The following is a 54,663-nucleotide window of genomic DNA, read 5'->3' on the forward strand; positions in this document are numbered from 1 at the left end:
GCACAGTTGGCGGCGCAGCAGGGCGTGGTCCTCGAAGAGGTGCAGGGCGGCCAGGGCCTCGTTGATGCCCGCTTCATTCAGCACTGCGCCAGGGCTCAGGCGAGACCAGATCACCCACAGGCAGGGCTCGCGGTGGCTGAACTTGCCCGGCCAGCGGATCAGGCGGCCCTGGGCGTCGAAGTAGCGGCACATGCGCCGGATGCGCACGTAGTCGACCGCGGGTTCGGCCGCCTGGGGCACAGGCTGGGCCAGCTTCAGGCGCGCCACGCAGTCGGCCCGGTAGTGCTGGAAGTTGCGGAACCCGGCGGCGCGGGCCAGCATGTTCATCAGTTCCAGGTGGCTCGGGGTGGTTTCGGCCTGCTGGAGCTGGCTGCGCAGGGAGCGCGCGCACGCGCCGATGTCCTCGGCGTGGAAGGGCATGGGGATACGAGACATCGCTTATCCTTTGAGCGTGCCTGTCCTGGAGAGGATTCCGGTGATCGCCGACTTCCGGACCGGCACGGGATAAGGTGTCGGTGGAATTGATGCGTGGCAGGTTTAGCTCCCCCGAAGGGGCGGCGATGCCTCGGTGAACTGCCGACCGAGGCCCTCGTAGCGCAAGGCCGAAGGTTTGGCAATCGGGGAGGCATGAATCGGGTGAGAGCTTCTTGGGGAGGCGCTGCCTCCCCAAACCCCACCGGCAGGGGAGTGACTCCCCTGCACCCCCAACGGCTTCGCTACGTTCTCAGGAGTCTGCCAGGGAAAGCGGCATAAATAATTGAGGCCGCCCCTAGGGGGCGGCCTCAAAGTATTGACGAGTTGGAAGCGAGCATGCCGGAAGGGCCGTCCCATATGGGATTCCAAAGGGAGGAACTCCCTTTGGCCGCCGGAGGCTTCTTCTCTCCCTCCCCTCTTCCTTCTACGCGGCGATCAGCCCAGCCTTGCGCAGAACCTCGGCCAGCTTGGCCTCGTTCTCGCCGGAAAGGCCCACCAGCGGCAGCCGTATCTCGGGGCTGATGCGGCCCATGAGCCCCAGCGCAGCCTTGACCGGGATGGGGTTGGTCTCAAGGAACATGGCCCGGTTGATGGGGGCCAGCTTGTAGTGCAGCCGCTTGGCCTTCTCGATGTCGCCCTTGCGCCAGGCCTTGCAGAGCTTGCGCATCAGGCCCGGGGCCACGTTGGAGCTCACCGAGATGACGCCGTGGCCGCCGACCGCCAGGGTGGGCAGCACGGTGAAGTCGTCCCCGGAGAGGATGATGAAATCATCGCCGCAGTATTCGATCAGGTCGGAGACCTGGCAGAGGTTGCCGGTGGCCTCCTTGATGCCCACCACCTCGGGGGCCTGCTTGCGCAGGGCGGCCACGGTCTGGGGCAGCAGGTTCACGGCGGTGCGGCCGGGCACGTTGTAGACGATGATGGGCATGGGCACTTCCTTGGCGATGGCCTTGAAGTGCTCGATGAGCCCAGCCTGCGTGGGCTTGTTGTAGTAGGGCGTGATGAGCAGGGCCCCGTCGGCTTTGGCGTTTTTGGCGCAGCGGGTCAGGTCGATGGCCTCGATGGTGTTGTTGGACCCGGCCCCGGCGAGCACCGGAACGCGGCCTTTCACCTGATCCACGCAGATGCGCACGACCTGCTCGTGCTCGGCGTGGGAGAGGGTGGGGGACTCGCCGGTGGTGCCGCAGGGGACCAAACCGTCGATGCCCTCTTCGATCTGCCATTCGATGTGCGCACGGTACGCTTCCTCGTCGACCTTGCCGTTCTTGAACGGGGTCACGAGCGCCGTGAAGGCTCCTGAAAACTGCATTCTGCCCTCCAAAAGGTTCGGGGTCGCAGGGTCGGCCCGGGGGCCGGGTTACTGCTTCGCGGTCTTGTCGCCGGGGTCGGGGACGTTCTGCAGCAGCTCCGTCATTTCCTGATCCGGCTGGATCTTCTCGTCCAGGATCAGGGCCTGGGTCGTATAATTGCTGCCCATCTCCCACTTGAAGTTCCTGTCGCCGGGCATGGCGAGCAGGTCAAGCGTGTAGATGGCCTTGCCCTTGCTGTAGCTGTGCATCCAGAGCAGGCGTCCGCTCACGTAAGGCTTGGCGGAGAAGCCCACACCGGGGCCGCTGCCGAGAAGCACGTCGAGGTCCGGCCGGGTCTTCTCCAGATAGTTCGACTCGGCCTGCACGCCCCAGGGGCTCACGCCGATGACCATCACGGACTGGGAGCGCAGCTCCTTGATCTTGCGGTTGATGGCCTGGGCCTGGTCATCCGTGGGGCCGTCGCCCAATTTCTTGCTCATGGGAAAGAACACGACGCCGATCTTGCCCTTGGGCGAGTCGATGAGCTGCGTCCTGGGCTCCTTGGGGTCGAGTGTCACCCAGCCCTTGGGGGCGGCGATGCCCATGGAGGCCAGTTTGGCGGCCTCGGCCGGGGTGAGCGCCCCCGCATCGTAATGCAGGGAGTCGTACGCCTTGACCAGGGGGGCGTAGGCCTCATCCACGGCGTGGTCCGCTCCGTCATCGGAGATGAATTCATAACCGCCCGCGATGAAGATCGCAGCCGGCGCGGAACCGGCGGCGGGACGGTACTGCTTGAAAGCGCTGGCCCTCCGGGTCAGCCCACCGATGGTGTGGTTGCCTCAGGTGGGGCAGGGCTTGAGGTAGCCCCAGCTGTTGCCCGAAAAGACGATAGTGAGCACCGGCTCGGCCAGGGCGTACCCGGCCAGGGCCGAAACGAGAAGCAAAGCGGCGAAAAACGCCGAAACGTAACGCATGAGGCAGAACCTACTTGTTGAGAAATTCCTTGAGTTCCTTGCCGGGCCTGAAGAAGGGCAGGCGCTTGGGGGCGACGTTGACCACTTCCCCGGACTTGGGGTTGCGGCCGGTGTAGCCCTTGTATCCTTTGACCTTGAAGCTGCCGAAGCCGCGAATCTCCACGCGGTCCCCGTCTACGAGGGCCTGTTTGATGGAATCGATGAACGAGTTGACCACGGCGGAGGCTTCGTCGGCGTGGATGTCGCGGCTTTCGGCCAGGGTGTTGATAAGCTCGCTTTTGTTCATTGCTTTCTCCGTATCGGCTTATCCGGTGTTCAGCCGGCTGCCAGGGTTGAAACGGAAATTGACGTTTTCGTTTCTATCGCGGATACGGCGCAAGCAGTCAAGTTAACCATGCGTTATTTTTTTCAAAATCGCTTTTTCCGCCAACTCGGGCCTGCACTCGGCCCTGTGACGGGCGATCTTGATGGCCAGGCTGAGGATGTCCTGCGAGGCCCTGCACTTCGGGGCGTGCTTGATCAGGGGGGTCTGCCTGCGCACGGCTTCAGGAACGTTCGGGTCACTGTGCACGCAACCCATGTAGCTGATATCGAGCCCCAGGAAGCGCTTGCAGGCTCCGGCAAGGCGCTCGAAGGTCAGCTGGCCCTCCTTTGGGTCGCTGACCTGGTTGACCACCACCTGGAAGTCCGAGATGCCGTGCTGGGAGTTGAGCACCTTGATGACGGCGTAGCTGTCCGTGAGGGAGGTGGGCTCCGGGGTGACCACCATGATGCGCATGCGCGTCATGGCCGCCAGGGAGAGCACGGTCTTGCCGATGCCCGCGCCCAGGTCGAAGACGATGTAGTCGTATTCCCCCAGCGCCGAATTCAGCTTGGAGAACACGGAGTCGCGCATGTCGTCGTCGAGCTCCAGAAGTTCGGGCACGCCGCTGGCGGCGGGCAGGAAGTCGAACCCCTCCGGCTCCACGCAGGCCACCACGTCCGCGGGGGTCACCCCGGGTTGGAGCAGGTCCTGCAGGTTCTTCTCCGGCGAGATGCCCAGGAGCACGTCCACGTTGGCCAGGCCCACGTCGAAGTCCATCATGAGCATGCGGTAGTTGGCGCGGTAGAGCGCGTAGGAAAGATTGAGCGCCAGGTTGCTCTTGCCCACCCCTCCCTTGCCGGAAAGGATGCACAGGCTCATGGTGCAGCGTGGGTTCGCGGATTGCTTGCTCATTTCTCTGGCCCCGTGAAAAGAAACTGTTTTTCCTGCGCATGCACGAGGGTTGCCTGAGGGGCCTGCAGGAGGTCGGGAATGGGAGCCTTGACGATGCGGTTCTTGCCCTGGGCCTTGGCCTCGTAGAGCGCCTTGTCCGCCATGGCCACGAACTGCTCCACCGAAAGCGGCAGCTTGCCTTTGGTGCAGACTACGCCGGCGGAACAGGTGACCTGCACGGGCGCTTCCGCACCGTCGCAGAGCACGGATTGTTCGCGCAAGGCGTCGAACATGCGCTCCAGGGAGGCTTCGGCCTGCACCAGGCCGGAGCCCGGCAGTATCAGGGCGAACTCCTCGCCGCCGATGCGCGCGGCCAGGTCGTAGCCGCGCTTGCCGCCCAGCATGATCCCCGAGAGCATTGTCAGCACGCGGTCGCCGCAGATGTGGCCGTAGGTGTCGTTTACCGCCTTGAAGTCGTCCAGGTCCAGGATGGCCAGGGAGAGGTTGTTCCCGGCCCGGTGGGCGCGCTCCAGCTCCATCTTGAGGGTCTTCTCGAAGGCCCGGCGGTTGGCCAGCCCGGTCAGGGGGTCGTGGCGGGTCTGGTGGGTGAGCTCCTCAAGGGTGCGCTGGATGCGCGAGAGGTGCCTGGTGGCGTCCCCTTTGGCGGGCAGGGCCAGCCACTGCTGGAATTGGCCCTCCTGGCAGATGTGCTCCCAGTCGTCGAAGTCCAGCCCCATGCAGAGCCGTACCAGGATCAGCCCGTCCTCGCCGTCGCCGACGGAGGCCAGACCCTGGTGTTCGAGGGCCCCGCGCAGGCGCGTGAGCTCCTCCAGAACCTCCCGGCTGCGCTGGGAGAGGGGGGCTGGGGCCTTATTTCCCGGCATGGAAGTGCAGGAGATAGTCCCGGATGAAGGGGTCGATGTCGCCGTCGAGCACCGCATCCACGTCTCCAGCCTCGCAGTAGGTTCGATGGTCCTTCACCAGCCGGTAGGGTTGCAGCGTGTAGGTGCGGATCTGGCTGCCGAACCCGATGGCGTCCTTGGATTCGTACTCCGCCTGCCGCAGGGCCTGCTGCTTCTTGATCTCCAGGTCGTACAGGCGCGCCTTGAGCACCTTGTAGGCCGATTCCTTGTTGCGATGCTGGGACTTCTCGTTCTGGCACTGCACCACGATGCCCGTGGGCAGATGGGTCAGGCGGATGGCGGAGCTGGTCTTGTTGACGTGCTGCCCGCCGGGGCCGCTGGCCCTGAACACGTCCACGCGCACGTCCTCCTCGCGGATGTCGATCTGGATGTCGGCGCCCGCGTCGGGGTAGACGTCCACCGAGGCGAAAGAGGTGTGGCGGCGGCCCGAGGAGTCGAAGGGCGAGATGCGGATGAGGCGGTGGATGCCCTTTTCCGCCTTGAGGAAGCCGTAGGCGTAAGCCCCGTTGATCTGCAGCGTCACGGACTTCACCCCGGCCTCGTCGCCGGGCAGGAAGTCCAGCATGTCCACGCCGAACTCGTGGCGTTCGCACCAGCGGCGGTACATGCGAAGGAGCATCTCGGCCCAGTCCTGCGCTTCGGTGCCGCCCGCGCCGGGGTGGATCTCCAGGATGGCCCCGGAGGCGTCCTCCGAGCCGGAGAGCAGCGTGGCCAGTTCGGCCGCGCGCACCTGCCCGGCGAGCACGACGAGTTGGTCCTGCAGGGCCTGGAGCACCTCCTGGCTGGCGTCGTCCTGGGCCATGGCGAGCCACTCGTCCAGGTCATCCCTGGAGGCGCGCAGGGCCTCGAACTGGGCGATCTTGCCGGTCAGGTCGCTTTTTTCGCGCAGGAAGGGGGTGAGGCGCTCGGGGTTCTGCCAAGCCTCGGGCTTGGAGAGCTCGGCTTCTATGGATTCGAGGCGCTTGGCCTTGCCTTCCAGGTCAAAGCCGCCCCCAGAGGGAGTCGAACTGGTCCTGGAGGTCTTTGGCCTGGCCTTTGAGATCGGGATACTGCAGCAGTGCCATATGTGTTACGTGTCGCGCTCGCGTTTGGTCGTGATTGCCGAACGGAGGAACAACGCCAGGGCCGCCAATGCCGCCCCGGCCTCGATCCAGCCGTGCAGGCGGTGGTAGGGGGATGTCTCCGAGACGAGCGTGACGCCGGACACGGCCATGGCCGTCTGCGTGAACAACGCCGTTTCGGAGAGGATGCGCCCCTTGGGATCGATCAGGGCCGTAATGCCCGTGTTGGTCGCCCGCAACATGGAGCGATTCTGCTCCACGCAGCGCAAGGTTGCAAGCTCCAGATGCTGCCTCGGGGCGGCCGAGCGGCCGAACCAGGCGTCGTTGGAGATGCTCACCAGGATGTTGGCCCCGTCCTCGACCCGCTGTTGGGCCAATTCCGGAAAGATCACCTCATAGCAAATCAGCATGCCCATGGCAAGGCGGCCGCTCCTGAGCGGCGCGACCCGCACCCCCGGGGTGAAGGCCCCCACGCCCTGGAGCAGAAACGACAGGATGGGAACGTCGCGCCCGAAGGGGGCGTATTCGCCGAAGGGCACGAGGTGCTGCTTCTCGTAGTGGCTTTCGCCGCCGTCCGGGGCGAAGAGGTAGGCGCGGTTGAAGATGTCCGCCTCCCGGCTCGTGCGCTCGTAGCCCGGCGCCCCGGCCAGCAGCGGCACCCCGGCCTTGCGCACGAAGGCCCGCACCATGTCGGACTCGCGGCTGGCGTCCTGCACGAAGAAGGTCAGGGAGGTCTCCGGCCAGATGACGATGTCGGGGGAGGCGGCCAGCAGGGGGGCGGTCAGATCGATGTAGGTCTGAACCGCGCGGGGCAGCAACTCCTCGTTCCATTTGGCGGCCTGGTCGATGTTGCCCTGGGCCAGCACCGCGGAGACGGTCCCGGTGGAGGGCACGGGACGCTCAACGGCCCAAAGCCCGTAGCCGAACACGCCCATGGCCAGCAGGCAGGCGGCCACCCTGGGGGCCGCGCCGGGCCCGGCGGACCATACGCCGCAGGCGGCCAGCAGGCCGGAAAGCCCGTAAGAACCCACCACGCCCGCCGCCTGGATGGCCGCAGGCCATGGCGCCAGGGCCACGGCCAGGGGCAGCCAGGGAAAGCCGGAGAACAACCAGCCGCGCAGGGCCTCGATGGCGGTCCAGGCCAGGCCAGCCATCACGCCCAGGGCCATCGGCCCGAGCCCGCCGCGCGCAGCGCGCAGCATCCAGCAGAACAGGGCGGTGTACAGGCCAAGCACCGCCCCCAGCAGCAGGGGGCAAGGCACCGCCAGAACCCACGGGAGGGAGCCGAAGTCGTGCCCTGGGATGGCCGTCCAGTAGAGGCTGGCCGCCGCACCCAGGGAACCGGCCAACCAGCCGGATTTGGCGGCCTTGCCCGGGGTTGGGGCCTGGCGCGCAATGCAGGCCAGACCCAGCGGCACCAGAAGCACCAGCGCCGGGAACCTGCCCCACGGGTTGGCGAAGGCGAAAAAGCCCGCCGCCGCGACGAGAAGCACCAGAGCCCAGCCAGCGTCAGGCCGGGAAATCGGTCTCATCCTGGTCCTGCTCCGGCAAGGGTTCCGCCAGGACCCAGCTCACGGCTCTCTTGTTGGCTTCGGTGACGGTGAATTTGTAGCCCGCGGCCTCGAAGGCGTCGCCCTGCCTGGGGACGCGCCCGCCCAGGTCGCTCAGGTAGCCGCCGAGGGTTTCCATCTGCTCGGATTCGAGGCTGATGCCGAAGCGCTCCTCCAGTTCCTCCAGGGGGAATCGCCCGCTCAGGCGCAGGCGGCCGTCGCCCAGTTCCTGAAATTCCGGGGGCCTGGTGGGGTCGTGCTCGTCCTCGATCTCGCCCACGATCTCTTCCAGCACGTCCTCCAGGGTCACCAGGCCGGAGGTGCCGCCGTATTCGTCCAGGGCGATGGCGATGTGGATGCGGCGCTTGCGGAACTCGGCAAGCATGTCCTTGAGATTCTTTGTTTCCGGGATGTAGAGGGGCGTGCGCATCACCTGGGAGAGGGGCGGCGTCTCCCCGTGGGGGCCGACGACGAATTTCATCAGGTCCTTGGCGTGCACCACGCCGATGATGTGGTCGCGGTTCTGGCGATAGATGGGGATGCGGGAGTGGCCGTGCTCGATGATGAGGCGGCAGACCTCCTGGATGCCGTCCTCCTCGTCGGCGCAGATCATGTCCGTGCGGGGGATCATGACGTCGGCAGCCAGCTTCTTGCCCAGGGAAAGCACCTTGAGCAGGACGGCGGCGTCCTCCGCGTTGATCTCGCCCTCCTCCTGGGCAGCCTGGATCAGCTCGTTCAGGGGATGCTCCTGGCGTCCCCTGAAGAATTTATTCACCAAATGCCAAAATCGTCCTTCCGATCCGTCGTCCAACTCGGTCCTCCGTTGCGAAATGTTAAACAATCAAGGCGCGGCGCATTATGCGATGCCCTTGTTACGATACAGTTCCAGATGCAGCCCGAAAACCCAGTCATCGATGGCGGCCACGCCGAAATCGCGGTTGACCAGGGTCCAGTTGAGCCCCGTGAGCGGTGCCTGCACCGGGGTTCCCAGGGCGACGAAGCCCAGCCCGAGGGAAAGCTCCAGGCGGGAGGCGCAATCGTCGTAGCACTTCACCAGGCGCGTCAGCAGATAGTGCGTTCTATGACCGCCGAAGTCCACATCCGCAAGGGTGATGCGCATGAAATATTGCTGCCCGAGCCTGATGGGGAGGTGACGCCTGCGCAGGGTCTCGGGCGTCATCTTCACCCGCGCTCCCCCGCCGGAGAGGTTCTCCAGCAGCAGGTCCTGCGAGCCGTCGTGGTCCAACGCGAAGCTCGGGTCGCCCCAGGTGTCCGGGTCGTTGGTGTCGCCCCGGTGGCGCACCTCGTCCTCGGTCCAGAGCTGAAGGCTCCTGACGTATTTTTCGGGCACCTCCACTCGCAGGTGCTGGCGGTTCTGGTTGAGCTCCAGGCGCTGCGGGCGGGCGATGGTCAGCCGCACCACGCCGTCGGCATCCTTCGAGACGTGCTCGATGCCGGAGGTGAAGGCGAAGGTGGACTGCACCTCTGGTTGTTCGGGCAGGCGCAGGCGGAAGGCCAGCTCCAGGGTGCGGCCCACCCAGTCCTGGTTGGCGTTGCGCACGGAGGAGAGCTCCAGCTTCAGGGTGCGCGGCCCGGCCTCCAGCAGGACGCCGTCGGTGGAGCGGGTGGGCTTTTCGTGATGGTGGAAGCTCACGCGCACCTTGCTGCGCTGGGACACTGCCGCGTCCAGCAGCTGCGCGATGCGTTTCGGGGTGGTGAGCCAGGTGGCGGGGTGCGAGGGCAGGAAACCGCCCGGCTTCTTGCCGAAGATGATGGAGAGGGCGGCCAACAGGAAGAACGCGCCGAAAAAGCCGCCCACCAGGAGCACCGACTCCAGGGTGACCCTGCCCGCGAGGATGTCCTGAAACATCCTGGAGAAAAAATCCTCCAGCGCCGCCTGGCCTTGCAGTGGTGACGGGAGAATGTCCATGGCGGTATCCTGCTCAGGTCCGGCCGGTTTTCTTGAGGTGTATTTCCAGGCAGGCTAGGGCCGCCGGCGTGACGCCGGAGATGCGCGACGCCTGCCCGACTGTCATCGGCCGCACCGAGGACAGCTTCTCCATGACCTCCCGGGAGAGCCCGGCAACCTCCGCATACGTCAAGTCGGGAGGAAGTTCCAGGGATTCCAGATGCTCCATGGATTCCACGAGCTCCATCTGGCGCTTGAGGTAGCCGTCGTACTTCACGCGGGTCTCGGCCTCCTGGAGCACTTCGTCGCAGTAGCCCTCAAGCCCGGGCCAGAGCGGGGCCAGGCTCCTGATCTCGAGCTGCGGCTGGCGCAGCAGGTCGGCCAGGCTCACGGCCTTGCCGGGCACGCTGGCCCCGATTGCGGCCAGGGTGTCGCGCGTGGGGGCGTCGGGGCGCACCCGCACGGACTCAAGCCCTTCCAGCACGGCCTCCAACTGCTCCCGCTTGGCGCTGAAGAGCCGCCACTGGGCGTCGTCCACCAGGCCCAGCTCGCGCCCGATGGGGGTCATGCGCTCGTCGGCGTTGCCTTCGCGCAGCAGCAGGCGGTGCTCCGCGCGGGAAGTGAACATCCTGTACGGTTCGGTGGTGCCCTTTGTCACCAGGTCGTCCACCAGCACGGCCATGTAGGCCTGGTCGCGCCGGGGCAGGAAGGGCGGCATGCCCCGCAGGGCGCAGGCGGCGTTCAGCGCGGCCCAGAGCCCCTGCGCCGCGGCTTCCTCGTAACCGGAAGTGCCGTTGACCTGCCCGGCCAGGTAGAGCCCGGGCAGGGCTTTTGTTTCAAGTGTCGCTTTAAGTTGTGTGGGGTTGGCGTAGTCGTATTCGATGGCGTAGCCGGGCCGCACGATCTGCGCCTTCTCCAGCCCGGGGATGGTGGCCAGCATGGCCTTCTGCACCGAGAGCGGCAGGCTGGTGGGGATGCCGTTGGGGTACATCTCCGGGCTCTCCAGGCCTTCGGGCTCCACGAAGATCTGGTGGCGCTCCTTCTCGGGGAAGCGGGCCACCTTGTCCTCGATGGAGGGGCAGTAGCGCGCCCCGGTGCCTTTGATGACCCCGGTGAACATGGGGGAGCGGTCGAACCCGGCCCGGATGGCCTCGTGGGTGCGTTCGTTGGTGTAGGTCAGCCAGCAGGGCAGTTGCGGCAGGGGCACTCCCGGAGAGCGGAAGCTGAAGGGCGTGGGCGGATCGTCGCCGGGCTGGATGGTCATCTGCTCGAAATCGACCGAGTCCTTGAGCAGGCGGGGGGTGGTGCCCGTCTTGAGCCTTCCCAGGGCGATGCCGTGGCTGGCGAGGCTCTCGGAAAGACCCTGCGCCGCCGGGTCGCCCAGGCGTCCGCCAGGGAAGTTGGTCAGGCCCACGTGGATGAGCCCGCGCAGGAAGGTGCCCGCCGTGATGAGCACGGCCCGTGCCGGGTGCGTCTCGCCCAGGCTGGTGGCCACGCCGGAGGCGCGCCCGTTCTCGGAGAGCACGGCCACGGCGGTGTCCTGGCGGACCCAGAGGTTCTCCTGGCTGAAGATGTCGCGCTTGACCACGCGCAGGTAGGCGTCGCGGTCGATCTGGGCGCGCGTGGCCCGCACGGCCGGGCCTTTGCGGGTGTTGAGCTGGCGGAACTGGATGCCCGCGGCGTCCGCCCAGAGGCCCATCATGCCGCCGAGCGCGTCGATCTCGCGGACCATGTGGCCCTTGGCCAGACCGCCGATGGCCGGATTGCAGGAGAGGTGCCCGATGCGGTCCGCGTTGATGGTCAGGAGCAGCGTGGCCATGCCAAGGCGCGCCGAAGCCATGGCGGCTTCGCACCCGGCGTGGCCCGCGCCCACAACGATCAGGTCGAAGCGGTCGGGGAAAGGCGGTTTGGGCATGGCGCGGTCAGGAGCCCCCGGCGAACAGCGCCCTGGCCATCACCTGGGCATCGCCGATGTTGTTCTTGATCTGGGAACGCTCGTTGGGCTGGTGGGCGTTGGGCACCCAGGTGGCCCAGACCACGGCGTCGAACCCGGCGCGGCGCAGGTAGGCGCCCACGGTGCCGCCGCCGACGCCCTTGGGGGTGGGGTTGCCGCCGTACACGGCGCGCACGGCGTCCACCATGCGGCCCACGATCTCGGCCTCCACCGGAGTGGCGGGAGCGGCCTGCTCCTTCTGAACCACGTCGTAGCGCATTTCCACGCCGTAGGTGGAGCAGATCTCGCGGCCCATCTCGTAGATGGCCTCCAGCACGTCGTCCAGCTCGTACTGGGGCAGCACGCGGCAGTCCACGTAGAAGACGTCGCGGCCCGGGATGGTGTTGACGTTCTCCACGTTGGCCTCTTTCTTGGTGGGCTGGAACGTGGAGTTGGAGGGCTTGAAAAGCGGGTTCACGGCCGGGAACCTGTCGTGCAGGCGGGTGAGCCGCAGGATCATGGCCGAGGATGCCACCAGGGTGTTCACGCCTTCCTCCGGGGAGGAGGCGTGGCACTGCTTGCCGATGACCGTGACCTTGAGCCAGAGCATGCTCTTCTCGGCGATCTCCACCATTTCGGAGGAGGGCACGCCGAAATCGGGGATGAGGAAGAGATCCTTCGGCCCGAACATGTCCTTGTGGTTCTTGAGCAGGTAGTCCAGCCCGTACTTGGAGCCGTTCTCCTCGTCGGCGACCAGCAGGATGCCGAAATTCACGGGGGGCTTTGCCCCGAGCTCCATGATGGCCTTGGCCACCAGCAGGGAGGAGACGACGCCTTGGTGGTTGTCCTCCACGCCGCGCCCGATGAGGGTCTCGTCCTCGATCTTGAGCTCGTAGGGGTTCGACGTCCAGAGCGCCAGGTCGCCGGGGGGCACCACGTCCAGGTGGGAGATGACCCAGAACGTGCGGGACTCGTCCTCGCCGGGGATGATGGCCGCAACGCTGGGCCTGTGGCCGCAAGGCACGCGGGTGTCGGGCGCGCGGTATTCGCGGATGCCGGTGATGCCGATGGACTCCATCCAGGCGATCATGGCGTCGGTCTTCACGCGTTCGCCCTGGCCGCCGTTGTCGGGGCCGATGGCCGGGATGGAGACGAGGGTGCGCTGCAGGTCTATGACGGTCTCGCGCTGCTTGGCGATATGTTCAAGGATGCCGGGTAGCATGTCGTGGGCTCCGGGGGCTGAGGCTTCGGCGCGTCGTTGCTGGTTCATGATGCGTCGGTGTAGCCCGGCGAAGGGGGCGATGGCAAGGCGGGCGCAAAGAAAAAGGGCGGGGATGCGCACATCCCCGCCCGCGATACGCGAATGGAGCCTAACGGCCGCGCGCGGCGCGCTTGGAGGCCTTCAGCGGGTTCACCTTGACCTTGCCGCCGGTGTCCTTCTCAGCCTTGACGTGGGTAGCGAAGTTGCAGACGTTCTTCGCCCACTTGCGCTCCGGCAGGGGGTAGCTGGTGCAGTACTTGACGCCCTCGACTTCCTTGGTGCGGTCGCAACCGTCGCACTTCTCGACAATGGGATGGCACTCGATGCCGTTCACCGCATAGCTCATTGACTTTATCCTCCGTTCACGCCCGCAGGCGATATGCGTTCATCCCGGCAGGGAGCACGCGTTCACGCCCGCAGGCGGAATGATACTTGCCGTTCGGAAACCAGACCTTTTTCACCATTAACCGGGCGATGTCAAGCGCCTGCAAGCCATTTTCGCACCGAATTCATCTCGCGCAGCAGGGCCGGGTAATCGAAGCTTGTGAACCGCCCATCCTCGTAGAGCACGCTTCCCGCCACCATGGTCAGCCGGACGTCGCCCCCGTTGGCCGCGTAGGCCAGGTGCGACACCGGGTTGTTGAGCGGCTGCAGGTGCGGCAGGCCGCCGCGCAGGGCGGTCAGGTCCGCCGGGGAGCCGGGAGCCAGCGAGCCAAGCTCCGGCCAGCCCACGGCACGGGCCGAATCAACCGTGGCCATGTCCAGCACGGCCTGGGCGGGCAGGACGGTGGGGTCCATCTCGCGCACCTTGCCCAGCAGCGCCGCCGCGCCCATCTCCGCGAACATGTTCAGGGCGTTGTTGCTGGCCGCGCCGTCGGTGCCCAGGCCCACGGTCACCCCGGCGGCGCGCTGGGCCTTGACCGGGGCCATGCCCGAGGCCAGCTTCATGTTGCTGCGCGGATTGTGGGCCACGGCCACGCCTCTGGCGGCCATGAGTTCTATCTCCTCTTGCGTCACGTCCACGGCGTGGGCCACCAGCAGGCCCGGGTGCGTCAGGTCCAGCTCCTCCAGCACGGCAATGGGCCGCTTGCCGAAGCGCTCCAGGCACAGGGCCGTTTCGGTGGCGGTCTCGGCCGCGTGCAGGGTCAGGGTCAGGCCGTTGTCCCTGGCGATGCGGTCCAGCCGCAGCAGGGCGGGGTGGTTGGTGGCGTACACCGAGTGGGCCACCAGGCAGGGCCGCAGCAGCGGGCGGGAGGCGCAGTAGGCGATGAGCTCGTCCACCTTCTCGAAGGCGCGCTCCTGGGTGGGGGTGGAGGGCGTGGGGGTGTCGAACACGCCCTCGCCCAGCACGGCCCGGATGCCGATGTCCGAGGCGGTGGAGGCCACGGTCCGCTCGAAGAGGTACATGTCGCAGAAGGCCGTGGTGCCGGAGGCCAGCATCTCGGCGCAGGCCAGGGCGGTGCCCACGGCCACGATCTCCTCGCTCAGGCGGCCTTCGGCGGGCCAGATGTGCTCGGTGAGCCACTCCATGAGGGGCAGATCGTCCTCCAGGCCCCGGAACACGGTCATGGGGGCATGGGTGTGGGCGTTGACCAGCCCCGGAAGCACGATGTCGGCCGAGAGGTCCAGCGTGCGTCCGGCGGGCGTTGCCGCCAGTTCGGCCCAGGGGCCAACGGCGGTGACGAGGCCGGCCTTCACGGCGAGCCCGGCGTCGGTGAGCACCCGCCTTTGCCCGTCCTGGGTGACGAGGGTTCCGGCGCGGATGAGCGTGTCGCAAGGGGAGAGGGGAGCGGCGTTCATGGACGGGGTGATGCCAGCATGAGCGGCGAAGTCAAGTCCCGGTTGTCCGGGTGTGATCGTAAGCGCTGCATTCAGCTAATGTTTTCAGGATGATGGCCTGACGCTCCGGCTTGACGCGCTGGGGGTTTGCGCGTAGTTGACTGAAGGATTTGACACCACTTCAGGAGAGTTCTCATGGATCTGCGCGCCTACATCCGCGATATCCCGGATTTCCCCAAACCGGGCATCCTCTTCTATGACATCACCCCCCTGCTGGGCCACCCCGCCGCGTTCAAGCACTCCATCGACCTGATGGCGGAACGCTTCCAGGACAGCGGCGCCACCAAGGTCGCCTGCGCCGAGGCGCGCGGCTTCATCTTCGGAGCGGCCCTGGCCTACAAGATGGATATCGGCTTCGTGCCCGTGCGCAAGCCCGGCAAGCTCCCCTGGAAGACCACCACCGTCACCTACGACCTGGAGTACGGCACGGACACCCTCTGCATGCACGAAGACGCCTTCCTGCGCGACGAGAAGATCCTGCTCATCGACGACGTGCTGGCCACCGGCGGCACGCTCCAGGGCATGCTCAAGCTCATGGCGGCCTGCAACGTGGACATCGTGGGCATCGGCGTGCTGGCGGAACTCGAGTTCCTGCAGGGCCGCGAGAAGCTTGGCAACATCCCCCTGGAAAGCCTGGTCAAGCTGGGGTAGCCATGAAAATTGCCATCATCGGCGGCAGCGGCCTGGACAACCCCGACATTCTGGAATCGCCCCGCGACGAGGAGCTGGACACCCCCTACGGCAAGCCCAACTCCACCCTGCGCCACGGCACCATCAAGGGCAGGGACGTGGTCTTGCTGGCCAGGCACGGCCGAGCCCACACCTGTCCGCCCACCTGGGTGAACTACCGGGCCAACGTCTGGGCGCTCAAGAACGCGGGATGCACACACATCCTCTCCACCACGGCCGTGGGCTCCCTCAAGGAGGAGATCAGGCGCGGCGACCTGGTGATCCTGGATCAGTTCATCGACTTCACCCGCCAGCGCGCCATCACCTTCCACGAGCGCTTCGAGCCCCACTGCCCGGTGCACACCCCCATGGCGGACCCCTTCGACGAGGGCCTGCGTCAGCGCCTGACGGCGGCATGCGCGCGCTTCGGCTACGCGCACCACCCCCGTGGGACGGTGGTCACCATCGAAGGCCCGCGCTTCTCCACCCGGGCGGAATCGCACATGTTCCGCGCCTGGGGCGCCGACGTCATCAACATGAGCGTGGCCACCGAGGCCATCCTGGCGGCCGAGGCGGGCGTGCCCTATGCGGCGGTGGCCATGTCCACCGATTACGACTGCTGGAAGACCGACGAGGCCCCGGTCACCTGGGAGGACATCCTGCACATCTTCCAGCAGAACGCGAAGAAGGTCACGGACGTGCTCATCGAGGTGATTTCCGGCCTGGATTCATGAGCGACACAGCCTGCCTGCTGGTCCACGGCTTCGCAGGCAGCCCTTTCGAGATGCGGCCCCTGGCCGACACTTTGGAGGCGGCCGGGGCGCGCGTGAGCACTCCGGCGCTCCCCGGCCACGCCGCCAGCGTGGCGCAATGGGCCGACACCCGCTGGAACGATTGGCTGGAATGCGTGGAGGCCGAATACCTGCGCCTGGCCGCCGAGCACGAGCGGGTGTTCGCGCTGGGTCTCTCCATGGGCGGCAGCCTCTGCCTGGCCCTGGCGCGCAGGCGCCGCCTGGCGGGCGTGGCCACCATCGCCTCTCCGGTCTACCTCTACCGCTTCCTGCCCCCTTCCAGCTCGGATTGGCGCCTGCCCTTCACCGGGCTGCTGCGCCGCCTGCGCCCCATCTGGCCCACCAGCCCGGCAAGGCCCGAATCCCGCGCCATCGCCCCGTGGCGGGGATACGAGGGGGCGGTGGCACTGGAGCCGCTCTACAGCTTGATCCATGGGCTCAAGGAACTGCGCCGCAACCTGGGGCAGATCACCGCGCCGCTGTTGGCCTTGCACGCCCCGGGCGACAGGCAGGTGCCCGTGGGGAATCTGTGGGAGATCATAAGGGGGGTGCGCTCGCCGCTCAGGCGCGCGGTGCTTCTGGAAATCGAGGAGCGTGTGACCAGCCACCACCTGCTGACAACCCACCGTGAGGCGGGGCCGGTGGTGAACAGGCTCTGCGCCCGGTTCGTTTCACCGGAGGGCTGAGGTCTATTGCTCGCGTCCGGACAGGGCCAGCTTGACCGCTTCCGCCAGCTTGTCCTTGTCCAGGGGTTTGGCCACGTAGCCGTCCATGCCCGCCTGCAGGCAGATGTCCTTGTCGCCGTCCATGGCGTGGGCGGTCATGGCCACGATGGGCGTCCTGCCTTTGGATGATGACACGGCCTCCAACTCACGCATGGCGCGGGTGGCCGCCAATCCGTCCATGACGGGCATCTGCACATCCATGAACACGATGTCGTAGGAGCCCGAGCGGAACATCTCCACGGCCTGGTGCCCGTTCAGGGCGCAGGTCACCTCCATGCCCATCTTCTCCAGCATGCGCGTGCCCGTGATCCTGCCGATGGTGTCGTCCTCGGCGAGCAGGGCTTTCATGGGGGACAGGGCCGGGGCGGGATGACGCTGCTCCCTGGAAGGGGCCTTTTTCAACGGCGTCGTGCGCACCGGAATGCTGACCACGAAGTCGGCGCCTTCGCCGGGCTCGCTGGAGACGCAAAGGCTGCCGCCCATGGCGGCCACCAGCTTGCACACGATGGAGAGCCCCAGGCCCACGCCGCCGTACTGCCGGGTCAGCCCGCCGTCCGCCTGCACGAACGGCTCGAAGATCTGGGGGAGCTTGTCCTGCGGGATGCCGATGCCCGTATCCGAGACCATGAACACCAGGCGCCTTTTGTTCTTGGCGCCGGCCAGCCATGCGGTGATCGAAACGGTCCCACCCGGCCGGGTGAACTTGACCGCGTTGCCCGTCAGGTTGAAGAGCAGTTGCCTGACGCGCACCTCGTCCAGCAACACCAGTTCGTTTTCCAGCTCTTCCCCGATGGAAGTCTCCAGCCGCAGTTCCAGGTTGGCGGCTTCCACCTCGTAGACGCCCATGCCCATGCGCAGCAGTTCGCCCAGGTGCAGCGGGGCCTCGTGCAGGTGCAGGTTGCCCGCCTCGATGCGGGCGGCGTCCAGAACGTCGTTGAGCACCCCGAGCAGCTGCCTTGCGGAATAGCCCGCAATGGAGAGCAGCTCGGCCTGCTCCTTGGTGATGGGGGTGTCCTCAAGGGCTGAGAGCATGCCCATGATCCCGTTGAGGGGGGTGCGGATCTCGTGGCTGATGTTGGCCAGGAATTCGGCCTTGGCCTTGATGGCCGCCTGCGAGGCGGCGTTGGCCCGGCGCAGCTCGACCTCCTGCCGGATGCTGCCGGTGATGTCGAAGCAACTGCCGATGAACCCCGCGAACCTGCCCTGTGCGTCGTGGTAGGGCCTCCCCCTGTCCGCCACCCAGCGCCACTGGCCCCGGCAATTCAGGCGGTACTGGGCCTCAAGCGGCTCCCTTCGAGCCAGGGCGCGTTCGAAGGCCTCCTGGTAGATGGCCCGGTCGTCTGGGTGAATGTTCGCCAACGGGCCAGCCGCAAGCTCCTCGCCCAGGACGCGGCCGGTGAACTCCTTCCAGGTGCGGTTGCAATAATCCAGGCGTCCGCTGGCGTCGGTGCGCCAGACCGGGGTCGGGAAATCCTCCAGGTAGAGGAGCTGGCCGGAGAAGAGCGCCTCGCAGCAGAGGTCGCCGGTGCTGGGGCATACGCTGTTGCAGGAGGGGCAGCGGTCCTTGAGGCCCATGCGCCGGGTACCTTTGTCCGGGCGCGCGTTGCGGGACCCCGCTGGAAGGCGGGATGGGCAAGGGCACGATGCGTCCTGGCCGCCCTCGCCGGAGGCGGAAGCCGGGTTCCCCGCGCACATGCGGGAGGGGGAGCCGGCAGCCGCGTTCGACTCCGGTGCGGCCTGGGCCATATTCGCGCCGGCCTTGTCCTGCTGCGGGTGAGCCTCGGGGAGATTCGTGCGTTTCGCCATGGACCGTTCCGTTGCGCCGTTGTTGGATGCATGTCAGGTCGCGAAGCCATGTTCGCCCCTTCCATGCTTGCCCGAATGAGGCAATTTACTCAACAATTATCCGGCGATCACCTTCCAGATGGGCAGGAATTGCGCATGCGGACGCGCCGCGAAGCAGTCGAACGGGCCCGGACATGAAAACGAAAGGGGCGGCAGCGCCGCCCCCGGATTCTATCGGATCAGCTTTTTTCGGTCTTCCAGCAGCAGCTTGTAGTTCACCGAATCCTCCAGGGCCTGCCAACTGGCCTGGATGATGTTGTGGGAAACACCCACCGTGGTCCAGGTGTCCTGCTGGTCGCCGGAGGTGATCAGGACGCGCACGTTGGAGGCCGTGCCCGTGTCGGTCTTGGACTTGGAGTTGAGCACGCGGACCTTGAAGTCCAGCAGCCTTATCTCGTTGATCCGTGGGTAGAAGCGGGCGAGGGATTTGCGCAGGGCGGTGTCCAGGGCGTTCACCGGGCCAAGCCCCGTGGCGGCGGTGTGCTCCACGTTGCCGCCCACCTGGACCATCACCGTGGCTTCGGCCAGGGGGTTCTCGCAGTCGGCCTGCTTCCAGTCCAGCATGCGGTACTTGACGAGGGTGAAGTAGCGGCGCGAGAGGCCCAGGGCCCGGCGCATGAGCAGCTCGAAGGATGCTTCGGCCGCGGAGTACTCGTAGCCGAGGGCCTCCTGGTCCTTGACCTGCTGGAGGATGTCCAGGACTTCGGGGGAGCCCTTCTCCAGCATGATGCCGTATTCCTTGGCCTTGAACAGGATGTTGGACTGGCCGGACATGTCCGAGAGGACCACGCGCTGGACGTTGCCCACCTTCTCGGGCTGGATGTGCTCGTAAAGCATGGAGTTCTTGGCCACGGCGGAAACGTGGATGCCGCCCTTGTGCGCGAAGGCGGCCTCCCCCACGTAGGGCTGGCGCGAGAAGGGCACCCTGTTGGCCACCTCGTCCACGAAGCGCGAAACAGCCGTGAGCAGGGCCAGGTTGCCTTTGGGCAGCACGGGCTTCTTCAGCTTGAGCTCCATGGTGGGGATGATGGAGCACAGGTTGGCGTTGCCGCAGCGTTCGCCGAAGCCGTTCATGGTGCCCTGAACCTGCACCACGCCCGCCTGCACGGCCATGAGCGAGTTGGCCACGGCCATGTCGGTGTCGTTGTGGGCGTGGATGCCGATCTTGGCCAGGGGCAGGGCCTTCATCACCGCATCGCAGATCTTGCGGATGTCGCAGGGCAGGGTGCCGCCGTTGGTGTCGCAGAGCACGAGCACCTCGGCCCCGCCCTGGTGGGCGCGCTTGAGGCACTCCAGAGCGTATTCGCGGTTGATGCGGAAGCCGTCGAAGAAATGTTCGGCGTCGAAGAACAGCTCCTGGCACTGGGGCTTGAGCCAGGCCAGGGAATTCTCGATGAGCTCCAGGTTGCGCGGCAGGTCCACGCGCAGGGCCTCGGTGACGTGCTGGTCCCACGTTTTGCCGAAGATGGTCAGCACCGGTGCGCGGCTGGCCACCAGCCCCTTGAGGTTGGGGTCGGTCTCGGCGGTGTTCTTGGGGTTGTGCGTGGAGCCGAAGGCCGCGATGCGGGCATGCTTCAGGCGGTGTCCCTGCACGTCCTCGAAGAAACGCTTGTCCGTGGGGTTGGAGCCGGGCCAGCCGCCCTCGATGTAGTCCACGCCAAGCTCGTCGAGCTTGAGCGCGATGCGCATCTTGTCTTCGGCGGTGAGGTTGATGTCTACGGCCTGGGCTCCGTCGCGCAGCGTGGTGTCGTATATCTGGACCTTGACCATTGGTGTGCCGTGGCCGAAGCGCCGGGCCGCTCCGGAATGTGTTAGGAAGGTTGACGGGCGGGGGGCAAGCGCCCCCCGTCCGAGAATCGGCGGTAGTGGGCGGGGGCTAGCAGGCCTGAACCGCCTTCTTGTCCAGGCCGAAGGCGGTGTGCAGCGCGCGCACGGCCAGTTCGATGTACTTCTCGTCGATCAGGCAGGTGATCTTGATCTCGGAGGTGGCGATCAGCTTGATGTTGATGTTCTCCGCCTGCAGGGCCTGGAACATGGTGGAGGCCACGCCGGAGTGGTTGCGCATGCCCACGCCCACCACGGAGACCTTGGCCACGTTGAGGTCGTGCTGGACGCCCTCCGCGCCGATCTCCTTCTGGACGCCTTCGAGTATGGCCAGGGTCTGGTCCAGGTCGGCGCGGGAGATGGTGAAGGTCATGTCGGTGTAGCCGTCGCTGCTGGTGTTCTGGATGATCATGTCCACCAGAATGCGCTGCTTGGCGATGGCTCCGAATATGGCTGCGGCAACGCCGGGCTTGTCCTTGACCTTGGCCACGGTGATCCGGCACTGGTCGCGGTCAAAGGCAATGCCGGAAATCACGAGATCTTCCATCATGGCGTCCTCCTGGGTGACCAATGTCCCCGGGTCGTCTGTAAAGGTGGAACGGACCCGGACGGGCACGTTGTATTTCTTGGCGAATTCCACGGAGCGGATCTGGAGCACCTTGGAGCCGGAACTGGCCAGCTCCAGCATCTCGTCGTAGGAGACCACGTCGAGCTTGCGCGCCGCGGAGCACACGCGGGGGTCCGTGGTGAACACGCCGTCCACGTCGGTGTAGATTTCGCACACGTCGGCCTTGAGGGCTGCGGCCAGGGCCACGCCCGTGGTGTCGGAGCCGCCCCGGCCCAGTGTGGTCACCCGGCCGTGGCAGTCAACGCCCTGGAAACCGGCCACCACGAGCACGTCGATGTCTTCGAGCATGGCCCGCATCTTCTGGGCGTCGATGCTGACGATGCGCGCCTTCTTGTAGGCGTCCGTGGTCAGGATGGGCACCTGCCAGCCTTGGAGGGACTTTGCCTTGAGGCCGTTATCCTTGGCCAGGATGGAGAACAGGGCGATGGAGACGTTCTCTCCGGTCGCCACCAGGGCGTCCATCTCCTCTGAGTCGGGCTCGGGGGAGAACTCCTTGGCCAGGCCGATGAGCTTGTTGGTCTCGCCGGACATGGCCGAGAGAACCACCACGACTTTGAAGCCTTCCGCAACGCCCTTGGACACCCGCGACAGCACCTTCTTCATCCGTTCGAGTCCCGCAACGGAGGTGCCGCCGTACTTTTGCACCATGATTTTCATGACATGTCGCTTTTTAAGTAGGTTCTAGTTGTCCTCTCGAGCCAGAGTGCGGCGTTGGGGCCGTGGGCTTCAAGCACCGCCCTGCGCCCTTCGCCTTCCTCGCTCAATCGGATGGAGAGCCAGTCGTGCGGCAGGCTCGCCTCGGGCATGAACTGCGCCCACTCGACCAGCAGGACGTGCCTGCCGTCAGCCGGGCCAGCCTCCAGCAGTTCCTCAAGCCCGCCGTCGGTAAGGCCTTCGCCAAGGCGGTAGAGGTCCAGGTGGAGCACCTGCGGCCGGGTGGGGTAGATGTTGGCCAGGTTGAAGCTGGGGCTGGCCACCTCGGCCTGCTCGCTGCCGGGCAGGGCGGCCACGAAGCCCCGGGCAAGGGTGGTTTTGCCCGATCCCAGCTCCGCCCGCAAGAGGGCGGCCGGGGCCTCCCACTCGTCGGGGAGGCTCAGGGCCAGCGCCCGGCCGAGGGCCAGGGTGGCCCGCTCGTCGGGCAGAAAGAGCTCCACCGTGTTATTTGCCGCTGAGCGTGCGCAGGATGTCCTCCATGCCGATCACGCCCACCACCTTGCCTTCGTCCACGACGGGCAGGGTGTGGAAGCCGCGCTCCACCATCAGGGAGGCCAGGTCTTCCAGGGGGGTCTCCGGCCCGACGAACTCCGGGTCTTCGCTCATGGCCTGCGAGACCTTGATGGCCGCGATCTTCTCCATCTCGCGGTCCAGTTCGGCCATGGAGGTCATGGGCACCAGGCCGTCGAGCAGCGTGAACACCGTGGGCAGGGCCAGCTTCTTCTGCTGGGCCACCAGGTCGGACTGGCAGAGGATGCCCACCAGGGCGCCCTCGGCGTCCACCACGGGGCAGCCGTTGATGTGCTTGTCCAGCAGGGTGGCGGCCGCCTCGCTGATGGGGGTGTCCGGCGAGAAGGTCATGACGCCGCGGGTCATTATGTCTTTAGCTTTCAGCATCGAGCCACTCCGTAAGGGCGCGGGGCAGGGCCTGGACGATCTCGGAGGCCAGGTTGCCCCGGTAGGGGAATTCGCCGGACACCAAGCGTCCCGCGAGTCCGTGCCAATACACTCCCAGGCAGGCGGCTAGCAAGGGGGAAAGTCCCCTGGCCAGCAGGCTGCCGGACACTCCCGCCAGCACGTCGCCGGAGCCGCCCACCGCCAGGTTGGGCTCAGCGAAGGGGGAGAGGAACACCCGCCCGTGCGGGTCGGCCCCGTCCGCGATGGCCGAGGCCGGGCCCTTGAGCACCACCGTGCCTCCCGTGAGCCGCGCCAGTTCGCGCACGGAGGCCTGCCTGTCGGCCTCCACCCTGGCGATGGAGCAGCCGAGCAGCCGGGCGGCCTCCCCGGGGTGGGGCGTGAACACCGAGCCGGGCAGTGCGCGCGGCGCACCGGCCAGCCAGAACAGGGCGTCGGCGTCCCAGACGGCCGGGGGGATATGCCCGGCGAGCTTTTCCAGGAAGCGGCCGGTCCGCTCCTCGCGGCCGATGCCAGGGCCGACCACGACCGCGTCGTAGGCGTCCATGCGCGCCAGGAGCTCCTCGGCCATGGCTTCGGTCCAGGCGTCGGAGTCGCCCAGGGGCAGGGTCATCACGTCCGGGTAGCCGGACTTGAGCGTGGGCTCGATGCCCCGGGGGCAGGCCACGGTGACCAGCCCGGCCCCGGCGCGCAGCGCGCCCATGGCCGCAAGCACGGGCGCGCCCGTAAGCCCAGGCGACCCGCCGATGATGAGCAGCCTGCCCGCCTGGCCCTTGTGCATGGCCGCGTCCAGGCCGGGCAACAGCAGGGCCAGCTCCGGCCCCAGCAGGTAGTGCGCGGGGGGATGGGCCTCCCGCACGGCGCGCGGCACGCCGATGGGGCGCACCTCCAGCTCGCCCACGTAGGGCGAGGCCTGGGGCAGGCACAGCCCGATCTTGGCTGCCTCGAAAGTGACGGTCAGGTCGGCGATGACGGTGGGCTTGGCCGGTTCGCCCGTGAGGCCAGAGAGCCCGGAGGGGATGTCCAGGGCCAGGGTGAAGGCCCGCTCGCCCATGCGGTTCACGGCCTCGATCCAGACGGCGTACTCTGGCCGCAAGGCGCCCGAGAGCCCGGTGCCCAGCAGCCCGTCCACCACGATGTCGGGCTGAGGAAAGGCGTTCAGGTCCGTCTGGCCCAGCTGGCGGATGCTCAGGCCGGCCTGCCGGGCGATGCGCAGGTGCAGCCCCGAGGGGCCCGAATATTGCCGCACGGGCTTGGCCAGCAGGAGGACGACCTCCGCCCCGGCGTCGTCCAGGTGGCGGGCCAGGGCGATGGCGTCGCCCCCGTTGTTGCCGGAGCCCGCGAAGCACACGGCTGTCTTGCCGCGCAGGTCGCCCAGCTTGGCGGTGAGGGCGTGCAGGGCCTCGCGGCTGGCGTTCTCCATGAGTATCTCGGTCTTGAGGCCCATGGAGGCCGAAGCCCGGTCCCAGGCGTTCATCTCCGGCGGAGTGAGCAGGGGGGAGCAGAACACGGTGTCGATCATGGTGCCTCCAGCACCACCACGGCGGCGGCCACGTCGCGGCCGTGGGTGATGCTCAGGTGGGCGCGGGTGACGCCCAACTGCATGGCGCGGTCCTCGGCCTTGCGGAAGAAGCGGATCAGGGGCTTGCCGCCGTCGTCCGAGGCCACGCCGAAATCCTTGATGGTTATGCCGCCGGAAAAGCCGGTGCCCAAAGCCTTGGACGCGGCCTCCTTGGCGGCGAAACGGGCGGCCACGTAAGGCGCTCGGTTGCGGGCCAGGGCGGGCAGGCCCCGGATCTCCTCCTCGGTGAGCACCTTGGCCAGGAAGCGCTCGCCGTGGCGGGCCAGGGCGCGCTCGATGCGGTCCAGCTCCGCAACGTCGATGCCCAGCCCGACGATCATGCCGGGTCCGGGAAGGAGCCGACGATGGCGGCCATGCGCGACACCGCCTCGTTCATGCCCGTGAGCACGGCCCGGGAGATGATGCTGTGGCCGATGGAGTACTCGCTCACGCCATCCACCTTGGCGAAGGCCCAGATGTTGTCGTAGTTCAAGCCGTGGCCCAGGTTGACCTTGAGCCCAAGCTCGCGCCCCTGGCGGATGCCCGCCAGCACTTTGGCCAACTCGGCCTGGCGGGCCTGGGGCGTGGGGGCGTCGGCGTAGGCCCCGGTGTGTATCTCTATATAGTGGGCTCCGGCGGCCTTGGCGGCCTCGATCTGGGCCGGGTCCGGGTCGATGAACAGGCTGGAGCCGATGCCCGCCGCGTGCAGCGGTTCAAGGAAGGAGGCGATCTCCTTCTCGCGGCCGGCCACGGCCAGCCCGCCCTCGGTGGTGAGCTCCTGGCGCTTCTCGGGCACCAGGCAGACCATGTCCGGCTTGATGCCCAGGGCCAGGCGGTGCATCTCGGAGGTGGCGGCCATCTCCAGGTGCAGGCGGGTCTTGATGAGCTGGCGCAGCAGGGCCACGTCGCGGTCCTGGATGTGGCGCCGGTCCTCACGCAGGTGCACGATGATGGCGCGCGCCCCGGCGATCTCCGCCAGATGGGCGGCGGTGACGGGGTCGGGCTCCTGGGCCAGGCGCGCCTGGCGCAGCGTGGCGATGTGGTCGACGTTAACGGCCAGTATGGGCATGGAATAACTCCTTGATCTCTCGATGAAACCTACATTATAGTGTAAATGTTTTCCAGTCTCAAGGTATCAGTTGACAAACCATCCCGTCGCTCGTATCGGAGTCTGCCCCTCGGGTGGGGCCTATCAACTTTACTACAATGGAGATGCGCGGAACATGAACCTGTGCATTGTCGGAACCGGTTATGTCGGCCTGGTGAGCGCCGCTTGCTTCGCCGAAATGGGCAACGATGTCTGCTGTGTGGATATCAATCCCACTGTCGTGGAGAACCTTCGCAAGGGCAAGGTTCACATTTACGAACCCGGTCTTGACGAGATCGTCAAGCGCAACACCGAGCAGGGCCGCCTGAAATTCACGACCTCCATCGCCGAAGGCATGGAGAACGCCCTGTTCGTCTTCGTCTGCGTGGGCACCCCTTCGCGCCCCGACGGCTCCTGCGACCTGAGCTACGTGCATCAGGTCGCCCGCGAAGTCGGCCAGAACATGAAAGATTACAAGATCGTGGTGGACAAGTCCACCGTGCCCGTGGGCACGGCCGACAAGGTCCGCAGCCTGATCTCCGAAGAGCTGGCCAAGCGCGGCCTGAACATCGAATTCGACGTGGTCTCCAACCCTGAGTTCCTCAAGGAAGGCGACGCCGTCAACGACTTCCTCAAGCCCGACCGCGTGGTCGTGGGCACCGAGAACGTGCGCACCGGCGAGCTGCTCAAGGCCCTTTACGGACCCTTCGCCCGCAGCCGCGACAAGGTCATCGTCATGGGCGTCCGCTCCGCCGAGATGACCAAGTACGCCGCCAACTGCATGCTGGCCACCAAGATCTCCTTCATCAACGAGATCTCCAACATCTGCGAGCGCGTCGGCGCCGACGTGCGCGACGTGCGCATGGGCATCGGCAGCGACAGCCGCATCGGCTACCAGTTCATCTACCCCGGCATGGGTTACGGCGGCTCCTGCTTCCCCAAGGACGTCAAGGCGCTGATCGACACCTCCCGCCAGTACGAGTTCGAGCCCCAACTGCTGGCCTCCGTTGACGAGGTCAACAACCGTCAGAAGCACGTGCTCTCGGGCAAGATACTCAAGTACTTCGAGCCGCAGGGCGGCGTGAAGGGCAAGACCCTGGCCCTCTGGGGCCTGGCCTTCAAGGCCAACACCGACGACGTGCGCGAAGCCGCCGCCTTCGAGCTGATCCGCGACCTCACCGCCAAGGGCATGAAGGTCCGCTGCTTCGACCCCGTGGCCGGCCCCAACACCAAGAAGGAGTTCGAGGGCAACAACCTCGTCGAGGTCGTCGACGAGCAGTACGCCGTGCTGGACGGCGCCTCGGCCCTGGCCATCGTCACGGAGTGGAACCAGTTCCGCAACCCGGACTTCGACCGCATCAAGAAGAGCCTGAAGGCCCCCCTGGTGTTCGACGGCCGCAACCTGTACTCCCCCTCGCTGCTGGGCGAAATGGGCTTCGCCTACTTCTGCATCGGCCGCAAGGACCCTGCCTAACCTGTAGGCGAACCGCCTCGATGACGAAGCGCCGTCCCCCCTCGCGGGTGGACGGCGCTTTTTTTTTCTTCGCGTGGTCCGGGCCTCAGCTCCAGGACTCGTAGACGATCCTGTCGGGCTTGAAGCGGTTCTCGCGGCCGCCGGGCTTCTCGGGCCAGCCCAGGCAGATGAAGGCGAAGGGCACGATCTTCTCCGGGATGTTGAACATCTTGCGGTACATGTCCAGGCGGGCCTGCACCGGGTAGGAGGCCGTCCACACCGCGCCCAGGCCCAGGGCGTTGGCGGCCAGCAGGATGTTCATGGTGGCGTTGGAGCAGTCCAGGGGCCACATGTCCTTCTCCTTGCCCAGGGAGGGGTCCGCGCAGACCAGGATGGCCGCGGCGGCGTTGCCCGCAGGGGCGGGTCCGGCGGAGCCCACGGCCTTGAGCTTCTCCTTGTCCTTGACCACCAGGAAGCGCCAGGGCTGTTCGTTGTAGGCCGAGGGGGCGGTCATGGCCGCCTCGAGCAGTTGCTTGATGACTTCGTCGGGGATGGGCTTGTCCAGGTATTTGCGGATGGAGCGGCGGGTGTGGATGCACTCCAGGGCGTCCATGCCTTTCTTCTGGTCCTGCGCCAGGGCCTTGCCGGCCGCCAGGACGGGCAGGGCGGCGGCCAGGCCGAGAACGTTTCTGCGTTTGAGCATGTGATGGTTCCTCCTGTTCGGTGGCCGCGGGGCACGGCCGATGAACACTCTATGCGAGCTTTCGCGGGCCGGATCAAGCCGCGATGTGCGGCGGAGGCCGCAGGTCCGGCAGGGATTCCTGTTGCCTGTTTCGCCCGCCGTGATCTATGTCGTGCTTTGAATCCACGGCGTTACCGAGAATTACGCGCCACGGGGGAAACATGCCCGACAAACGGAAGCGGACCAGGGTCCAGACGGCCATAGAGGCCTCGGTAGAGTGCGGGGTGCTGGATAAATACCGGGTGACTGTCCGCAACATCAGCCTCAAGGGCGTGCTGTGCGATCACGAGCCAGGTATGACCGGCAAGAGGGATTGTGATTTCGTGCTGCACCTGACCGATACCCTGCAGGTGCGCATAGAGGCGCGCATCATCCGCAACGATGCGGAGGGCTTGGCGCTCGATTTCGTGGGCATGGACGAGGAGGCCTTCTTCCACCTGCGCAACTTGGTGCGCTACCACGCCGACGATCCCGACGCCATCGACAGAGAGCTGGGCACGCCCGCCTTCACGTAGGGCAAGTGACGCGCAGGGCGGAGAGAAGCGACCCGGACTGCGTTCCGTAGGCGCTTGACCGCGTTCAGGCCGGACTGGCAAGCCGTCTTGGGGGCAGGTCAGTGAGTCTTGGTGTTTCCGGGCAGGCTTTCCTTCACGGTCTGCTGCGGGTGGAAGTGGAGCTTGATCTCCTGCCCGGGCATCTCCTCCATGTCGTAGGTGCCGGAGAGGCCCAGGTCCACGCCCATGTCCTCGGCCTTGGCGTAGAGCGACAGGGCCGCCAGCGCCGCCTTGTCCGGCGGGCACTCCCGGTTGAAGCAGAGCAGGAGGAGGTTGTCCTCCTTGGACTGTATGACCAGGAACAGGTTGTGTTCCACGAAATAGATGTCGTCGAAGGAATGGGTGACCTTGAGTCCGAGCGTGGAGAGCAGCTCGTTGACCGTTTCGAGGGCGTTGCTCATGATGTTCCCGTGATGCGAAGGCCCGGACGCGCCGGGCCTGTGATTCATATGGAAGGGTCTGGCGAGGGGCCTACCAGACCATGCGCGTCTTCACTCCCTCCCCGTGGAGGTAGTCCTTGAGCTGGCTCACCGTGTATTCGCCGTAGTGCACGATGGAGGCGATGAGCGCGGCGCTGGCCTTGCCCTCGGTGAGGGCGTCCAGCATGTGCCTGGGCGAACCCGCGCCGCCCGAGGCGATCACGGGGATGGACACGGCCTCGCTGATGAGCCTGGTCAGGTTCAGTTCGTAGCCTTCCTTGGTGCCGTCGGCGTCGATGGAGTTCACGCAGAGCTCGCCCGCGCCCAGGGCCTCGACGGTCTTGGCCCATTCGATGGCGTCCAGGCCCATCTTCTTGCGCCCGCCGTGGATCACGATCTCGTAGCCGGAGGGGATCTGCTCGCTCACGCCCACGCGCAGCACGTCCATGCCCACCACCACGCACTGCGACCCGAAGGCCGCCGCGCCCTGGCTGATGATGTCCGGGGTCTTCACCGCGGCCGAGTTCACCGAGACCTTCTCGGCGCCCGCCAGCAGCACCGCCCGCATGTCGTCCACGGTGGAGATGCCGCCGCCCACGGAGAAGGGGATGAAGATGCGCGAGGCCACCTTCTCCACAACCTTGAGCATGATGCCCCGGCCCTCGGAGGAGGCGGTGATGTCGTAGAAGACGATCTCGTCCGCGCCCTGCTCGTAGTAGGCCTGGGCGGTCTCCACGGGATCGCCGATGTCCACGTTGCCGAGGAACTTCACGCCCTTGGTCAGCTTGCCGTCGCGGACGTCCAGGCAGGGGATGACGCGCTTACTGAGCATTGGAAACCTCCCCGCAGTAGGCCGCGAAGTTGGAGAGCAGCTTGAGGCCCGGACGGCCGGACTTCTCCGGGTGGAACTGGACGGCCCACAACCCGGGGCGGCCGTGCAGGGAGCAGAACTCCATGCCGTAGAAGGTTGTGCCGAGCACGAACTCGGGGCTGGGCACCGGGTAGTAGCTGTGCACGAAATAGAATTCGGCGGAGGGGTCGATGCCGTCGAAGAGCACGCACTCCTTGACGAGCTTCACGCTGTTCCAGCCCATGTGCGGCACGCGGATGGGCTGCCCGTCCTCCTCGGTGAGGGCGCGGTTGAACATGGCGCATTCGCCGGGGACGATGCCCAGGGCCTGGGTGTCGTTTTCGGCCGAGTAGTCCAGCAGGATCTGGCAGCCCACGCAGATGCCCAGCATGGGCTTGCCCGAGCGGACGATATCGCGCAGCACCGCGTCAAGGCCGGTGCTGGTGAGCTCCTCCATGGCCTGGCCCGCGGCGCCCACGCCGGGGAAGATGACGCCCGCGGCGGCGCGCAGGGCTTCGGGGTCGGCGGTGATGGCGCAGGGTATGCCCAGGTTGTCGAGGGCGCGGCGCACGCTGGTCTGGTTGCCGGCCTTGTAGTCGAGAATGGCGAGCATGGTGTCCTCCGTGGGCGGTTGCTAGTAGAATTTCCGGCGGGAGGCAAGGCCCCCTCGCAGTTCCGCGCGGGCGGCCGGATTGTCCAGCCGGTTGATGCGCCGGGCAAAGAGCCGTATAGGCGGCTGTCCCGGCGTCGATCGGGCGCATCGGAACAATAAAGAGGCGGCCTCGCGCCGCATTTTGGAGACTGACAGCATGAAATTTCTTCGGATCACCTTTTTGACGGCTTTGCTCGCGGGCCTCATGTTTTCCAATTCCCTGGCCCAGGGCGGCGACTACATGGAATGCGTGGCCTGCCAGATGGTGCTGCGCCTGGTGGAGGCCTCGGCGGCCGACGCAAAGGACATCACCGTGGACGCAACGCGCCAGTGCTCCCTGCTTCCCGCGGCGGACCGCGAGGCCTGCGTGAAGTTCTACTCCGCCATGGGGCCCAAGTTCATAAACGCCCTCAAGAACAGGCGCGCCAAGGGCGAAAGCGTGGAGAGCATCTGCAGGAGTATGGGCTATTGCCAGTAATTCCAGTGGGCTGGGCTTGCATTTTCGGACGCCCGGCGATGAGTGTGGCACGTCCTGTTGTGGGCGCTGCCCGGCGTTTGACGAAGCGCCAACGCAGGGCAGCCGGATGAAACACCGCATGGGTTGCCGTAGCCGACGGCTTGAGGTTGAACGGGCCGGAACGGCGTGTTAGCCTGCGGCAGAACCGGAAACCGCCAGGAGGCGCGCATGGTCATTCTTATCGTCATCACTTCGCACGGCACGCTCGGAGAAACCGGCCACAAGACCGGCTACTGGCTGGAGGAACTGGCCGCGCCCTACATGGCATTCAAGGCTGCGGGCGCGGAGATCGTGCTGGCCTCGCCCATGGGCGGCAAGCCCCCCGTGGACCCCAGGAGCACCGAGGAAGCCTCCCTGACCCCGGCCTGCCGCAAATTCCTCAAGGACCGCGAGGCCCAGGCAGCCCTTGCCGACACCCTCCCGCTGGCTGCGGTGCGCGCCTCGGACTACGACGCCGTGTTCTACCCCGGCGGGCACGGCCCCCTGTGGGATCTGGCCGTCGACGACGATTCAATCGCCCTCATCGAGGAAATGTTCGACTCCGGCAGGGTGGTTGCCGCTGTGTGCCACGGCCCGGCCGTGCTGCGCGACGCCCGAAAGGCCGACGGCCAGCCGCTGGTGGCCGGTTTGAAGCTGACGGGCTTCACAAACGCCGAGGAGCAGGCCGTAGGCCTCACGGCTGTCGTCCCCTTCAGCCTTGAGGACGAACTCCGGGCCAAGGGGGGCCTGTTCGAGCAAGGAGATAACTTCCAGCCGCACGCCGTGGTCTCGGGAAAACTGGTCACGGGGCAGAACCCTGCGTCCTCCGAGGCGGTGGCCAAAGAGATCCTGAAACTTCTGCGCAGGTGAGCGCACATGCAGGGGAGCCCTCTCAACTGGTCGGATTCGGCGGGAGAGGGCGCCTGACAGGCAGCGGCGAAACAATGAAGCCGGGCAATGTCATATTGCCCGGCTGTTTCATTGGAAGCTGGAAATGGAATCCGGGATAATCCGGGTTTTCTGGGATTCGTGCGCCGAGAGCGCAGAAACGATCCCGAATCGCCCTCTAAGAGGCCAGCTTGAGCGTGGCGACTCCGGCGATTATCAGGGCCACGCCCAGGATGCGCAGGAACCCGGCGGGATCGCCGTAGAACATGAGCCCGACCAGAAAAGTCCCGGCCGCGCCGATCCCCGTCCACACCGCATAGGCCGTCCCCATGGGGATGGCCTTCTGGGCCTGGTAGAGCAGCCAGCCGCTCAGGCCCATGCAGATGACGGCCACCGCCACGCCGAGCGCGGCCCTTCCAGGCGTGTGGGTCATCTTCAGCCCCAGGGGCCAGCCGATCTCGAAGAGCCCGGCCAGTATCAGGAAAGTCCAGGCGGTTTGGGTGGTCAGCATCGGTCGGGATTCCTCCGGCTGTCTTAAGAAGAAAAAAAGACTCCAGACCGTTTGGGGAAGCGGCCCGGAGTCTGTTCCGGATCGAATGACATCAGCGTCTGATCGATTCCTAGGCGCGGCGCCCGGCGAAACTACTTGCGCTTGCCCGGGGTGAAGCGTTTGGGGTCGATGTTATGCTTTTTGACCTTGTAGTTGATGATGCGGTAGCTTTCCCGCAGGTCCTTGGCGGCCTGGAACATGTTGCCCTTGGCCTTCTTCAGGGCCTCGATGAGCAGCTCCTTCTCGAACTGGTCCACGGCCTCGCCGAAGGACAGCGTGGCCTCCGTGTTGGAGCTCTCGGCCGTCTGCAGGGTGGGGGGCAGGTGGTAGGCCCGGATGACCCCCTCCTCGGACTGGTCCAACGCACGCTCCATGCAGGAGCGAAGCTCCTGCACGTTGTCGGGCCAGTGGTACTGGCTGATGAGGTCGATGGCCGGGGTGGAGATGCGCTTGAAGGGCTTGCCGGAGGCCTGGGCGAACTCCTGCAGGAAGTATTCGGCCAGGGGCAGCACGTCGCCGGTGCGGTCGCGCAGGGGCGGCACGTAGATGGGCACCACGGAGAGCGCGTAGTAGAGGTCCTCCAGGAAACCGCCGGTGTTGACGATGTCCTCGAGGTTCACGCGGCTGGCCGCCACGATGCGCACGTCCAGGGGGATGGGCTGGTCGCTGCCGTAACGCAGGATGGTGCCCTCCTGGAGGTAGCGCAGCAGGCCCTGCTGGGCCTCTGGGGTCAGCTCCTCCACGTCCTCCATGAACAGGGTGCCGCCCTGGGCCAGCTCCAGCAGGCCGCGCTTGGACTGCGTGGACTTGGAGGCCTCGCCCTTCTGGATGCCGAAGAGCGTGCGGTCCATGCTTTCGCTGGATTCAGCCGAGCAGACGAAGCTGACGAAGGGCCGCTTGCGCCTGGGGCTGTGGGCGTGGAGCGAGCGGGCCAGGCACTCCTTGCCGGTGCCTTCCTCGCCCCGGAACAGCACCGGGGAGTCGTTGCCCGCGGCCTGGTCGATCTGGCGCAGCACGAGCCGCATCCCCTTGGAGACCGCGATGACCCGCTGGCGGGTGTTCACCGTCTCGGTGAGCGCTTCGGGCTCGGATTCGAGCTTGGGCTTGGCCTTGGCGCGGTTGAGCTCGTCCTGCAGGCGCAGGGCCGCGTTGGCCACCACGGAGGCGGCCACCAGCATGAAGTCGCGGTGGCGCTCCATGAACACGGGCGGGGCCTTGGGGATGTCGGCGCAGAGCACGCCCATGGCCAGGCGCTGCGAGGCCGGGGCCTGGCCGGGAACCAGCACGGGCACGCAGACGAAGGCCAGCTTCTCCAGGTCCTGCGCGGGGCGGCCGTAGAAGTCCGGGTGGTCGGCCATGTTGTCGATGATGAGCGACTGCCGCGTGGCCAGGGTCTGCCCGGTGGCGATGGGCCCGGGTCCGAGCGGCGTGCCGAACACGGCCTCGCGCCCGCGGGAGAGCGAGAGGCGCTGGTTCTTGAGCGGCAGGTCAAGCAGCTCCAGGTACGTCCTGTGGTAGCCCATGGCCTCCACAAGGCGGTTGAGCATGCCCTCCAGACAGTCGCGCGCGGGCCGGCCGGGGTAGGATTCGTTCAGCAGGGCCCGCAACGCGTTGAGGAACTTCTGGGAAAGGCTCTCGCTGGAGGCAAAGACGTCCATGTTCCGCTCCCGTTCAGGCCAGGGCGGCCTTGGCGCCGAGCTCAAGGGCCTTGAGGTTCACCTCGGCGAGGGCCGGTTTCAGGTATTTGCGCACGGAGCGCTCCAGGGCGTCCATGCCGAAGGGCAACGCCTTGACCGCGCAGGCCGCGCCGAGCAGCACGGTGTTGGCGCTCTGTGCCTTGCCCGCCTGCTCCGCCAGGGTGCGGCAGGGCAAGAACAGCGCCTGGGAGGCCACGGCCTGGGCCTTGGCCCGCACCGTCTCCAACGCGGGGTAGTCGGCCTTGCCCGTGGCCACGGAGAGCGGGGGCAGGGCTTCGGAGTTGGCGATGAACCGGCCGCCGGGCTTGAGGTAGCACAGGGCGCGCAGCCCTTCCAGCAGCTCGAATCCCAGGAGCACGTCGGCCTCGCCGAAGGTGATCTTGGGGCTCAGGTAGCCGATGAGGACGGTGGACTCCACCACGCCGCCGCGCTGGGCCATGCCGTGGATCTCGCCCGAGGTGACGGGCAGGCCCTCGTCCAGGGCGGTGAGGGAGACGAGCTTCGTGGCGGTCAGGGTGCCCTGGCCGCCGACGCCTGTGAGGAATATGCGTGTGCGCTGCATCTATGCGCCCCTTTTCTTTGCCTTGAACGACTTGTCCAACTGCAGGCAGAACATGCAGCCCGAGCACAGCTCCTCGTCAACGCGCATGGTCCCGCCTTCCTTGACGAAGGCCGGGCAGGCCAGGGAGTTGAGCACGTCCAGGCAGCCCGCGCCGGTGCCTTCGACCACGGCGACCTGGGGCTTGCCCTTGCCGGCGGTGCGGCGCTCGTGGATGACGCACGGGGCCTGGAAGATGATGACCCGGGGGCCCATCGCGTCCTTCATGGACTCCAGGGCTTTTTTCGAGGCCTTGTGGTTCAGCGGGTTCACGCTGACCACGTTGGACACGCCGCAGGCGCGCACCAGCGGTTCGATCTCGATGGGGCGCTCGTTGGGGCCCAGCACCGTGTGGTCCACGCCGGGGTGGGGCTGGTGGCCGGTCATGGCCGTGGTGCGGTTGTCCAGCACGACCACGAGGATGTTGTGGTTGTTGTAGACCGCGTTGACCAGCCCGGTGATGCCGGAGTGGAAGAAGGTGGAGTCGCCGATGAAGGCCACGGTGGGCTTGCCGCTGGCCGTGGCGAAGCCGGAGCCCGTGGAGATGCTCGAGCCCATGCAGACCAGGAAGTCCGCCGAGGAGAGCGGCGGCAGCAGGCCCAGGGTGTAGCAGCCGATGTCGGAGGAGTAATATGCCTCGGAGCCGAAGACCTCGCGCACGGTGGCGTAGGAGGCCCGGTGCGAGCACCCGGCGCAGAGGTTGGGCGGGCGGTTGGCCAGGCCGGTCTCCGGGGCGCAGTGCTCGGGGGCGCGTGCCTGGCGGCCCAGGGTCAGGCGCAGGGCCTGGCGGACCATCTCCGTGGAGTACTCGCCCCACAGCGGCAGGGTCTCGCCCTTGCCGAAGACTTCCAGCTCGATGCCGCCGCGCTGCAGAAGCTGGCGCAGATGGTTCTCCATCAGCGGCTCCAGCTCCTCGAGCACCAGCACCTTCTTGAGCCCCTGCACGAATTCGAGCAGCAGCTCGTCGGGCATGGGGTAGGTGAAGCCCAGCTCCAGCACCTTGACCGAGCCGTGCAGGCCTTCCTCCAGCAGGGCGTCGCTCAGGTAGCAGCGCGCGATGCCCGAGGCCAGCACGCCGACCTCGCCCGCGCCCGAGAGCTTGTTCCAGGTGGAGCGGGAGGCCTCCTGGGCGAACATGGCCAGCCTGTCCAGCAACTGGCGGTGCTGCACGCGGGAGTGCGCAGGGATGGGCACGTACTGCTGCAGCTTGCGCTCGAAAGGTTTGCTCGGCTTCTCTTTGGGAAGGCCGCCCAGCTTCACCGGCCCGCGCACATGGTTGACGCGGGTGGTGGTGCGCAGCAGCACGGGCTGTCCGGTGCGCGCGGCCAGGTGCAGCGCGTCGCGGGCCATGTCCTTGCATTCCTGCGCGGTGGCGGGCTCGAAGCAGGGCAGCCCGGCCAGGCGGGCGTAATAGCGGTTGTCCTGCTCGTTCTGGCTGGAGTGGCAGCCCGGGTCGTCCGCCGAAAGAAGCACCAGCCCGCCGGGGGCCGTGATGTAGGAGAGCGTGAGCAGCGGGTCGGCCGCCACGTTCACGCCCACGTGCTTCATGGTCACCAGGGTGGGCAGGCCCGCCAGGGCCGCGCCCGCGCCCACTTCGAGGGCCACCTTCTCATTGGTGGAGTACTCGAAGATGTAATCGCCCTGGGGGCTCAGGCGATAGAACGTGTCGGGCACCTCGGACGAAGGCGTGCCGGGGTAGCAGCTCACGAAGCCGATGCCGCCCTCGAGGGCGCCGCGCACGATGGCCTCGTTGCCCAGGAGCAGCAGGACCTCTCCGGGGGTATCGGCAAGAAGGGGATTGGCCATGAGGGTACTGATCCTTCCCTAAAGATATGCGAGCTTATTGCTTCTTGGCCTTGAGTTCGGCGATCTTGGCCTCGTAGAAGGCCTTGTTGCCGCCCATGCCCAGGTCCTTCATGCGCTCGTAGGCGCTGATGGCCTCGTCCCAGGCCTTGGCTTCCTCGGCGAGGGAGGCCAGCTGGCGGGCCACAACGGGCTGGAAGGGCTTGGGGGCCTTGGGCAGCATGTCCACCAGGAACTTCACGGCGGCCAGCTTGTCGCCCTTCTGGGCGATGGCGGTGGCGTAGCCCATGCCCGCGATCTCGCGCATGCCTTCGGGGGCGGACAGGTAGAGCTGGTTCCAGGCCTCGGCGGCCTTGTCGAACTGGCCCTGCTCCTGGGCGGTGTTGGCGATTTCCAGCAGGGTGGCGCCCTTGGTGGAGGCGGGGGCGCTCTTGAGGTAGGCTTCGAGGGCGGTGAGGCGCTCGGGCCCGGTCTTGGAGGCGATGATGGCGCCGAGCTCGTTCTCGGCCTTGATCTTCGACTGTTTGACGCTGGATGCGTACCAGGCGTAGCCGGCCGTGGCCACGACGACGGCGATGACCATCACCGCCATGATGCGCCAGTTGTTGAAGAAGAACTTTGCCAGGGGACTCATCTGCTGATCGGGGCGGTCGAAAGTGATGTCTGCCATGGTGTGTCGTTTTTCGTGGGGTGGTTAAGGTGTTGGCCCGAACGCTTTCACGGCGGGCCGCCGAAAGGAGGTTCATCTATACCCAAACAAGGGCTGTGTCAAAAGGCTCTCGTTGACGGGCCGCTTTCCCGGGGCTATCAGCTTCTACGAACAGAACCGGAGGAAGCATGAACATACAGGAACAGATGCAGCAGCTTGCCGCCAGGGCCCAGGCGGCCTCCCGCCTGATGGCCAAGGCCTCCCCGGCGGCCAAGAACGACGCCCTCGCGGCCCTGGCCGGGCTCCTGGAGACCCGCCAGGAAGCCATCGCCGTCGCCAACGCCCGCGACATCGCCAAGGCCGAGGCCGCCGGGATGGACACCGCCAAGCTGGACCGCCTGCGCCTGACCCCCAAGGTTCTGGCCTCCATGGCCCAGGCCTGCCGCCACGTGGCCGGCCTGAGCGACCCCATCGGCGAGATCGAATCCGTCAAGCAGCGCCCCAACGGGCTCATGGTCGGGCGCATGCGCGTGCCCCTGGGCGTGGTCTGCATGATCTACGAGTCCCGGCCCAACGTCACCGTGGATTCCGCCATCCTCTGCCTCAAGGCGGGCAACGCCGTGGTGCTGCGCGGCGGTTCCGAGGCGTTCGAGTCCAACATGGCCCTGGCCGGGCTTTTGAGCGAAGCGCTGGAGCTGGCCGGGCTGCCCGGGGCGGCCGTGCAGCTGGTGCCCACCACTGATCGCGCCGCCGTGCCCGCGCTGTGCAAGCTCGACGAATACATCGACGTGATGATCCCGCGCGGCGGCGAGGGCCTGATCCGCTCCGTGGTGGAGGCCGCCACCATGCCCGTGCTCAAGCACTACAAGGGCGTGTGCCACCTCTTCGTGGACAAGGGCGCGGACCTGGACAACGCCGTGGCGGTCGCGGACAACGGCAAGTGCCAACGCCCCGGCGTGTGCAACGCCCTGGAATGCCTGCTGGTGCACCGGGACGTGGCCAAGGAGTTTCTGCCCAAGGTGGCCAAGGCCCTGGGCGGCAAAGGCGTTGAGTTCCGGGCCTGCCCCGAATCCCTGCCGCTGCTCGGCCCCACAGCCAAGCCCGCCACCGAGGCCGACTGGGGCTTCGAATTCCTGGACTACATCCTGGCCGTGCGCGTGGTGGCGGACATGGACGAGGCCCTGGAGCACATCGCCGCCTACTCCTCGCACCACACGGAATGCATCCTGACCTCCGACCACGCCCGGGCCATGCGCTTCCTGCGCGAGGCCGACGCCTCCATGGTTGGCATCAACTGCTCCACCCGCTTCAACGACGGCGGCGAGCTGGGCCTGGGCGCGGAGATCGGCATCAGCACCTCCAAGCTGCACGCTTACGGCCCCATGGGCGTCACGGAGCTGACCAGCCAGAAGTTCGTGGTCTTCGGACAGGGGCAGGTCCGGGGCTGAGATGCGCCTGGGCGTCCTCGGCGGCACTTTCAACCCCGTCCACGCCGGGCACGTGCGCCTGGCCCTGGAAGTGGGCGAGGCCCTCGGCCTGGACGGTGTGGACATGATCCCCTCGGCCAGGCCGCCGCACAAGCCGGGGGAGGGCGTGCTGCCCTTCGAGCTGCGCGCCGCCCTGGTGGAGCTGGCCGTGGAAGGCCTGCCCGGGGTGAGGGTCAACCGCATGGAGGCCAGCCGCCCCGGGCCGTCCTACACCTGGGACACCCTCACGGAGCTGCGCCGCCTGAGCCCGGCCGGCAGCTTCCATTTCATCATGGGCGCCAGCGACCTGATGAACCTGCACCTCTGGAACCGGGGCGTGCGCCTGGGAGAACTGGCCAACCTGGTGGTGGCCACGCGCGACAGCCACGGGCGCGCCGAGGTGGAGGGATACCTGGCCCGGCACGGCGAGATGCGCTGCTCCCTGGAGGATGGCGGGTGCTGGCGGATGCCTTCGGGCAACGAGCTGCGGCTGGTGGACGTGCCCCGGCTGGACATCAGCGCCTCGTCCGTTCGTGAACGCTTCCTGGCGGGGCGCAGCCTGCGCTGCCTGGTGCCCCTGCCCGTTGAGCGCGAGCTCGCGCGGCGCAGGGCCGAGCTCACCGCGGCCTGGACCTGAAACGGCTCGTCCCGGCTCTTTACAACGTCGGGAAAAACCTTAGAATCAGACCAAGAAACGTGACGGACCACAACGTGCCCCCTCCCCGAACACCCGGGTTCCCCTCAGCCCCTCATCCCCATGTTTGAACTCATTCTTGCCATTGCCATCGCCGTGGCCATGAGCTTCTTTTGCTCGACGAGCGAAGCCGTGCTGTATTCCCTGCGCTGGAGCTGGATCGAAAAGATGCGCTCCGAAGGCAAGCCTTCGGGCGAAATCATGTACCAGATGCGCATGAACATCGAGAAGCCCATCACGGCCATTCTGACCGTGAACACCGTGGCCTGCTCCGCGGGCGCCACCGTGGCGGGCGCGCTGGCCGTGGGCGTGCTCGGCGAAGAGAAGCTGGTGTTCTTCACGGCGCTGTTCTCCTCGGTGATCCTGCTGGTGGGCGAGATCGTCCCCAAGACCCTGGGCGTGGTCTACGCCAAGCAGCTCGGGCCCTATATCGCCCGGCCCCTGCGGATGATGGTCTACCTGCTCACCCCGGTGATCTGGGCCAGCGGCCTGATCGTGAACCTCATCAAGCCCAAGAGCAGGGGCCCCGAGGCCTCGGAGGACGACATCCGCGCCGTGGTCAGCCTCTCCAGCCGGGCGGGCAAGATCAACGCCCTGGAGGAGAGCTCCATCGCCAACATCCTGGCCCTGGACACCAAGATCGTGCACGACGTCATGACCCCGCGCACCGTGGTGTTCTCCCTCTCCGCCGGGATGACCGTGGCCGAGGCCAAGGAGGAGGGCGGCATCTGGCCGCACAGCCGCGTGCCCGTCTACGAGGACGACGACCCCGAGAACGTGGTGGGCATCGTCTTCCGCAGGCAGGTGTTCGACGCCCTGGCCAACGACCAGCACGGGCTCAAGCTCTCCGAGGTCATGAAGCCCGTGCAGTTCGTGCTGGACACCATGTCCCTGGACAAGGTGCTGGGCAAATTCATCGAGTCGCGCATGCACCTGTTCGTGGTGTTGGACGAATACGGCGGAGTGGGCGGCGTCATCACCCTCGAAGACGTTTTCGAGGAAATTCTGGGCAAGGAAATCGTTGACGAGACCGACGAGGTGGCCGATATGAGACAGCTCGCCAGGGTCCAGCGGGAGAAGCTTCTCCGCAGCCACGGCCCCGCCAAGGAGTGATTATGGCCGGCAACAACAAGAAGTCCCTGTACGCGGTGGCGGCGGTGCTCTTCCTGGGAGGGCTCGGCTGGCTCATCGCCTCCGGGTTCGACGAAGGCGCGGTGTATTTCCTGAACGTGCGCGAGGCCCTGGCCATGAAGCCGGAGCAGCTCAAGCAGGCCCGCCTGTTCGGCACCGTGGCCGAGCAGGGCATCGCCCCGGCTCCGGGCGGCCTGGGCGTCAGCTTCACGCTCATCGACAAGGACGACGCGCAGAAGTCCATGCAGGTGGTCTACACCGGAGCCGTGCCGGACACTTTCAAGGCGGGTGTGGAGGTCATCGTGGAGGGCGGCCTGGCCCCCGGCGGCAACGGTTTTGCCGCCAACAGCCTGATGACCAAGTGCCCGTCGAAATATCAGAAGGAAAACCGCAAGGATAACCGGGGCTGATCCCAGCCGCCTAGCCCAACGCCCGGAGGAAGATAGCATGCATTTCGCCGCCCATTGGGCGCTTCTGTTGTCCCTTGTCGGTTCGCTCATTTTCGCGGGTATCGCCGCTTGGCAACTCTGGAACAAGGATCACGGCCGCCCCGCATGGTTTGAAACCGCCCAGGCCGTCCTGTTTTCGGTGATAACGGCCGTCTCCGTGGTCATGTTCGTGGCCCTGCTCAAGCGGGACTTCTCCTATGAATATGTGGCGGGCTACACCGATTCTGTGCTGCCCACCTTCTACGTGGTCACGGCCTTCTGGGCCGGGCAGGCCGGGTCGCTGCTGTTCTGGGCCTGGATGACGGCGCTTTTCGGCCTGATCTTCTCCATGACGCCTGGCTACCAGCGCTGCAGCAACACCACCAAGCTCTATTTCTGGCTGTTCCTGCTGGCCTCCGAGGCCTTCTTCCTGCTGCTGCTCACCGGGCCGAGCAACCCCTTCCTCAAACTCGTGCCCGCCCCGGCCGACGGCAAGGGGCTCAACCCCCTGCTGCAGAACCCCGGGATGATCTTCCATCCGCCCCTGCTGTTCCTGGGCTACGCCGGGTTCGCCATCCCCGGCTGCCTGGCCCTGGCCTCCTGGCTTTCGGGCGAGCCGACCTCCTGGCTGAAGAACACGCGGGCCATCACCATCCTCTCCTGGGTGTTCCTGACGTCGGGCATCATCCTGGGCTGCTGGTGGTCCTACATGGAGCTGGGCTGGGGCGGCTACTGGGCCTGGGACCCGGTGGAGAACGCCTCGCTCATCCCCTGGTTCTCGGCCACGGCCTTCATCCACACGGCCGTCATCGAGAACCGCAGGGGAGCGCTGCCGCGCACCAACGTGCTGCTGGCCGCGCTGACCATGCTGCTTTGCTACTTCGCCACCTACCTGGTGCGCAGCGGGGTGGTCGAGTCCTTGCACGCCTTCGGCGAGGGCGGGGTGGGGCGGCCGCTGCTGCTGTTCATCCTCACGGGGCTTGGCCTCTCGGTACTCATCACCTTCGCGGGCAAGTCCGCCCGGCCCGTGCGCCAGTTGGCCGGGCTGGCCAGCCTGCCCGGGCTGCTGGTGCTGCTGGCCTGGCTGCTGCTGGCCAGCGCCGCCGTGGTCTTCCTGGGCACGCTCTGGCCGGTGATCTCCGCCATGTGGAGCCAGAACACCGTGGGCCTGGACGCGTCCTTCTACAACAAGGTCTGCAACCCGCTGTTCGTGCTCATCGGCCTGCTCCTGGCCGTGTGCCCCTGGATGAGCTGGAAGGAGGGCGTGCGCGAACCCCGCTGGGCCATGGCCGCGGTGATCGCCATGGCCGCCTCGGCCGCCGCCTTCTTCGCCATGGGCTACCGCAAGCCCGTGCCCCTGGTGGGCATGGCCGCCGCCGTCTCCTCCCTGGTGAGCCTGGCGCTCCTGCTGGCCACCTCCAAGGCCGCGCGCAACCTGCGCGGCGGGCTCGGAGCCTGGCTGCTGCATGCGGGCGTGGCCCTGGTCTTCCTGGGCGTGGCCTTCTCCGGGCCGTACCAGTCGGTCAAGGAGGCCATCGTCAGCCCGGGCCAGTCCTTGGAGCTGGGCTCCTATTCCCTGACCTACAACGGGCTGGAGGAGTTCTCCACCCCGGGCTATTCCGGAGCCAGGGCGCGCATCGACGTGACCACCGGCGGCAAGGCCGTGGGCGTGCTGGAGCCTGAGCGCCGCCTCTACAAGAACTTCCCCCAGCCCTTCGCCGAGGTCTCGGTGATCCCCTCCCTGGGCGAGGAGCTCTACGCCACGCTGCTGGCCTTCACTCCTGACAAGAGCGCCAGCATCAAGGTCAGCGTCAACCCGCTGGTGAACTGGTTCTGGATAGGCGGCACGCTCATGTGCCTGGCGGGCTTCGCCTGCCTGCGCCGGGGCCAGGGCGGAGAGGAATAGGGGCGTGCTGCGGCTTACGTCCGTGGCCAAGTTCTACGGCGAGCGCCTGGTGTTCAAGGGCGTTGACCTGGAGCTGCGCCCGGGCCGCGTGCTCATGGTGGTCGGGGCCAACGGGGCGGGCAAGTCCACGCTGCTGCGGGTCATGGCCGGGCTCTCGCGCCCTTCCGCGGGCGAGCTGTCCTGCTCCCTGGACAAGGGCCAGATGGCCTACCTTGGTCACCAGACCTTCATCTACCCCGAGGACACCGCCCTGGAGAACCTGCGCTTCTGGACCGGGCTCTACGGCCTGGGCCTTGGCGACGAGGCCCTCGAAGCCGCACTGGAGCGCGTGGGCCTGAAGAAATTCTCCCAGGAGCGCGCGGGGCACTTCTCCCGCGGCATGGCCCAGCGCCTCAACCTGGCCCGGGTGTTCTGCATCGCCCCCCGGCTGCTCTTCCTGGACGAGCCGGACACCGGCCTGGACGAGGCCTCCCGCGCCATCCTCCACCAGGAGATCGAGCGCGCCGGGCAGGGCGAACGCTCCGTGGTCTGGGTCAGCCACCATCTGGAGCGCGACCTGGCCAAGGCGGACGAGGTGCTGCACCTGGATCGCGGGCGCGTGGCCTATCACGGCCCCGTGGCCGGGTTCGACGCCTCCGTCATGGCCGGAGCCTCCACATGCTGACCCCGGCCCTGCGCATCGCCTCCAAGGATCTGCGCCTGAGCCTGCGCGGAGCCCAGGGCCTGGCCCAGACGGCCCTGCTTGGCCTGCTGCTCATCTTCGTGTTCAGCCTGTCGCGCAAGCCGGGCGACCCGGTGCCCGCCCTGGCCGCCGCCGCCATCTTCTGGCTCTCATCGCTGTTCGCCCAGGTGCTGGTGTTCAACGGCCTCTATTCCCTCGAGGAGAACAACGGCGCCCGCCTGGGCCTGGCCATGGCCCCCATGCCTCCCCAGGCGGTCTGGCTGGGCAAGGCCCTGGCCGGGATCACCCTGCTGCTGGTCTGCCAGTGCGTGTTCGCCCTGGCCGTGGCCGCCTTCCTGGGCCAGTCGGTGGAGGGCTCGCCCCTGGTGGGCGTAGCGGCCGTGGTCACCGTGGATGTGGGCCTGGCCGCGCTGGGTTCGCTCATGGGGGCGCTGGCCTCGGGCAAGTCCTCCCGGGAGTCGCTCTTGACGGTGGTGTTCTTCCCGCTCATCATCCCCGTGCTCCTGGCCGGGATACGACTCCTGGAAGGAGTCCTGACGGCGGGGGAGGGCGCTTCCCTGGACTGGCTGGGCATGGCCGCCGCCTTTGCGGCGGTGTTTTCGGCGGCGGCCATCGTGCTGTTTCCGCATCTTTACACCGGGGAGGAGTGACATGATCTCCGTGCTGGCCGTCGCGGCCGCGCTGGCCCTGTCCGTGGCCCAGTGGTTCATCTGGGTGTACGCGCCCGTGGAGGAGACCATGGGCGTGGTGCAGAAGATCTTCTACATCCACCTGCCCCTGGCCTGGTGGGCCATGATGAGCTTCCTGCTGGTCTTCGCGGCCTCGGTGATGGTCATCTGGCGCAAGGACCAGCGCTGGGACAGGATCGCGGGCGCGGCCTGCGAGGCGGGGGTGCTCTTCTCCGGCCTGGCCCTGATAACGGGCTCGCTGTGGGGCAAGCCCATCTGGAACGTCTGGTGGACCTGGGACCCCAGGCTCACCACCACGCTCATCATGTGGTTCGTCTACGCCGCCTACCTCATCCTGCGCCAGGCAGGCATCGGCGGGGAGCGGGGGGCCGTGGTCCGGGCGGCGCTTGGCATCGTGGCCTTCCTGGATGTTCCCCTGGTGTTCTATTCGGCCAGGAAATGGCGCTCCATCCATCCCACGGTGTTCGGCCAGCCGGGAGGCGGGCTTGAGCCCGAAATGCTCTCGGCGCTGCTGGTGAGCATCTTCGCGGTGGGGCTGTTCTGGGCCGCGCTGGTGACGCTGCGCTCCCGCCAGTTGACGCAGACGGCGGCTTTGCGAAACATTTTCCTGCATCAGACGAGGTAGGGTGGACATATGGGCAAGGAAAACTATCTTTTGGCTGCCAACATCGTGGTCTGGCTTGGGCTGTGCGGCTATGTGGCCTTCGTGGCCTCCCGCCAGAAACGCCTGGAACGCCGCCTGAAACAACTGGAAACGCTACAAGATGACTAACAGCGCATCCCCTATGGCCTCCAAGGCCGTTCTCGCCGTCATGTTCGCGGCCTTGCTTGGCATGTTCGCATGGTCCTTTGCCTACAGGGCGGCCAATCCCTCGCTCATCGCAACGGTGCAGCAAAGCTCCGGCCCGCCGCCGGAGATGGGCATGCAGGGCGGCAACGCCATGAACACCGTGATGGCGGCCATGTCCAAGCTCCAGAAGAACCCGGACGACCTGGAGGCAGTGACCGAGGCCGCCGAGGCCTTCGCCGCCGCCGAAATCTGGGACAAGTCCCTCCAACTGCTGGAGAGGGCCGCCGCCAAGGCCCCGGACAACGCCGACATCCTCAACCTGCAGGGCGTGGCCCTGTTCAGGCTGGAGCGCCCCAAGGACGCCGCCGCCAAGTTCCAGCGGATGCTGGAGCTCGACCCGGGCAACTACCGCGCCCAGTACAACCTGGCGGCCGTGTACAAGCACGGGCTCAACGAACCGGCCAAGGCCAAGGAGCTCTTCGAGGCCGTGCTGGCCAACCCCGGCGCGGACCCGCAGACCCGCCACCAGGCCGGGGACGAACTGCGCCCCGGTTCCTGACGGCACACGAAATGTTTTGCGTGCAGGGCCCGCGCCAAAAGGCCCCGGGGCCGCGCCGCGCCAAGGTTTCAACCTGGCAGACGCGGCGTGCCCCTATCTGCGCATGGTTACGAAACCGTTGCATTTTTGGCAATCTCGGGTAGGAAATCCGGAGTTACATCACCGGATTGCGCGGTGTCGTGCGGTCCGGTCCTGGCAGGTGTCTTGGGCGACGCGCCCGTGTGCGCGGCATGGTTCAATTCATTTTCGGAGGATAACAGGCATGATGTTCAAACGTGCACTGGTTATGGCGTGCGCCATGGCCGCGGTTCTGGCAATGGGCAGCCTCGCCCTGGCGGCCGACGTGATCAAGATCGCCGTCCCCTCGCCCTTCACCGGCTCCGCCGCCGGTTACGGCGACAACGTGAAGGCCGGCGTGGTCATGAAGGTTGAAGAGGTCAACGCCAAGGGCGGCGTCAACGGCAAGAAGATCGAGGCCGTCTACTTCGACGAGCAGTGCGATCCCAAGGAAGCCGCCACCGTGGGCACCAAGATCGCCGGCGACAAGGACCTCGTGGCCATCGTTGGCCACCTGTGCTCCGGCGCCCACCTGGCCGCCCTGCCCAACTACGTGCGCGTCGGCGTTGCCGCTCTCTCCCCCACCGCCACCAACGTGACCATCTCCGACAAGGGCAAGGACGCCAAGGGCCAGCCCTGGAGCTTCCGCAACGTCTACCTCGACGACTTCCAGGGCACCTTCCTGGCCGACTACATGCTCAAGGAGCTGAACCTGAAGAAGGTCGCCGTGTTCTACGAGAACAACGACTACGGCATCGGCCTCAAGGACGCCTTCGTGAAGCAGGCCAAGGCCAACGGCCTGCAGGTCGTGGGCGAGGAAGCCTACATGAAGGGCGCCACCGACTTCACCCCCCAGCTGACCAAGCTCAAGGGCGCCGCCCCCGAGGCCCTGTTCATCGCCGGCTACTACGCCGAAGGCGCGCTGATCGCCGACCAGGCCAAAAAGCTGGGCATCAACGTGCCCAAGTTCGGCGCCGACGGCCTGGACAACGCCGACTACATCAAGCTGGCCGGTCCCGCCGCCGACGACACCTACCTGACCACCCCCTTCCTGGCCGAGACCGCCGGCCCGGACGCCAAGGCCTTCATCGACGCCTACAAGGCCAAGTTCAAGCGCGATGTTGACTGGATGAGCGCGAATGCGTATGACGCCGCCGGTATGATCATCGAAGCCATTTCCAAGGTCGGTCCGGACCGCGCCAAGATCCGCGAGTACCTGGCCGCCATCAACACCAAGGAAAAGGCCTTCAAGGGCATCACCGGCCTGACCTACTTCAACGACAAGGGTGACTGCGTGAAGCCCGCCTACGTGAAGATGGTCAAGGGCGGCCAGTTCGTGCCCGCCCCGAAGCAGATGTCCAACTAGCCGACACCGGCTTGAAATGAATCGAAACAGGCTGGATGACCGTCCAGCCTGTTTCTTTTCATAAGAAATCCGCATATAGCACGCGGATCGCGCGCAGGGGCGCGGTACACCCCTCTGAAGGGCCGGCGCAGCGCCGCCGGGGCCCGGCAGTCAACACCATCGGTTCGGAGAAGGCCGTGTTCGAACAACAACTTTTCAATGGCTTGACCCTGGGGCTCATCTACGCCCTGATCGCCGTGGGCTACACCATGGTCTACGGCGTCATCGAGCTCATCAACTTCGCCCACGGCGAAGTGTACATGCTCGGGGCGTTCCTCTGCATCACCTTCATCCAGGCCCTTGGCGTCCCGCTGTTCCCGGCCATGGTTCTGGCCATGGCCTGCTGCGCGGGCATAGGCGTGCTCATCGATCAGATAGCCTACAAGCCCCTGCGCAAGGCACCGCGCCTAGCCGCGCTCATCACGGCCATCGGCGTCTCCATCTTTCTGCAGAACATCGCCATGATCATCTGGGGCTCGCGCCCGGTGCCCTTCACCCGCTCCGCCGTGCCCGCCGCCTTCAGCGAGACCGCCTTCACCCTGGGCTCGGTGAACGTCTCCGGCCTGCAGGTGTTCATCTACGCGCTGACCATCGCCATGATGATCGGGCTCACGCTCATCATCAACAAGACCAGGATCGGAACGGCCATGCGCGCCCTGGCCCAGAACGCCACTGCGGCCGCGCTCATGGGCATCAACGTCAACAGGGTCATCTCCTTCACTTTCGCCCTGGGCTCCGGCCTGGGCGCGGTGGCGGGCATCCTGGTGGGCATGTACTACAACACCCTCTCCGCGACCATGGGCTACAACGCCGGCGTCAAGGCCTTCGCGGCCGCGGTGCTGGGCGGAATCGGCTCGGTGCCCGGAGCCATGCTCGGCGGGGTGGTGCTCGGAGTGGCCGAGACCCTGGGCGCCGGCTACGTTTCCTCACAGTACCGCGACGGCCTGGGCTACGCGGTCATGATCGCGGTCATCCTGCTGCGGCCCTCGGGCCTGCTCGGCAAGAGCGTCGGCCAGAAGGCATAGGGGGAAGCACATGACTGGCAACAAGACCGCTCTCAAACTGCTCGGGCTGGCCGCACTGCTGGCCTTCCCCGTCCTGCCCTTCAGCAGCGAATACGTGATGCACGTGGCCGTGCTCATCATGGTCTATGCCGTGCTGGCCATGGGCCTCAACGTCCTGCCCGGCTTCTGCAACCTGCTGGACCTGGGCTACGTGGGCTTCTACGGCATCGGCGCGTACACCGCGGGCATCCTGGCGCTCAACCACAACGTGAGCTTCTGGCTCATCGTCCCCGGGGCCATCGCCCTGGGCGCGCTCTGCGGCATGCTGCGCGGAGCGCCCACGCTGCGCCTTTCAGGCGACTACTTCGCCATCGTGACCTTCGGCTTCACCGAGCTGGTGGTGCTCTTCCTGACCAACGAGATCTGGCTCACGCGCGGCCCCCTGGGCCTGCCGGGCATCCCGCCCATCGCGCTGAGCCTGGAGTTCCTCGGTATCGACTGGCGCTACGACTTCCTGAGCGAGATCCCGTATTACTACCTGGGCCTGGCCATGGTGGGCGCGGTCTACGTGGTCATGTGCCGCATCGAGGACTCGCGCCTGGGCCGCGCCTGGCTCGCCATCAAGGAGGACCCCCTGGCCGCCGCCAGCTGCGGCATCAACCTGATGGCCTACAAGACCGTGGCCTTCGCCTTCTCCGCTGGAGTGGGCGCCCTGGCCGGCTGCTTCATGGCCCAGTGGTCCATGTTCCTGGCGCCGGACGTGTTCAAGTTCTGGGAGTCCTTCCTGGTGCTGTGCATGATCGTGCTGGGCGGCCTTGGCAACATCAACGGGGCCATCGTGGGCGCGGTGGTGCTCATCGCCCTGGGCGAGGTCCTGCGCGTGCTGCTGCCCAAGCTCGGGCTCCCGGCCGAGACGCGGTTCCTGGTCTACGGCCTCATCATGATTCTCATCATGCGCTTCAAGCCCGGCGGCTTCTTCCCGACCATCGCCGCCACCAGCAAGAAGAGCAGGCTCATTTTGGACCTCAAGGCCAGGCTCCAGGCCGAGAGGGCGGGGTAGGGCATGGACACCATTCTCAAGATCGACGGCGTGAGCAAGCGCTTCGGCGGCCTGATGGCCCTGGCCGACGTGAGCTTCGAGGTGAAGAAGGGCCGCATCCTGGGCCTCATCGGCCCCAACGGCGCGGGCAAAACCACCATGTTCAACTGCATCGCGGGCATCTACAAGCCCACGGAAGGCCGCATCGTTTTCGACAAGGAAACCGGCCCGGTGGACGTGGGCGGCTCCCGCCCCGAGCAGATGACCCAGATGGGCGTGGCCCGCACCTTCCAGAACATCCGGCTCTTCGGCTCGCTCCCCGTGCTGGACAACGTTCGCATCGGCCGCCACTGCCGCGCCGCCCAGGGCTTCTGGGGCGCGGTGCTGCGCACCAAGGGCCAGAAGGCCGAGGAGCGCATGCTGGTGGAGCAGAGCATGGAGTACCTCGATTTCGTGGGCCTCAAGAACAAGGCCCTGGACCTCTCAAGCTCCCTCTCCTACGGCGATCAGCGCCGCCTGGAGATCGCCCGGGCCCTGGCCAGCCAGCCCAAGCTCCTGCTGCTGGACGAGCCCGCGGCGGGCATGAACCCCCAGGAGACCGCCTCCCTGGTGGACCTCATCCACGCCATCATGCGGAAGGACATCACCGTGGTGCTCATCGAGCACGACATGAAGCTGGTCATGAGCATCTGCGAACACCTGGTGGTGCTGGACCACGGCGTGAAGATCGCGGAGGGCGGGCCGCGCGACATCAGGGAAAACCCGGAGGTCATCGAGGCCTACCTGGGCAGGGGAGCGGCCCATGCTTAGTCTTACCGGCGTCAACACCTATTACGGCTCCATCCACGCCCTCAAGGGCGTGACGCTGACCGTCAACCAGGGCGAGATCGTCACCCTGATCGGCGCCAACGGCGCGGGCAAGACCACCACGCTCATGAGCATCTCCGGCGTGACCGTGCCCCGGCAGGGCACGGTGGAGTTCCTCGGCGAGGACATCACCAAGCTCTCCACCGAGAAGATCGTGGCCCGGGGCATCACCCAGGTGCCCGAAGGCCGCATGATCTTCCCCCGGCTCACCGTGCGCGAGAACCTGCTCATGGGGGCCTACCTGCGCAACGACAAGGACAACGTCAAAGCCGACGAGGAGCACGTCTACGAGCTGTTCCCCAAGCTGCTGGAGCGCTCCAAGCAGCACGGCGGCACGCTCTCCGGCGGCGAGCAGCAGATGCTTGCTATCGGGCGCGCGCTCATGGCAAGACCCAAGGTGCTCCTGCTGGACGAGCCGAGCCTTGGGCTCGCCCCCATCGTCGTCGAAAACATCTTCGAGATCATCCAGCGCATCAACCGCGACGGGGTGACCATCCTCCTCGTGGAACAGAACGCGCAGATGGCTCTGCAAGTGGCCCATCGCGGCTACGTGCTGGAAACCGGACAGGTCACCCTGGAAGGACCGGCCAAGGATCTGCTGGAGGACCCCAAGGTCCGCTCGGCCTACCTCGGACTCGACTAACCGCCTGCGGAGGGCGATATGGAAAGAATCATCGGCCTGGGGCTCACGTTCGACGACGTGCTGCTTATCCCCGCCTACTCGGAAATACTGCCTGACAAGGCGGACGTCTCCACCTGGCTGACCCCCTCGATCCGCCTGAACATCCCCCTGCTGTCCGCCGCCATGGACACCGTGACCGAATCGCGCATGGCCATCTCCATGGCGCGCAACGGCGGCGCGGGCGTCATCCACAAGAACATGAGCGTGGCCCAGCAGAAGCTGGAGGTGGAGAAGGTCAAGAAGAGCGAATCCGGCATGATCATCGATCCGGTGACCGTGCATCCGGACATGACTGTTGCCGCCGCCCTGAAGGTCATGGCCGAGTTCTCCATCTCGGGCCTGCCCGTGGTTGAGAACGACGGCCTGGTGGGCATCGTCACCAACCGCGACGTGCGTTTCGTGGACGACGACGTGACCACCGTGCGCCAGGTGATGACCAGCAAGAACCTGGTCACCGTGCCCGTGGGCACCCCCCTGGAGATCGCCAAGGAGCACCTGCACGAGCACCGCATCGAGAAGCTCCTGGTGGTGGACGAGAACAAGAAGCTCAAAGGCCTCATCACCATCAAGGACATCGACAAGATCCAGAAATACCCCAACGCCTGCAAGGACGACCTGGGCCGCCTGCGCTGCGGCGGCGCCATCGGCGTGGGCGCCGGGCGCGACGAGCGCGTCGAGGCCCTGCTGGACGCCGGATGCGACTTCATCGTGTTGGACTCCGCCCACGGCCACACCAAGAACATCATCACCGCCGTTGAGGCCATCCGCTCTCAGTTCCCCAAATGCCAGCTGGTTGCGGGCAACGTGGGCACCTACGAGGGAGCCAAGGCCCTGCTCAAGGCCGGCGCGGACACCGTGAAGGTGGGCATCGGCCCCGGCTCCATCTGCACCACCCGCATCGTGGCCGGTGTGGGCGTGCCCCAGATCACCGCCATCATGGAGGCCGTGCGCGCCTGCCGCGAGGCCGGCAAGTGCTGCGTGGCCGACGGCGGCGTGAAGTTCTCCGGCGACGTGGTCAAGGCCCTGGCCGCCGGAGCCGACACCGTGATGATGGGCTCCATGTTCGCGGGCACCGAAGAGAGCCCCGGCGAGACCATCCTGTACCAGGGCCGCACCTACAAGATCTACCGCGGCATGGGCTCCATCGACGCCATGCGCGAGGGCAGCGCGGACCGCTACTCCCAGGACAAGACCTCCAAGCTGGTGCCGGAAGGCATCGTGGGCCGCGTGCCGTTCAAGGGCCTGGTCTCCGAGTCCATCTACCAGCTGGTGGGCGGCCTGCGCTCCGGCATGGGCTACGTGGGCGTAGACAACATCAAGGATCTTCAGGAAAAACCGCAGTTCACCCGCATTTCGCCCGCCGGCCTGCGCGAGTCCCACGTTCACGACGTCATCATCACCAAGGAATCCCCCAACTACAGGGTGGAGAGCTACTGATGCAACACGAAGAAACCGTCGTCATCCTGGACTACGGCTCCCAGTACACCCAGCTCATCGCGCGCCGGGTGCGCGAGGCGGGGGTCTATTCCGAAATCCATCCCTGCACGCTTTCCTCCGAGGCGCTCAAGGCCATCAAGCCCAAGGCCGTGATCCTCTCCGGCGGGCCTTGCAGCGTCAGCGACGAGGACGCCCCCCAGCTGGACAAGACCGTGCTGGAGCTGGGCGTGCCGGTGCTGGGCATCTGCTACGGCATGCAGCTGCTGGCGCATACCCTGGAGGGCGGCAAGGTCGCCTCCTCCAAGGAGCGCGAATACGGCCGCGCCGAGCTGACCCTCTCCGCCGGGAGCGCCCTGTGGGAAGGCGTCGACGCCGCCACCCCGCGCACGGTGTGGATGTCCCACGGCGACCACGTGGTGGCCATCCCCAAGGGGTTCAGCATCATCGCCAGGACCTCCAGCGTGGAGGCGGCGGCCATGGCCGACCCCTCGCGCAACATCTACGCCCTCCAGTTCCACCCCGAGGTGGCCCACACCGAGGACGGCGAGACCATCCTGCGCAACTTCCTGTTCAAGATCGCCAAGGTGAAGACCGGCTGGACCATGGCCAGCTTCGTTGAATCCGAGGTGGCGGCCCTGCGCGCGAAGCTCGGCGACGACCACGTGGTCTGCGCGCTCTCCGGCGGCGTGGACTCCACTGTGGTGGCGGTGCTCCTGCACAAGGCCATCGGCGACAGGCTGCACTGCATCTTCGTGAACAACGGCGTGCTGCGCCAGGGAGAAGGGGAGGAGGTCGTCGCCTTCCTCACTGAACACTTCAAGTTGAACTTGAAGTATGTGCAGGCGCAGGACCTCTTCCTGGACCGCCTCGAGGGCGTGGAAGACCCCGAAAAGAAACGCAAGATCATCGGCCACACCTTCATCGAGGTCTTCGAGCGCGAGGCCAAGGCCATCCCCGGCGTGAAGTGGCTGGCCCAGGGCACCCTCTACCCGGACGTCATCGAGTCGGTGAGCTTCCGGGGCGGACCCTCCGTGGTCATCAAGAGCCACCACAACGTGGGCGGCCTGCCCGAGAAGATGGACCTCAAGCTGGTGGAGCCGCTGCGCGAGCTCTTCAAGGACGAGGTCCGCAAGGTTGCCTACGAGCTGGGCATGCCCGACTCCATCATCTGGAGGCACCCCTTCCCGGGCCCGGGCCTGGCCATCCGCATCATCGGGGACATCACCCGCGAGCGCCTGGACATCCTGCGCAAGGCCGACAAGATCGTCCAGGCCGAGCTGCACGCCGCCGACTGGTACCGCAAGGTCTGGCAGGGCTTCGCCGTGCTCCTGCCGCTCAAGACGGTGGGCGTCATGGGCGACGACCGCACCTACGAGAACGTCTGCGCCCTGCGCATCGTTGATTCGCTGGACGCCATGACCGCGGACTGGTCCCGCGTGCCGACCGACATCCTGGCGCGCATCTCCAACCGCATCATCAACGAGGTCAAGGGCATCAACCGGGTCGTCCTGGATATCTCCTCCAAGCCGCCCGCGACCATCGAGTGGGAGTAGTAGCGCATGTTCTCCTCGGAGATGATCCTCATCCTGATCGTGGCGCTGGTGCTCATCGGGCCTTCCAAGCTGCCTGAGATCATGAAGATGGCGGCCAAGGGCCTGTCCGAAATCCGGCGGCTCAGCCTGGAGGTCAAGTCCACGCTGCAGCAGGAGGTCGACAGGATCGACGCGGCCAAGCGCATCGAGGAAGCCAAGAAGGAATACTTCGGGGACATCGAGAACATGGTCAACGAGACTCCTGCCCAACCCGAGCAGGCGCAGGCCCAGCTTGCCCAGCCCGAGGCCCAGCAGGAAACGGTTGCCCCGGAGGTAACGGCCGCCGAGCCCGAACCTGTCCCGGCAGAACAGGCCGCCCAGGCCGAGGCCCCCAAGGCTCCTGAAACCCAGGAGCAGGCCGGCGGCAAGGAGCCCAAGGAGAAGCCCCATGCGTAAGGCACAGGTGGTTCGCAGCACCAAGGAGACCTCCATCGAGCTGGAGATCGGCCTGGACGGCACCGGAGCGGCCGAAATCTCCACCGGCGTCGGCTTTGCGGACCACATGCTCACCCTGCTGAGCTTCTGGTCCGGTTTCGACCTGAAGATCTTCTGCAAGGGGGACCTGCACGTCGACGCCCACCACACCCTCGAGGATGTGGGGCTCTGCCTGGGCCAGGCCGTTGCCGAGGCTCTGGGCGACAAGGCCGGGATCAACCGGGTGGGCTTCAGCCGTTTCCCGCTGGACGAGGCCCTGTGCGAAGCCGTGGTGGACCTCTCCGGCAGGCCCTACCTGGTGTACGACGATACACCCCTCCCGGCGGTGGTCGCCGGAGAGGAGAAAGACGTCTGGCGTGAGTTCTTCAAGTCCTTCGCTAACAAATGCCAGATGAACCTGCATGTTCGCATGCTCTACGGCAAGAACGGACACCACCTGCTGGAAGCGGCCTTCAAGGCCCTCGGCGTGGCCCTCAAGCACGCGGTGCGCCGCGAGGGGGCCGGGGTGCCAAGTACCAAAGGGAGCCTTGGCTGATGAGAACCTATCGTTCGCTGACCGTTCTTCTGGCCTTGACGCTGTTCGTCAGTGTCGCCTGCCAGCGCAAGCCCGCCCAGGTGGACAACAAGATCAATCCCCAGTTCACCGTCGCCATTGCTCCCTTCACCGTGGCCAACGAGCCCTGGGAGCTGATCTCCGGCTATCTGCCCGAGCATTCCGTTCCCCCCAAGGCCGACGCCCTGGACGAATTGGACGCCATCCTGATCAAGGCGCTCAAGATCAGCCCTGAGCGCAATGTTCTGGCCGGCAACAAGGTCGTCGGCTGCATGCAGTCCGTGCGCAAGCCCGCCGACGCCACCCGCCTGAGCACCATCAAATACTGGCAGGAAGTGGGCAAGTGCATGGACGCCCAGTATCTGCTGGTGCCGGTGGCCGTGCACTGGAAGGAGCGCCAGGGCTCCGCCGCGGGCTCCACCAGCCCCGCCTGGGTCATCCTGGACCTGTACCTGGTCAACGTGAAGACCGGCGGCCTGGTCAACCATTTCCACTACGATTACCAACAGAAGGCCCTCACGGACAACATCCTGGAAGCCGACAAGTTCTTCAAGCGCAAGGGCCAGTGGGTCACCGCGGCCGACCTCTCCCAGGAAGGCATCGAGAAGGGGCTCAAGGAGCTCGGTCTGTGATTCTGTACCCGGCCATCGACATCAAGGACGGCAAGTGCGTCCGCCTCAAGCAGGGGCTGGCCGACCAGGTGACCGTGTTCGACCCCGACCCGGTGGC

General features: G+C 66.5%; 59 protein-coding genes (2 of these 59 running past the window's edge). 28 read left to right on the forward strand and 31 right to left on the reverse strand.

The genetic code is table 11. The features are described 5' to 3' along the window. The 14 genes from MLE27_RS07930 to MLE27_RS07995 form a co-directional block, all read right to left on the reverse strand. On the reverse strand, positions 1-435 hold the 5' portion of the coding sequence (locus tag MLE27_RS07930) for a DUF2087 domain-containing protein (RefSeq protein ID WP_243311527.1). It extends 126 nt beyond the left edge of the window; 435 of the gene's 561 nt are visible here — the first part of the coding sequence; its start codon is at positions 433-435; the stop codon falls past the left edge of the window. 463 nt (positions 436-898) lie between these two features. Continuing rightward, complete coding sequence (dapA, locus tag MLE27_RS07935; protein ID WP_243311528.1) at positions 899-1,783, reverse strand: 4-hydroxy-tetrahydrodipicolinate synthase; 885 nt, start codon at positions 1,781-1,783, stop codon at positions 899-901. A 48-nt stretch (positions 1,784-1,831) separates the two neighbouring features. Beyond that, the gene (locus tag MLE27_RS07940) at positions 1,832-2,737 is read right to left on the reverse strand and encodes a UshA-like (seleno)protein family 2 (RefSeq protein ID WP_420705177.1); all 906 of its coding nucleotides are present in this window, start codon (positions 2,735-2,737) and stop codon (positions 1,832-1,834) included. A 10-nt stretch (positions 2,738-2,747) separates the two neighbouring features. After that, a complete protein-coding gene (locus tag MLE27_RS07945; RefSeq protein ID WP_243311530.1) occupies positions 2,748-3,023 on the reverse strand; it encodes an HU family DNA-binding protein in 276 nt (91 codons plus the stop codon). Between the two features lie 102 nt (positions 3,024-3,125). Continuing rightward, positions 3,126-3,953, reverse strand: a complete 828-nt coding sequence (locus tag MLE27_RS07950; protein WP_243311531.1) for a MinD/ParA family protein — start codon at positions 3,951-3,953, stop codon at positions 3,126-3,128. Continuing rightward, the gene (locus MLE27_RS07955; RefSeq protein ID WP_243311532.1) at positions 3,950-4,816 is read right to left on the reverse strand and encodes a GGDEF domain-containing protein; all 867 of its coding nucleotides are present in this window, start codon (positions 4,814-4,816) and stop codon (positions 3,950-3,952) included. Before MLE27_RS07955 ends, MLE27_RS07950 begins: the two co-directional genes overlap by 4 nt. Then, a protein-coding gene (gene prfB / locus MLE27_RS07960) for a peptide chain release factor 2 (protein WP_243311633.1) occupies positions 4,803-5,913 on the reverse strand; the annotation gives its coding sequence in 2 pieces (ribosomal slippage) (positions 4,803-5,837 and positions 5,839-5,913; 1,110 coding nt in all). Before prfB ends, MLE27_RS07955 begins: the two co-directional genes overlap by 14 nt. 11 nt (positions 5,914-5,924) lie before the next feature. Then, complete coding sequence (gene lnt / locus MLE27_RS07965) at positions 5,925-7,448, reverse strand: apolipoprotein N-acyltransferase (RefSeq protein ID WP_243311533.1); 1,524 nt, start codon at positions 7,446-7,448, stop codon at positions 5,925-5,927. After that, complete coding sequence (locus MLE27_RS07970) at positions 7,426-8,241, reverse strand: hemolysin family protein (RefSeq protein ID WP_243311534.1); 816 nt, start codon at positions 8,239-8,241, stop codon at positions 7,426-7,428. The genes lnt and MLE27_RS07970 overlap by 23 nt, the downstream gene beginning before the upstream one ends. Positions 8,242-8,322: 81 nt before the next feature. Further along, positions 8,323-9,396, reverse strand: coding sequence for a PilZ domain-containing protein (locus MLE27_RS07975; protein ID WP_243311535.1), 1,074 nt, complete (start codon positions 9,394-9,396; stop codon positions 8,323-8,325). Between the two features lie 13 nt (positions 9,397-9,409). After that, positions 9,410-11,290 (reverse strand): tRNA uridine-5-carboxymethylaminomethyl(34) synthesis enzyme MnmG, encoded by a 1,881-nt coding sequence (mnmG, locus tag MLE27_RS07980; RefSeq protein ID WP_243311536.1) that lies wholly within the window; start codon positions 11,288-11,290, stop codon positions 9,410-9,412. 7 nt (positions 11,291-11,297) lie between these two features. Then, positions 11,298-12,530, reverse strand: a complete 1,233-nt coding sequence (locus MLE27_RS07985) for a M20 family metallo-hydrolase (RefSeq protein ID WP_243311634.1) — start codon at positions 12,528-12,530, stop codon at positions 11,298-11,300. A 148-nt stretch (positions 12,531-12,678) separates the two neighbouring features. Further along, positions 12,679-12,915 (reverse strand): PxxKW family cysteine-rich protein, encoded by a 237-nt coding sequence (locus MLE27_RS07990; protein WP_243311537.1) that lies wholly within the window; start codon positions 12,913-12,915, stop codon positions 12,679-12,681. Positions 12,916-13,046: 131 nt separating this feature from the next. Then, positions 13,047-14,369 carry an amidohydrolase gene (locus tag MLE27_RS07995; protein WP_243311538.1) on the reverse strand — a complete coding sequence of 441 codons (1,323 nt, stop codon included), beginning with the start codon at positions 14,367-14,369 and terminating at the stop codon, positions 13,047-13,049. 174 nt (positions 14,370-14,543) lie between these two features. On the opposite strand from MLE27_RS07995, the gene MLE27_RS08000 reads away from it, so the two are divergent. From MLE27_RS08000 to MLE27_RS08010, 3 genes are read left to right on the forward strand one after another with little or no spacing between them, the layout of a single operon-like run. Further along, complete coding sequence (locus MLE27_RS08000) at positions 14,544-15,059, forward strand: adenine phosphoribosyltransferase (RefSeq protein WP_243311539.1); 516 nt, start codon at positions 14,544-14,546, stop codon at positions 15,057-15,059. Between the two features lie 2 nt (positions 15,060-15,061). Next, entirely contained in the window at positions 15,062-15,811 is a 750-nt protein-coding gene (mtnP, locus tag MLE27_RS08005; protein ID WP_243311540.1) for an S-methyl-5'-thioadenosine phosphorylase, read from the forward strand. Then, positions 15,808-16,554 carry an alpha/beta hydrolase gene (locus MLE27_RS08010; protein ID WP_243311541.1) on the forward strand — a complete coding sequence of 249 codons (747 nt, stop codon included), beginning with the start codon at positions 15,808-15,810 and terminating at the stop codon, positions 16,552-16,554. The genes mtnP and MLE27_RS08010 overlap by 4 nt, the downstream gene beginning before the upstream one ends. A 3-nt stretch (positions 16,555-16,557) precedes the next feature. Here the strand turns inward: MLE27_RS08010 and MLE27_RS08015 are convergent, their stop codons facing one another. The 8 genes from MLE27_RS08015 to MLE27_RS08050 form a co-directional block, all read right to left on the reverse strand. After that, complete coding sequence (locus MLE27_RS08015) at positions 16,558-18,168, reverse strand: PAS domain-containing hybrid sensor histidine kinase/response regulator (RefSeq protein WP_243311542.1); 1,611 nt, start codon at positions 18,166-18,168, stop codon at positions 16,558-16,560. Between the two features lie 441 nt (positions 18,169-18,609). Then, positions 18,610-20,208 carry a citramalate synthase gene (gene cimA, locus MLE27_RS08020; RefSeq protein WP_243311543.1) on the reverse strand — a complete coding sequence of 533 codons (1,599 nt, stop codon included), beginning with the start codon at positions 20,206-20,208 and terminating at the stop codon, positions 18,610-18,612. A gap of 106 nt (positions 20,209-20,314) precedes the next feature. Further along, positions 20,315-21,547: an aspartate kinase gene (locus MLE27_RS08025; protein WP_243311544.1), complete on the reverse strand. Its 1,233-nt coding sequence runs from the start codon at positions 21,545-21,547 to the stop codon at positions 20,315-20,317. Continuing rightward, positions 21,544-22,044, reverse strand: a complete 501-nt coding sequence (gene tsaE / locus MLE27_RS08030; RefSeq protein ID WP_243311545.1) for a tRNA (adenosine(37)-N6)-threonylcarbamoyltransferase complex ATPase subunit type 1 TsaE — start codon at positions 22,042-22,044, stop codon at positions 21,544-21,546. The genes MLE27_RS08025 and tsaE overlap by 4 nt, the downstream gene beginning before the upstream one ends. Before the next feature lie 4 nt (positions 22,045-22,048). After that, positions 22,049-22,501, reverse strand: coding sequence for a CBS domain-containing protein (locus tag MLE27_RS08035; RefSeq protein WP_243311546.1), 453 nt, complete (start codon positions 22,499-22,501; stop codon positions 22,049-22,051). Then, positions 22,488-24,041, reverse strand: coding sequence for an NAD(P)H-hydrate dehydratase (locus MLE27_RS08040; RefSeq protein WP_243311547.1), 1,554 nt, complete (start codon positions 24,039-24,041; stop codon positions 22,488-22,490). The genes MLE27_RS08035 and MLE27_RS08040 overlap by 14 nt, the downstream gene beginning before the upstream one ends. Then, the gene (locus MLE27_RS08045; RefSeq protein WP_243311548.1) at positions 24,038-24,421 is read right to left on the reverse strand and encodes a holo-[acyl-carrier-protein] synthase; all 384 of its coding nucleotides are present in this window, start codon (positions 24,419-24,421) and stop codon (positions 24,038-24,040) included. Before MLE27_RS08045 ends, MLE27_RS08040 begins: the two co-directional genes overlap by 4 nt. Continuing rightward, positions 24,418-25,149, reverse strand: coding sequence for a pyridoxine 5'-phosphate synthase (locus MLE27_RS08050; RefSeq protein ID WP_243311549.1), 732 nt, complete (start codon positions 25,147-25,149; stop codon positions 24,418-24,420). The genes MLE27_RS08045 and MLE27_RS08050 overlap by 4 nt, the downstream gene beginning before the upstream one ends. 154 nt (positions 25,150-25,303) lie before the next feature. Between MLE27_RS08050 and MLE27_RS08055 the strand changes: the two genes are divergently transcribed. Next, positions 25,304-26,641, forward strand: coding sequence for a UDP-glucose dehydrogenase family protein (locus MLE27_RS08055; RefSeq protein ID WP_243311550.1), 1,338 nt, complete (start codon positions 25,304-25,306; stop codon positions 26,639-26,641). Between the two features lie 85 nt (positions 26,642-26,726). Here the strand turns inward: MLE27_RS08055 and MLE27_RS08060 are convergent, their stop codons facing one another. Continuing rightward, positions 26,727-27,323 (reverse strand): nitroreductase family protein, encoded by a 597-nt coding sequence (locus MLE27_RS08060; RefSeq protein WP_243311551.1) that lies wholly within the window; start codon positions 27,321-27,323, stop codon positions 26,727-26,729. 200 nt (positions 27,324-27,523) lie between these two features. On the opposite strand from MLE27_RS08060, the gene MLE27_RS08065 reads away from it, so the two are divergent. Then, on the forward strand, positions 27,524-27,877 hold the full coding sequence (locus MLE27_RS08065) for a PilZ domain-containing protein (RefSeq protein WP_243311552.1): 354 nt from the start codon (positions 27,524-27,526) through the stop codon (positions 27,875-27,877). Between the two features lie 98 nt (positions 27,878-27,975). Here the strand turns inward: MLE27_RS08065 and MLE27_RS08070 are convergent, their stop codons facing one another. From MLE27_RS08070 to hisH, 3 genes are all read right to left on the reverse strand, one after another. After that, a complete protein-coding gene (locus MLE27_RS08070; RefSeq protein ID WP_243311553.1) occupies positions 27,976-28,317 on the reverse strand; it encodes a hypothetical protein in 342 nt (113 codons plus the stop codon). Positions 28,318-28,387: 70 nt separating this feature from the next. Continuing rightward, positions 28,388-29,167: an imidazole glycerol phosphate synthase subunit HisF gene (gene hisF / locus MLE27_RS08075; protein ID WP_243311554.1), complete on the reverse strand. Its 780-nt coding sequence runs from the start codon at positions 29,165-29,167 to the stop codon at positions 28,388-28,390. Then, positions 29,157-29,798, reverse strand: a complete 642-nt coding sequence (hisH, locus tag MLE27_RS08080) for an imidazole glycerol phosphate synthase subunit HisH (RefSeq protein ID WP_243311555.1) — start codon at positions 29,796-29,798, stop codon at positions 29,157-29,159. The genes hisF and hisH overlap by 11 nt, the downstream gene beginning before the upstream one ends. A gap of 196 nt (positions 29,799-29,994) precedes the next feature. Here hisH and MLE27_RS08085 point away from each other — a divergent pair, with 196 nt between their 5' ends. Together MLE27_RS08085 and MLE27_RS08090 are read left to right on the forward strand one after the other, a co-directional pair. Beyond that, entirely contained in the window at positions 29,995-30,315 is a 321-nt protein-coding gene (locus MLE27_RS08085) for a saposin domain-containing protein (RefSeq protein ID WP_243311556.1), read from the forward strand. 207 nt (positions 30,316-30,522) lie between these two features. After that, positions 30,523-31,203, forward strand: coding sequence for a type 1 glutamine amidotransferase domain-containing protein (locus MLE27_RS08090; RefSeq protein WP_243311557.1), 681 nt, complete (start codon positions 30,523-30,525; stop codon positions 31,201-31,203). 196 nt (positions 31,204-31,399) lie between these two features. Here the strand turns inward: MLE27_RS08090 and MLE27_RS08095 are convergent, their stop codons facing one another. The 5 genes from MLE27_RS08095 to MLE27_RS08115 all read right to left on the reverse strand — a co-directional run bounded on the left by MLE27_RS08095 (position 31,400) and on the right by MLE27_RS08115 (position 36,539). Then, positions 31,400-31,732: a DMT family transporter gene (locus MLE27_RS08095; RefSeq protein ID WP_243311558.1), complete on the reverse strand. Its 333-nt coding sequence runs from the start codon at positions 31,730-31,732 to the stop codon at positions 31,400-31,402. A 131-nt stretch (positions 31,733-31,863) separates the two neighbouring features. After that, complete coding sequence (locus tag MLE27_RS08100; RefSeq protein WP_243311559.1) at positions 31,864-33,429, reverse strand: sigma-54-dependent Fis family transcriptional regulator; 1,566 nt, start codon at positions 33,427-33,429, stop codon at positions 31,864-31,866. Between the two features lie 13 nt (positions 33,430-33,442). Further along, positions 33,443-34,030 carry an indolepyruvate oxidoreductase subunit beta gene (locus MLE27_RS08105; RefSeq protein ID WP_243311560.1) on the reverse strand — a complete coding sequence of 196 codons (588 nt, stop codon included), beginning with the start codon at positions 34,028-34,030 and terminating at the stop codon, positions 33,443-33,445. Beyond that, positions 34,031-35,872: an indolepyruvate ferredoxin oxidoreductase subunit alpha gene (gene iorA / locus MLE27_RS08110; RefSeq protein ID WP_243311561.1), complete on the reverse strand. Its 1,842-nt coding sequence runs from the start codon at positions 35,870-35,872 to the stop codon at positions 34,031-34,033. It lies immediately after the preceding gene. A 34-nt stretch (positions 35,873-35,906) separates the two neighbouring features. After that, on the reverse strand, positions 35,907-36,539 hold the full coding sequence (locus MLE27_RS08115; RefSeq protein WP_243311562.1) for a tetratricopeptide repeat protein: 633 nt from the start codon (positions 36,537-36,539) through the stop codon (positions 35,907-35,909). A gap of 167 nt (positions 36,540-36,706) precedes the next feature. On the opposite strand from MLE27_RS08115, the gene MLE27_RS08120 reads away from it, so the two are divergent. The 21 genes from MLE27_RS08120 to hisA form a co-directional block, all read left to right on the forward strand. Next, positions 36,707-37,966, forward strand: a complete 1,260-nt coding sequence (locus tag MLE27_RS08120; RefSeq protein WP_243311563.1) for a glutamate-5-semialdehyde dehydrogenase — start codon at positions 36,707-36,709, stop codon at positions 37,964-37,966. Position 37,967: 1 nt separating this feature from the next. Next, positions 37,968-38,621, forward strand: coding sequence for a nicotinate (nicotinamide) nucleotide adenylyltransferase (gene nadD / locus MLE27_RS08125; protein ID WP_243311564.1), 654 nt, complete (start codon positions 37,968-37,970; stop codon positions 38,619-38,621). A 120-nt stretch (positions 38,622-38,741) separates the two neighbouring features. Then, positions 38,742-39,791, forward strand: coding sequence for a hemolysin family protein (locus MLE27_RS08130; protein WP_243311565.1), 1,050 nt, complete (start codon positions 38,742-38,744; stop codon positions 39,789-39,791). A 2-nt stretch (positions 39,792-39,793) separates the two neighbouring features. Beyond that, on the forward strand, positions 39,794-40,219 hold the full coding sequence (locus tag MLE27_RS08135) for a cytochrome c maturation protein CcmE (protein ID WP_243311566.1): 426 nt from the start codon (positions 39,794-39,796) through the stop codon (positions 40,217-40,219). A gap of 37 nt (positions 40,220-40,256) precedes the next feature. Beyond that, positions 40,257-42,143: a heme lyase CcmF/NrfE family subunit gene (locus tag MLE27_RS08140; protein ID WP_243311567.1), complete on the forward strand. Its 1,887-nt coding sequence runs from the start codon at positions 40,257-40,259 to the stop codon at positions 42,141-42,143. A gap of 4 nt (positions 42,144-42,147) precedes the next feature. Next, positions 42,148-42,807 (forward strand): ABC transporter ATP-binding protein, encoded by a 660-nt coding sequence (locus MLE27_RS08145; protein ID WP_243311568.1) that lies wholly within the window; start codon positions 42,148-42,150, stop codon positions 42,805-42,807. Then, entirely contained in the window at positions 42,801-43,475 is a 675-nt protein-coding gene (locus MLE27_RS08150) for a heme exporter protein CcmB (RefSeq protein WP_243311569.1), read from the forward strand. Before MLE27_RS08145 ends, MLE27_RS08150 begins: the two co-directional genes overlap by 7 nt. A gap of 1 nt (position 43,476) precedes the next feature. Beyond that, positions 43,477-44,139, forward strand: coding sequence for a cytochrome c biogenesis protein CcsA (ccsA, locus tag MLE27_RS08155; RefSeq protein ID WP_243311570.1), 663 nt, complete (start codon positions 43,477-43,479; stop codon positions 44,137-44,139). Between the two features lie 9 nt (positions 44,140-44,148). Continuing rightward, positions 44,149-44,286 (forward strand): CcmD family protein, encoded by a 138-nt coding sequence (locus tag MLE27_RS08160; RefSeq protein ID WP_243311571.1) that lies wholly within the window; start codon positions 44,149-44,151, stop codon positions 44,284-44,286. Beyond that, positions 44,279-44,863, forward strand: a complete 585-nt coding sequence (locus tag MLE27_RS08165) for a tetratricopeptide repeat protein (RefSeq protein WP_243311572.1) — start codon at positions 44,279-44,281, stop codon at positions 44,861-44,863. The genes MLE27_RS08160 and MLE27_RS08165 overlap by 8 nt, the downstream gene beginning before the upstream one ends. Before the next feature lie 262 nt (positions 44,864-45,125). Then, positions 45,126-46,286 carry an ABC transporter substrate-binding protein gene (locus MLE27_RS08170; protein WP_243311573.1) on the forward strand — a complete coding sequence of 387 codons (1,161 nt, stop codon included), beginning with the start codon at positions 45,126-45,128 and terminating at the stop codon, positions 46,284-46,286. Between the two features lie 176 nt (positions 46,287-46,462). Next, positions 46,463-47,350, forward strand: coding sequence for a branched-chain amino acid ABC transporter permease (locus MLE27_RS08175; RefSeq protein WP_243311574.1), 888 nt, complete (start codon positions 46,463-46,465; stop codon positions 47,348-47,350). Between the two features lie 10 nt (positions 47,351-47,360). Then, positions 47,361-48,389 (forward strand): branched-chain amino acid ABC transporter permease, encoded by a 1,029-nt coding sequence (locus tag MLE27_RS08180; RefSeq protein WP_243311575.1) that lies wholly within the window; start codon positions 47,361-47,363, stop codon positions 48,387-48,389. A gap of 3 nt (positions 48,390-48,392) precedes the next feature. Beyond that, positions 48,393-49,178 carry an ABC transporter ATP-binding protein gene (locus MLE27_RS08185; RefSeq protein ID WP_243311576.1) on the forward strand — a complete coding sequence of 262 codons (786 nt, stop codon included), beginning with the start codon at positions 48,393-48,395 and terminating at the stop codon, positions 49,176-49,178. Further along, positions 49,171-49,878, forward strand: a complete 708-nt coding sequence (locus MLE27_RS08190; RefSeq protein ID WP_243311577.1) for an ABC transporter ATP-binding protein — start codon at positions 49,171-49,173, stop codon at positions 49,876-49,878. Before MLE27_RS08185 ends, MLE27_RS08190 begins: the two co-directional genes overlap by 8 nt. An 18-nt stretch (positions 49,879-49,896) precedes the next feature. Beyond that, positions 49,897-51,354 (forward strand): IMP dehydrogenase, encoded by a 1,458-nt coding sequence (gene guaB / locus MLE27_RS08195; RefSeq protein ID WP_243311578.1) that lies wholly within the window; start codon positions 49,897-49,899, stop codon positions 51,352-51,354. Further along, a complete protein-coding gene (guaA, locus tag MLE27_RS08200; RefSeq protein ID WP_243311579.1) occupies positions 51,354-52,907 on the forward strand; it encodes a glutamine-hydrolyzing GMP synthase in 1,554 nt (517 codons plus the stop codon). The genes guaB and guaA overlap by 1 nt, the downstream gene beginning before the upstream one ends. 6 nt (positions 52,908-52,913) lie before the next feature. After that, on the forward strand, positions 52,914-53,342 hold the full coding sequence (locus tag MLE27_RS08205) for a Sec-independent protein translocase subunit TatA/TatB (protein WP_243311580.1): 429 nt from the start codon (positions 52,914-52,916) through the stop codon (positions 53,340-53,342). Next, the gene (gene hisB, locus MLE27_RS08210) at positions 53,335-53,916 is read left to right on the forward strand and encodes an imidazoleglycerol-phosphate dehydratase HisB (protein WP_243311581.1); all 582 of its coding nucleotides are present in this window, start codon (positions 53,335-53,337) and stop codon (positions 53,914-53,916) included. The genes MLE27_RS08205 and hisB overlap by 8 nt, the downstream gene beginning before the upstream one ends. Beyond that, on the forward strand, positions 53,916-54,566 hold the full coding sequence (locus MLE27_RS08215) for a hypothetical protein (protein ID WP_243311582.1): 651 nt from the start codon (positions 53,916-53,918) through the stop codon (positions 54,564-54,566). Before hisB ends, MLE27_RS08215 begins: the two co-directional genes overlap by 1 nt. Beyond that, positions 54,563-54,663 carry the start of a 1-(5-phosphoribosyl)-5-[(5-phosphoribosylamino)methylideneamino]imidazole-4-carboxamide isomerase gene (hisA, locus tag MLE27_RS08220; protein ID WP_243311583.1) on the forward strand. The gene runs 634 nt beyond the window's last position, so 101 of the gene's 735 nt are visible here — the first part of the coding sequence; it begins with the start codon at positions 54,563-54,565; the stop codon falls past the right edge of the window. Before MLE27_RS08215 ends, hisA begins: the two co-directional genes overlap by 4 nt.

Origin of the sequence: Fundidesulfovibrio agrisoli, assembly GCF_022808715.1 — a bacterium.
In the GTDB taxonomy this organism is placed as follows: Bacteria; Desulfobacterota; Desulfovibrionia; order Desulfovibrionales; family Desulfovibrionaceae; genus Fundidesulfovibrio; species Fundidesulfovibrio agrisoli.

Coding starts and splice junctions, on each gene's coding strand:
- dapA (WP_243311528.1), bottom strand. CDS start 1,783: ATGCAGTTTTCAGGAGCCTTCACGGCGCTCGTGACCCCGTTCAAGAAC.
- MLE27_RS07945 (WP_243311530.1), bottom strand. CDS start 3,023: ATGAACAAAAGCGAGCTTATCAACACCCTGGCCGAAAGCCGCGACATC.
- MLE27_RS07950 (WP_243311531.1), bottom strand. CDS start 3,953: ATGAGCAAGCAATCCGCGAACCCACGCTGCACCATGAGCCTGTGCATC.
- MLE27_RS07955 (WP_243311532.1), bottom strand. CDS start 4,816: ATGCCGGGAAATAAGGCCCCAGCCCCCCTCTCCCAGCGCAGCCGGGAG.
- lnt (WP_243311533.1), bottom strand. CDS start 7,448: ATGAGACCGATTTCCCGGCCTGACGCTGGCTGGGCTCTGGTGCTTCTC.
- MLE27_RS07975 (WP_243311535.1), bottom strand. CDS start 9,396: ATGGACATTCTCCCGTCACCACTGCAAGGCCAGGCGGCGCTGGAGGAT.
- mnmG (WP_243311536.1), bottom strand. CDS start 11,290: ATGCCCAAACCGCCTTTCCCCGACCGCTTCGACCTGATCGTTGTGGGC.
- MLE27_RS07985 (WP_243311634.1), bottom strand. CDS start 12,530: ATGCTACCCGGCATCCTTGAACATATCGCCAAGCAGCGCGAGACCGTC.
- MLE27_RS07990 (WP_243311537.1), bottom strand. CDS start 12,915: ATGAGCTATGCGGTGAACGGCATCGAGTGCCATCCCATTGTCGAGAAG.
- MLE27_RS07995 (WP_243311538.1), bottom strand. CDS start 14,369: ATGAACGCCGCTCCCCTCTCCCCTTGCGACACGCTCATCCGCGCCGGA.
- MLE27_RS08000 (WP_243311539.1), top strand. CDS start 14,544: ATGGATCTGCGCGCCTACATCCGCGATATCCCGGATTTCCCCAAACCG.
- mtnP (WP_243311540.1), top strand. CDS start 15,062: ATGAAAATTGCCATCATCGGCGGCAGCGGCCTGGACAACCCCGACATT.
- MLE27_RS08010 (WP_243311541.1), top strand. CDS start 15,808: ATGAGCGACACAGCCTGCCTGCTGGTCCACGGCTTCGCAGGCAGCCCT.
- MLE27_RS08015 (WP_243311542.1), bottom strand. CDS start 18,168: ATGGGCCTCAAGGACCGCTGCCCCTCCTGCAACAGCGTATGCCCCAGC.
- cimA (WP_243311543.1), bottom strand. CDS start 20,208: ATGGTCAAGGTCCAGATATACGACACCACGCTGCGCGACGGAGCCCAG.
- MLE27_RS08025 (WP_243311544.1), bottom strand. CDS start 21,547: ATGAAAATCATGGTGCAAAAGTACGGCGGCACCTCCGTTGCGGGACTC.
- MLE27_RS08035 (WP_243311546.1), bottom strand. CDS start 22,501: ATGCTGAAAGCTAAAGACATAATGACCCGCGGCGTCATGACCTTCTCG.
- MLE27_RS08040 (WP_243311547.1), bottom strand. CDS start 24,041: ATGATCGACACCGTGTTCTGCTCCCCCCTGCTCACTCCGCCGGAGATG.
- MLE27_RS08045 (WP_243311548.1), bottom strand. CDS start 24,421: ATGATCGTCGGGCTGGGCATCGACGTTGCGGAGCTGGACCGCATCGAG.
- MLE27_RS08050 (WP_243311549.1), bottom strand. CDS start 25,149: ATGCCCATACTGGCCGTTAACGTCGACCACATCGCCACGCTGCGCCAG.
- MLE27_RS08055 (WP_243311550.1), top strand. CDS start 25,304: ATGAACCTGTGCATTGTCGGAACCGGTTATGTCGGCCTGGTGAGCGCC.
- MLE27_RS08060 (WP_243311551.1), bottom strand. CDS start 27,323: ATGCTCAAACGCAGAAACGTTCTCGGCCTGGCCGCCGCCCTGCCCGTC.
- MLE27_RS08065 (WP_243311552.1), top strand. CDS start 27,524: ATGCCCGACAAACGGAAGCGGACCAGGGTCCAGACGGCCATAGAGGCC.
- MLE27_RS08070 (WP_243311553.1), bottom strand. CDS start 28,317: ATGAGCAACGCCCTCGAAACGGTCAACGAGCTGCTCTCCACGCTCGGA.
- hisF (WP_243311554.1), bottom strand. CDS start 29,167: ATGCTCAGTAAGCGCGTCATCCCCTGCCTGGACGTCCGCGACGGCAAG.
- hisH (WP_243311555.1), bottom strand. CDS start 29,798: ATGCTCGCCATTCTCGACTACAAGGCCGGCAACCAGACCAGCGTGCGC.
- MLE27_RS08085 (WP_243311556.1), top strand. CDS start 29,995: ATGAAATTTCTTCGGATCACCTTTTTGACGGCTTTGCTCGCGGGCCTC.
- MLE27_RS08090 (WP_243311557.1), top strand. CDS start 30,523: ATGGTCATTCTTATCGTCATCACTTCGCACGGCACGCTCGGAGAAACC.
- MLE27_RS08095 (WP_243311558.1), bottom strand. CDS start 31,732: ATGCTGACCACCCAAACCGCCTGGACTTTCCTGATACTGGCCGGGCTC.
- MLE27_RS08100 (WP_243311559.1), bottom strand. CDS start 33,429: ATGGACGTCTTTGCCTCCAGCGAGAGCCTTTCCCAGAAGTTCCTCAAC.
- MLE27_RS08105 (WP_243311560.1), bottom strand. CDS start 34,030: ATGCAGCGCACACGCATATTCCTCACAGGCGTCGGCGGCCAGGGCACC.
- iorA (WP_243311561.1), bottom strand. CDS start 35,872: ATGGCCAATCCCCTTCTTGCCGATACCCCCGGAGAGGTCCTGCTGCTC.
- MLE27_RS08115 (WP_243311562.1), bottom strand. CDS start 36,539: ATGGCAGACATCACTTTCGACCGCCCCGATCAGCAGATGAGTCCCCTG.
- MLE27_RS08120 (WP_243311563.1), top strand. CDS start 36,707: ATGAACATACAGGAACAGATGCAGCAGCTTGCCGCCAGGGCCCAGGCG.
- nadD (WP_243311564.1), top strand. CDS start 37,968: ATGCGCCTGGGCGTCCTCGGCGGCACTTTCAACCCCGTCCACGCCGGG.
- MLE27_RS08130 (WP_243311565.1), top strand. CDS start 38,742: ATGTTTGAACTCATTCTTGCCATTGCCATCGCCGTGGCCATGAGCTTC.
- MLE27_RS08135 (WP_243311566.1), top strand. CDS start 39,794: ATGGCCGGCAACAACAAGAAGTCCCTGTACGCGGTGGCGGCGGTGCTC.
- MLE27_RS08140 (WP_243311567.1), top strand. CDS start 40,257: ATGCATTTCGCCGCCCATTGGGCGCTTCTGTTGTCCCTTGTCGGTTCG.
- MLE27_RS08150 (WP_243311569.1), top strand. CDS start 42,801: ATGCTGACCCCGGCCCTGCGCATCGCCTCCAAGGATCTGCGCCTGAGC.
- ccsA (WP_243311570.1), top strand. CDS start 43,477: ATGATCTCCGTGCTGGCCGTCGCGGCCGCGCTGGCCCTGTCCGTGGCC.
- MLE27_RS08160 (WP_243311571.1), top strand. CDS start 44,149: ATGGGCAAGGAAAACTATCTTTTGGCTGCCAACATCGTGGTCTGGCTT.
- MLE27_RS08165 (WP_243311572.1), top strand. CDS start 44,279: ATGACTAACAGCGCATCCCCTATGGCCTCCAAGGCCGTTCTCGCCGTC.
- MLE27_RS08170 (WP_243311573.1), top strand. CDS start 45,126: ATGATGTTCAAACGTGCACTGGTTATGGCGTGCGCCATGGCCGCGGTT.
- MLE27_RS08180 (WP_243311575.1), top strand. CDS start 47,361: ATGACTGGCAACAAGACCGCTCTCAAACTGCTCGGGCTGGCCGCACTG.
- MLE27_RS08185 (WP_243311576.1), top strand. CDS start 48,393: ATGGACACCATTCTCAAGATCGACGGCGTGAGCAAGCGCTTCGGCGGC.
- MLE27_RS08190 (WP_243311577.1), top strand. CDS start 49,171: ATGCTTAGTCTTACCGGCGTCAACACCTATTACGGCTCCATCCACGCC.
- guaB (WP_243311578.1), top strand. CDS start 49,897: ATGGAAAGAATCATCGGCCTGGGGCTCACGTTCGACGACGTGCTGCTT.
- guaA (WP_243311579.1), top strand. CDS start 51,354: ATGCAACACGAAGAAACCGTCGTCATCCTGGACTACGGCTCCCAGTAC.
- MLE27_RS08205 (WP_243311580.1), top strand. CDS start 52,914: ATGTTCTCCTCGGAGATGATCCTCATCCTGATCGTGGCGCTGGTGCTC.
- hisB (WP_243311581.1), top strand. CDS start 53,335: ATGCGTAAGGCACAGGTGGTTCGCAGCACCAAGGAGACCTCCATCGAG.
- MLE27_RS08215 (WP_243311582.1), top strand. CDS start 53,916: ATGAGAACCTATCGTTCGCTGACCGTTCTTCTGGCCTTGACGCTGTTC.